The following is a 57671-nucleotide window of genomic DNA, read 5'->3' on the forward strand; positions in this document are numbered from 1 at the left end:
GAGTAAGAGTAATCGGTAACGACTTTTTTATGTTTTAGAAACCGTGAATTTTAGATATATAGAAAATTTTTCAAGTGATATAATATATGACTTTTTTTGTACGCGGCATAGGGATAATGCGCTTCAGTATTTGTCGTCTCAATCCAAGTAAAGAGCTATTTTAAGAATTAGTTGCTTTCCCCTGCAATTTGATTGCTCTCATACTGATTTGGTTGCTTTCAGACTAGAACCAGTTGCTTTAAATGACCGATTGGTTGCTCTAATCCATTTACTGGATTCACACATTAGAAAAGCCTAGACAGATTTTATTTTTAGAATTATTCATAAAACGACATTTTTCTCGAAATATATAGATAAAAGAAGTATCATAAAAGGACAATGACAATAGGAGGATGGATGGCTATGCAAAATAAAGAGCAATTAAAGTCATCTACATGTAGCATATGAAAAAAGAAACGAAATGGTTTGAAGTAGAAGAGAAAGAAAGCATTACAGCCTGTATAGAAAGAATGGAACAACAAGGCTTTCAAGTCGCAGGAAGAAAAGAAGAACCGATTTTTGCAGAGGTGAATGGCCAACCCGTTCCAGTTAAACAATTAATCATGTTAAAAGGTATAAAAGAGAAAAATATATAAAAATAATGTCAAAAACCGAACAATTAATTTTAATTAAAATAAATCGTTCGCATTTTTGTGTTGACGTGACACATCAATCTTGTTAAAATGTGAGTAGCAACAGACAAATAAATCCCCATATATGCTAAGGAATTGGCTTTAGCGTCTCTACCATGTCACCGTAAATGACAGGACTATGAGGGAAAGCAACTTTTGGATTATGCTAAAAGGATGTGTTCACGTATGTTATTAATGACACAAACTAAGCAATTAAGTTCCTCAAGTAAACTGCTTTTCTTCCGTAGAGAGTAGTTTATTTGGGGAATTTTTTGTTTATGAAGGGACGAATATAATGAGCGCAAAAATTGGTGTAATTATGGGTAGTTCTAGTGATTGGGAAACAATGAAGCATAGCTGTGAAATCCTTGATGAACTAAATATACCGTATGAAAAACAAGTAGTATCTGCACATCGCACGCCGGATTTAATGTTTGAATATGCGGAGCAAGCACGAACACGCGGTCTTCAAGTAATTATTGCAGGAGCTGGGGGAGCTGCACATTTACCAGGAATGGTTGCTGCAAAGACTACGCTACCTGTTATCGGTGTTCCTGTACAATCTAAAGCACTGAATGGATTAGATTCGTTATTATCGATTGTGCAAATGCCAGGTGGTGTTCCGGTTGCAACTGTAGCTATTGGAAAAGCAGGAGCTACGAATGCAGGATTACTTGCTGCTCAAATTCTTTCCATACAAGATACAGAAATAGCAGAACGCCTAGAAAAACGAAGAGAAGAAACAAAAAACAAAGTATTGGAAAGCAACGGTGAACTACAATGACAAAAGTAATTTATCCGGGACAAACAATTGGCATTATCGGTGGTGGACAACTCGGTCGTATGATGGCATTAGCTGCAAAAGAAGCGGGTTATAAAATAGCAGTACTTGAGCCGACAATGGATTCACCTTGTGGTCAAGTCGCAGACATTCGCATTGTTGCCCCATATGATGATGAAGCGGCATTAGAAGAACTAGCCGAAGTTAGTGACGTAATTACGTATGAATTTGAAAATATCGATTATGAAGGCTTAAAACGATTGTCACAAATTGCATACGTTCCTCAAGGTGCGGAACTTGTAAAAGTTACGCAAGATCGCATACTAGAAAAAATGGAGCTTCAGGCCGCTGGCGTACCTATTGCGAAATTTGTCGAAGCAAGTACTTTTGAAGAGCTGGAACAACGAATTGATGTAGTAGGATTTCCTTGTGTCGTAAAAACTGCACGCGGTGGATACGATGGCAAAGGACAACAAACAATTCAATCAAAAGAGGAACTGCTACTTGCAAAATCGCTATTTGAACACTCTGCTTGTATTGCGGAGGCATTTGTTCCATTTACGAAAGAAGTTTCAGTCATTGTTCAACGAAACGGTGAAGGACAGACCTATTGCTTACCAATCGGGGAAAATATTCATGTGAATCATATTTTGCATGAAACAATTGTACCGGCTCGTATTGATGCAACACTTACTGACAAAGCAATTGAAGCTGCAAATAAAATCGCTAATCATCTGAATCTTGTTGGTACGCTTGCAGTGGAAATGTTCGTTTTAGAGGAAGATGAAATTCTCATTAATGAATTGGCTCCAAGACCTCATAACTCGGGACACTATTCCATAGAAGCTTGTAATATTTCACAATTTCATCAACATATTCGAGCGGTTTGTGGTTGGCCATTACGGGAGCCAAAACTTTGGACGAATACAGTGATGGTAAATATTCTTGGACAGCATGTAATAGCACTAACAAACTCTGTAAGTAAGTATCCAAATTGGTCCGTACACCTTTATGGAAAAAGCGAAGCAAAAACGAACCGCAAAATGGGACATGTTACGATTCTTTCGTCTAATATGGAACAAACTATAGAAGAAATTGAACAATCTAAAATTTGGTCTTAATCAGGAGGAACTTGAATGATCGAACGCTATACTCGCCCGGAGATGGGTGCAATTTGGACAGAAGAAAACAAATACAATGCTTGGCTAGAAGTAGAAATATTAGCATGTGAAGCATGGGCTGAAATTGGCGATATTCCAAAAGAAGATGTTGTGGCACTTCGAAAAAATGCATCATTCAATGTGGACCGTATTTTAGAAATCGAGCAAGAAACAAGACATGACGTAGTAGCGTTTACCCGTGCAGTTTCGGAAACCTTAGGGGAAGAACGGAAATGGGTTCATTACGGATTGACATCTACTGACGTAGTGGATACAGCTCTTTCGTATTTGATCAAACAAGCGAATGTCATTATTCGTAAGGACATTCTAAACTTTATCGAAATCTTAGAAAATAAAGCAAAAGAACATAAATATACCGTAATGATGGGGCGTACACATGGTGTGCATGCAGAACCAACAACTTTCGGATTAAAACTTGCACTTTGGACAGAAGAGATGAAACGTAACTTAGAACGTTTTGAAGCTGCGGCAAAAGTGATTGAAACTGGGAAAATGTCTGGTGCAGTTGGAACATATGCGAACATTGATCCATTTGTAGAGAAATATGTTTGTGAAAACTTAGGGCTTGCAGCATCACCAATTTCTACTCAAACATTGCAGCGCGATCGTCACGCACAATATATGAGTACATTAGCGTTAATCGCAACTTCCATTGAAAAGTTTGCAACGGAAATTCGCGGACTACAAAAATCAGAAACACGTGAAGTGGAAGAGTTTTTTGCAAAAGGTCAAAAAGGTTCTTCCGCAATGCCTCATAAGCGTAATCCAATCGGTTCTGAGAACATGACAGGACTTGCTAGATTAATGCGTGGCTATATGACGACTGCATACGAAAATGTAGCCTTATGGCATGAAAGAGATATCTCCCACTCTTCTGCGGAAAGAGTGATTTTACCAGATGCAACAATCGCATTGAACTATATGTTAAATCGCTTCAGTAATATCGTGAAAAACTTAACAGTATTCCCAGAAAACATGAAACGAAATATGGATTCCACATTAGGATTAATTTATTCCCAAAGAGTGCTTCTAGCTTTAATCGACAAAGGTTTGGCTCGTGAAGAAGCGTATGATACAGTGCAGCCACTTGCCATGAAAGCTTGGGAATCGCAAACAGCTTTCCGCACATTTGTAGATGCGGATGAAAAGATCACTTCATTACTTTCAACAGAAGAGCTGGATGATTGCTTTGATTATAATTATCACATTCAGCATGTGGACATGATTTTTGAGCGTTTAGGACTAAATTAACCGGGGGAATTAACAGTGGAAAAAGGTCGTCTATTATACGAAGGTAAAGCAAAACAATTATTTGCAACAGCAGATGAAAATATCCTTTTTGTATCTTATAAGGATAGTGCTACAGCTTTTAATGGAGAGAAAAAAGAAGAAATTGTTGGTAAAGGAAATTTGAATAATAAAATCACAACCATTCTTTTCAACCAATTAAAAAAGCACGGAATTGACTCCCATTTTATCGAGCAAATTTCAGAAAATGAACAACTCGTAAGAAAAGTAGAGATCATTCCTTTAGAGGTAGTTGTTCGTAATGTAGCTGCGGGGAGTTTAGCAAAAAGACTAGGATTCGCAGAAGGTACTACTCTAAGTCATCCGATAGTAGAACTTTACTACAAGGACGATGCTTTAGGAGATCCGTTACTTACAGATGCACATCTTACGTTGCTAGAACTTGCAACACCAGAAGAAATAGAGACGATCGAAACAAAAGCACTGGAGATTAACAAAGTGTTACAGCCGATTTTTAAAGAAATCGGTGTAACACTAATCGATATGAAACTAGAATTTGGAAAGACTGCAAATGGTGAAATACTACTTGCAGACGAAATCTCTCCAGATACTTGTAGATTATGGGATGACGAAACAAATAACAAGCTTGATAAAGATGTATTTAGACGCAATTTAGGTAGTTTAACAGATGTTTATGAAATTATACTTTCCCGACTAGGAGGATTATTCAAATGAAAAAAGTTAAAGTATATGTAACATTACGTGAAAGTGTTTTAGATCCACAAGGTTCAGCAGTTATGGGTGCTCTTCACTCCATGAACTATAAGGAAGTTTCAGATGTTCGTATCGGCAAATTTTTAGAGCTTCAAATCGAAGAGTCAGATCGTGATTTAGATGCAATCGTAAAAGAAATGTGTGAAAAATTACTGACAAACACAGTTATCGAAGACTACCGTTATGAAGTTGAGGAGGTAGCTGGCAAATGAAGTTCGCAGTTATCGTTTTTCCAGGATCGAACTGTGATTTAGATATGTATCATGCGATTAAAGACGAGCTTGGGGAAGAAGTAGAGTACGTTTGGCATGATGAAACAGATCTAAGCGGATTCGATGGTGTTTTATTACCAGGTGGGTTCTCTTATGGGGACTACTTACGTTGCGGAGCGATCTCTCGTTTCTCAAATGTTATGACAGAAGTGGTAAAAGCAGCAGAAGCAGGTAAACCAGTTTTAGGCGTATGTAACGGATTCCAAGTATTAACAGAAGCGGGTCTTCTACCGGGAGCACTACTTCGTAATAAAAACCTTAAATTCATGTGTCGTACAGTTGGTCTTAAAGTAGAAAATAATGAAACGCAATTTACAAGTGAGTATGCAAAAGACCAAGTAATTCAAATTCCAATCGCGCACGGTGAAGGAAACTATTACTGCGATGAAGAAACACTTACTCGTTTAAAAGAAAATAACCAAATCGTTTTCACATATGCTTCTGATAATCCAAACGGTAGTATCGAAGACATCGCAGGTATTGTGAATGAAAAAGGAAACGTACTAGGGATGATGCCTCACCCAGAGCGTGCTGCTAACGACATTATGGGTGGATCAGATGGACTAGCATTATTCAAATCAATAGTGAAACAGTGGAGGGAATCTCATGTCAATCATGCTTGAACCAAATCCGGAGCAAATTAAAGAACAAAAAATATATACACAAATGGGTATGTCAGACGAAGAATTTGAAATGGCAGAAAAGATTTTAGGACGTCTTCCAAACTATACAGAAACTGGCCTTTTTTCTGTTATGTGGTCGGAACACTGCTCATATAAAAATTCGAAACCTGTATTACGTAAATTCCCTACAAAAGGTCCGCAAGTACTTCAAGGTCCAGGTGAAGGTGCTGGAATTGTTGATATTGGCGATGGTCAAGCAGTTGTTTTTAAAATGGAATCACATAATCATCCATCTGCTATCGAGCCTTATCAAGGAGCGGCAACTGGTGTTGGTGGTATTATCCGTGACGTATTTTCAATGGGAGCTCGTCCAATTGCGATGCTAAACTCTTTACGTTTTGGTGAGTTAAAAACACCACGTGTGAAATATTTATTTGAAGAAGTAGTTGCGGGGATTGCTGGTTACGGTAACTGTATCGGTATTCCAACGGTTGGTGGAGAAATTCAGTTTGACAATTGCTATGAAGGAAATCCACTAGTTAACGCAATGTGCGTAGGTTTGATTAATCATGAAGATATTCAAAAAGGGATTGCAGCTGGTGAAGGCAATACAGTCATGTATGCTGGAGCAAAAACTGGTCGTGATGGTATCCATGGAGCGACATTCGCATCAGAAGAATTAACAGAAGCTTCAGAAGAAAAACGTCCAGCAGTTCAAGTTGGCGATCCATTTATGGAGAAACTTTTACTAGAAGCTTGTTTAGAAGTCGTGAAATCAGATGCACTAATTGGTATTCAAGATATGGGAGCAGCAGGTTTAACTTCCTCATCGGCTGAAATGGCTTCTAAAGCTGGTCATGGTGTGGAATTGAACTTAGATTACATTCCACAACGTGAAACGGGTATGACTGCATACGAAATGATGCTTTCTGAATCACAAGAACGTATGTTAATCGTTGTGAAAAAAGGTCGCGAAGAAGAAATCGTGAAAATCTTTGATAAGTACGGTTTAGATTGTGTAGCGGTAGGTAAAGTAACGAATGATAAAATGCTTCGTCTAGTTCATAACGGAGAAGTGGTTGCAGAAGTTCCTGCAGATGCATTAGCAGAAGAAGCACCTGTATACTACAAGCCATCATCTGTACCTGCTTACTTTACAGAATACCAAGCGATGGAAAATGTGGAGCCAGCCGTTTCGGATTATAAAGAAACACTTCTTAACTTATTACAACAACCGACAATTGCTTCTAAAGAATGGGTTTATGATCAATATGACTATCAAGTACGTACAAGTACGGTAGTAACACCAGGTTCTGATGCTGCTGTAGTACGTGTTCGTGGTACGAATAAAGGATTAGCAATGACAACGGATTGTAATTCAAGATACATCTATTTAGATCCAGTAGTAGGCGGAAAAATTGCTGTTGCGGAAGCTGCACGTAACGTTGTATGTTCTGGTGCCAAACCACTTGCAATTACAGACTGCTTAAACTTTGGTAATCCAGAAAACCCAGAAATTTTCTGGCAGTTAGAAAAATCTGCTGACGGTATTTCAGAGGCATGTATCGCATTAGACTCACCAGTTATCGGCGGTAACGTTTCCTTATATAACGAGCGTAGCGGAACAGCAGTTTACCCAACACCAACAATTGGTTTAGTTGGCCTTGTAGAAGATTTAGCACATGTAACAACACAGGACGTAAAGCAAGCTGGGGATATCGTATATGTAATCGGTGAAACGAAAACAGAATTCGGTGGGTCAGAGCTTCAAAAATTAGTAGAAAAACGTATTTTTGGACAAGCACCTTCCATTGATTTAGAAGTAGAAGCAGCACGTCAAAAAGCGCTACTTTCAGCAATCCAAGCGGGCCTTGTACAATCTGCGCATGATATTGCAGAAGGTGGATTTGCAGTTGCGTTAGCAGAAAAAGCTTTCGGTGCAAATGGTCTTGGTGTGGAAGTAACGATAAATGGTTCTGCTACAACAGCATTGTTTAGCGAATCTCAATCCCGTTTCCTTGTAACTGTTAAAGAAGAAAATGCAGCTAAATTTGAAGAAATCGTAAATGACGCAGTTAAAATTGGTGCTGTAACAGATTCAAATGAAGTAATTATATCTAACGAAGACGGAACTGAATGGATTAGCGGTTCTGTTGACGAATTCCGTTCCGCTTGGAAAGGGGCAATACCATGCTTGCTGAAATCAGAGGCTTAAACGAAGAATGTGGTGTTTTCGGAATTTGGGGACATCCTGACCCTGCACCAATTAGTTATTATGGTTTGCACGCGCTTCAACATCGAGGACAAGAAGGCGCTGGAATTGTCGTAACAGACGGGAAAACTTTACGAGCTGTCAAAGGCGAAGGTTTAGTAAATGATGTTTTCAGTAATGGAAAGCTTGAAAAACTAGAAGGTAAAGCTGCAGTTGCACATGTTCGTTATGCAACTGCAGGTGGATCTGGTCTTGAAAACGTTCAACCACTTCTGTTTAATTCTACAACTGGTAGTCTTGCAATCGCACATAATGGAAACATCGTCAACGCAGGTCGTTTAAAACGGAATTTAGAGCAGCAAGGTAGTATTTTTCAAACGACTTCTGATACAGAAGTAATTGCCCATCTGTTGAAAAAGAGTCACCATAACTCAGTAGTGGAACGTGCGAAAGAAGCGCTTCGATTATTAGATGGTGCATTTGCAGTCGTTATTTTAACAGAAGATAAATTATTAGTAGCTCAGGATCCACATGGCATGCGCCCACTTTCATTAGGAAAGCTAGACGATGCTTGGGTGGTAGCTTCGGAAACAAGTGCATTTGATTTGATCGGTGCAGAAGCTATTCGTTCAGTCGAACCTGGCGAACTACTTATTATTAATGATGAAGGAATACGTTCAGAACGTTTTTCAGTGCCTGCAGAGCGAGCGATTTGTACAATGGAGTACGTCTATTTCTCTCGACCAGACTCGAATATAGATGGTATTAATATACACATGGCCAGAAAACGTCTCGGGAAACAACTGGCAAAAGAAATTCAAGTAGATGCAGATATTATTACTGGGGTGCCAGATTCTAGTATATCAGCAGCTATTGGATTTTCAGAAGCTTCTGGAATTCCATATGAGATGGGTCTTATTAAAAACCGTTATGTAGGACGTACATTCATCCAGCCATCACAAGATCTACGCGAGCGTGGTGTGAAGATGAAACTTTCACCCGTACGTCAAGTTGTAGCGGGGAAACGTGTAGTCATGGTGGACGATTCTATCGTACGTGGAACTACTTCCAAACGAATTGTGAAAATGTTAAAAGACGCTGGAGCGGCAGAAGTACATGTTGTGATTAGTTCTCCGCCATTAAAAAGCCCTTGTTTTTATGGGATAGACATTAGTACAGATTCAGAACTAATCGCTTCTAATAATAGCGTGGAAGAAATGCGCGAACTAATTGGTGCGGACTCGCTTTCCTTTTTATCGGTAGAAGGTATGGTGGAAGCAATTGGTCGAACAGACGAAGGAAAAAACTGTGGTCACTGCTTAGCTTGCTTTACTGGTGAGTATCCGACTCCAATTAAACCAAATACGAAATTACCACATGAAAAAGAGCTTGTTCGATAGGAGGATTATACATGTCAAAAGCATATGAAAAAGCGGGTGTTAATATTGAAGCCGGCTATGAAGCAGTTCAGCGAATGAAATCACATGTCGAACGTACGGCTAGAAAAGGTATCATGGGTACTTTTGGTGGGTTCGGTGGAATGTTCGACTTGTCTTCATTGAATTATAAAGAACCGGTACTTATATCGGGAACGGATGGCGTTGGTACGAAGTTAAAGCTTGCGTTCATGACAGATTCACACGATACGATTGGTGTAGATTGTGTGGCAATGTGTGTAAATGATATCGTGGCACAAGGTGCAGAGCCTTTATTTTTCCTTGATTATGTTGCAGTTGGAAAAGCAGTTCCTGAGCGTATTGAACAAATCGTCAAAGGTGTGGCAGATGGTTGTGTTCAATCTGGAGCCGCATTAATCGGCGGGGAAACTGCTGAAATGCCAGGTCTATATGAAGAAGATGAATATGATCTAGCGGGGTTTGCAGTAGGTGCCTGTGAAAAATCGAAAATTGTAACAGGTGAAAAAATTGCAGAAGGCGACGTACTAGTTGGTATTGCTTCTAGTGGAGTGCATTCGAATGGTTATTCACTTGTACGTAAAATAGTATTTGAAGAGCAGGGTTATTCTGCTGAAACAGTAGTTGCTGGTTATGAAGGACTTGGAGAAATAGGCAAGGCTCTTCTAACACCTACAAAAATTTACGCGAAGCCTGTGATGGAAATGCATAATGAACTTGCTATTCATGGAATGGCTCACGTTACAGGTGGCGGGTTCTATGAAAACTTACCACGTATGATGCCAGAAGGTTTAGCAGTTGAAGTGGACTTAGGTTCATGGGAAGTACTCCCTGTTTTCAACCTATTGAAAGATAAAGGCGAGCTTACGGATCGTGATTTATATAATGTGTTTAATATGGGAATTGGTTTTGTTATTGCGTTATCTGCAGAAGAAGCAGAAAAAGCAATTACTATTGCAGAAGCTCATGGGGAAAAAGCATATACAATCGGTCGTGTAGTGAAAGGTGAAGGTGTTTTATTCAACGGAACGCATGACGGGAGTTTAGTGTAATGGCTGGAAAACCGAAATTTGCAGTATTTGCATCGGGTAGTGGCAGTAATTTTCAAGCTATTCATGATGCAATTGAAGCCGGTCATTTATCTGGCACCGTTGCACTTGTTGTAACAGATAAGCCAGAAGCGTTTGTAGTAGAACGTGCGCGTATTGCAGGGATTGAAACACTTGCCATTAAACCTTCTAGCTTTCCTTCGAAAGAAGCGTTTGAACAAGAGGTTTTACAGAAGCTAACCGAGCTAGAAGTAGAGTGGATTGTTCTCGCAGGATATATGCGTTTAATCGGGAATGTTTTACTCGATGCGTATCCAAGCCGGATTATTAATATTCATCCTTCTTTACTTCCATCGTTTCCAGGAAAAGATGCTATCGGACAAGCGATGGCACATGGGGTGAAAGTAACAGGGGTAACCGTTCACTATGTAGATGCTGGAATGGATACTGGTCCGATTTTAGCACAAGCAGCTGTTGAAGTGGTGGATGGCAATAGGGAACAAACGGAAGAACGTATACATGCGGTAGAGCATGAACTATATACAAAAACATTACAAGAGTTATGGAGCCGGTAAGCTTTTACCGGCTTTTCTACCTTAAATTAGAGGAGGAATTAACGTGTCAAAACGTGCTTTACTTAGTGTTTCAGATAAATCAGGAATTCTCGAATTTGCAAAAGAGCTGGAACGCCTTGGGTATGAAATTTTATCAACTGGTGGGACAAAAGCATTTTTAGAACAAAATGGAGTGGCGATCACATCAGTAGACCAAGTAACAAACTTTCCAGAAATTTTGGATGGTCGAGTAAAAACATTGAACCCAATGATTCACGGTGGATTATTAGCGAAACAGGATGATCCTTCTCACCAAGCGCAATTACAAGAACATCATATTACCCCTATTAATGTAGTATGTGTCAATTTATATCCTTTCCGCGAAACGATTTCCAAACGAGACGTAGCATTTGAAGATGCAATTGAAAATATCGATATTGGCGGACCATCGATGCTACGTTCGGCAGCTAAAAACCATCAATACGTAACAGTCGTAACAGATGCATCGGACTACGCAGAAGTATTAGGACAATTAAAAGAAACTGGCGAAACGACACTTGAAACACGTCGCAAGTTAGCTGCAAAAGTATTCCGCCACACAGCTGCATATGACGCATTAATTGCTAGCTATATGACAGATTTAACAGGCGAAGAATTCCCTGAACTGTTGACGCTTACATATGAGCGTAAACAATCATTACGTTACGGGGAAAACCCACACCAAAAAGCAGCATTTTACAAACGTCCACTTGGATCAGATTTTTCAGTTGCTTCTGCCAAACAATTGCATGGTAAAGAACTTTCTTATAACAATATTCAAGATGCCAATGCTGCTATTCAGATCGTGAAAGAATTTGAACTTCCTGCAGCTGTTGCAGTAAAACATATGAATCCTTGTGGTGTTGGAACGGGGGAAACAATTTCAGCTGCTTTTAACAAAGCATATGAAGCGGACTCTACTTCTATTTTTGGTGGGATTGTAGCTTTAAACCGTGAAGTAGATGCAGAGACTGCAAAAGTATTGGCAGGTATTTTCTTAGAAATAATTATTGCACCTTCATTTTCAGAAGAGGCAATTGCCAAGTTAACAGCGAAGAAAAATATTCGTTTACTAACGATTGCATTTGAACAAACGAAAAAAGATGATTGGAACACAGTTTCTGTAGAAGGTGGACTTTTAGTTCAGTCACCAGATACTTTCGGATTGAAAGATGCAGACGTAAAAGTAGTAACAGACCGTGAACCAACTGCAGAAGAATGGAAAGCATTAGAGCTTGGTTGGAGTGTTGTAAAGCACGTAAAATCTAACGCAATTGTGGTAGCTACGGAAGATATGACAATTGGTGTTGGTGCTGGACAAATGAACCGTGTAGGATCCGCGAAAATTGCACTAGAACAAGCGGGAGAACGTGCAAAAGGAGCAGGACTTGCATCAGATGCTTTTTTCCCAATGAATGATACCGTAGAAACTGCTGCTAAAGCTGGTATTACAGCAATTATTCAAACTGGTGGATCTGTCAAAGACCAAGATTCTATTGATAAAGCAAATGAATACGGAATTGCAATGGTATTCACAGGCGTACGTCATTTCAAACATTAAGGGAGGCGCATCGAATATGAAGATTCTTGTTATTGGAAGTGGCGGTCGTGAGCATGCCATTGCAAAGCAATTCAATCATTCTCCTTCTGTCGATAAAGTATTTGTAGCACCTGGTAATGCAGGGATGAAAAACGATGCGGTAATCGTGCCAATTGATGTAATGGCATTTGAAGATCTAGCACAATTTGCAAAAGAGAATGCGATTGATCTTACCTTTGTTGGTCCTGAGCAACCGCTTGTAGGTGGCATTGTTGATTATTTCACTGAACGTGGTCTTCGTGCTTTTGGACCTACGAAAACAGCGGCACAAATCGAAGGAAGTAAATCATTCGCTAAAGAGCTTATGAAAAAGTATCATATTCCAACTGCAGCCTATGAAACATTTACAGAAGTAGACAAAGCTAAAGCATATATTGAAAAACTTGGTGCTCCAATTGTTGTGAAAGCAGACGGACTCGCTGCGGGTAAAGGTGTCGTCGTTGCCATGACCGTGGAAGAAGCGAACATAGCAGTTGAAGATATGATTGGCAATCAATTATTTGGCGAATCTTCTTCTAGTGTAGTCATTGAAGAGTTTCTAGAAGGGGAAGAAATTTCCTACATGTCATTTGTGCATGACGGACAAATTTATCCGATGGTTATTGCGCAAGATCATAAACGTGCATATGACGGAGATAAAGGACCGAATACTGGGGGAATGGGGGCATATTCACCAGTTCCTCAAATTGCACAAAATGTAGTAGAGCTAGCTTACGATACAATTGTTGTGCCAACAGTAAAAGCGATGGAAGCAGAAGGAACACCGTTTACAGGTATTTTATATGCAGGTCTCATTATTACGAATGAAGGACCTAAAGTAATCGAGTTCAATGCTCGTTTCGGAGATCCCGAAACACAAGTAGTTCTACCTCGAATGACAAGTGATTTTGGTGCATTTATGATGGCACTTATGGACGGACAACCATTTGAATTACAATGGTCGGATGCAGAAATGTTAGGTGTTGTTATCGCATCGGAAGGCTATCCGGCGAACGTGAAAAAAGGTGCTAAACTTCCTGACCTTTCTATTTTAGAAGAAGCTGGCCTTTACGTTTTCCACGCAGGTACAAAAGCTGATGGGGAAGATTACATTGCTAACGGCGGTCGTGTTATTTTAGTAGCCGCAAGCGAATCAACACTGAAAGAATCGCAACAAAAAGTGTACGACGGCTTGTCCCAAGTGGAATGGAACGGTTTATTCTTCCGAACAGATATTGGCTGGAGAACATTTCAATAATGTAAAGAGGATGTCTCCGATATTGGAGACATCCTTTTTTATACGTGAGGTGGAGAAAGTACGTCACACATAGTCAGGAAAAATACAGTAAATGGCTTAGGGCAACCAATCGGTCACTGAAAGCAACCAGTTCTATTCAGAAAGCAATCAAATCAGCACGAGGGCAACCAAAATACCGATGAAAGAAACCAATTCTTAAAATAGCAAGTTTACTTGATGTGAAACGACTATGTTTTTTACATATTATAGGGATAATGCGTCTTAGACATTCAATAAAGTTACCGCTAGGATTTCCGCTTCAGGGCGGACGCTTTCCACGGGGTGAGCGATGAGCCTTCACCGCCGCTTGCGCGTACGTTGTGAAGTCTCATCATGCTCACTTAATCCCGTTGGAGTCGCCGCCCTGCAGCGAAAATCCACAAGATTTGTTAGCAAATTAGCGGATTGCTTTAAAAATGGATAGTAGTAATGCAGTGGAAAATATTTTTTTAGTAGGTACACTATCAAGTTATATCATCYAGTAAATGGCTAAGGACAATCAATTGATGATGGATGGCAACCAGTGCTAAGTGGAGAGCAATCAATTCTAATCGGAAAGCAACCAAATCAGCACGAGGGCAACTAAATGGCGGATAAAGGCAACCAATTCTTAATTTAGCAAGTATACTCGGAGTGAGACGACGATGAATATACGGCGAAATTCCAATAAATGATGCAATAAGGCGAACTATTTCCTAGCAATCCTTCTCTTGTCATGAGACAGCATTTTCTAATTCTATTTAAACAATATTGCCTAAGAGACATGATCAATTGAAAGTTCTGATACCTGCAGCGAAAATCACAGCGGACACTTCATTCCACTCTCTACGACACATTATCCCTATTATGTGCGTTATTCCATTTTTCATTTCCATTTACTAAATAGGATCAAAGACAGGCGATTTTGTTTCATAATGCATGTAAACCTTGTTTTTCAAAAATAGGTGCTTTCAGCGATTAGTTGGTTGCTTTGAGGAGGAATTTGATTGCTCTCCGAATAGATTTAATTGCTTTTCCAGACCTTCTTGTTGCCCTTAGCCATTTTGTGAATTTATATTTTGTGAAACTGTATAATATTTGAATTTGGTGAGCTGCTATGAGGCTCATCCGTAAAGGGACAGATTAAAGTGGACGTACCTTACTAGGTATGCTTAGGTAATAAATTTACAAAAAATAATAATTCAACACTTTGCTTTACTAAAGTACTATGCTACTATTATTTGTAAGAGTAATCTTATAGAAAGGAGAATGGATGATATGCAATATCCAATTTGGAAAATAGAAGAAATAAGGCATCAAATAGAAGTAGTGAATGGAAAACAAGCTCCTGATATACTGATAACTAATGCAACATTTTTACATAGCCATTTAAAAAAATGGATTACCGGCAATATTTGGATTGTGAAAGATCGAATTGTTTATACTGGTTCAGAAATGCCGTTCGTTTCTAAAGAAACAGAAGTGTATGACGCTGCTGGTCAAAAGATTGTACCAGGTTATATTGAACCCCATGTGCATCCATTCCAACTATACAACCCGCAAACATTTGCTGACTATGCCGCTCAATTAGGAACAACGACATTTATAGCAGATAATTTAGTCATGTTTTTGATGCTTGAAAATAAGAAAGCGTTTTCAATAATGAATGAACTAAGTGAACTTCCTTTTTCTTTCTATTGGTGGGCTCGTTTTGATTCGCAAACAGAGCTTGAGAATGAAGAGGAATTATTTACACCGAAAACGGTTGGAGAATGGATTGCGCGTCCAGATGTTATTATGGGCGGGGAGTTAACGGGATGGCCTAGACTACTTTCTGGCGATGATCAAATGCTCTATTGGATGCAGCAAGCAAAAACAAACGGGATGAAAATTGAAGGTCATTTTCCTGGGGCTTCCGAACGCACGTTAGCGCGTATGCGTTTATTAGGAGCGGATGGGGATCACGAAGCGATGACTATCGAAGAAGTGGAAAGAAGAATTTTGCATGGGTATGCGGTGACGCTTCGTCATTCATCGATTCGACCCGACTTGCCAATATTACTAAAAGGGATACTTGAGAAAGACTTACAAATTTTTGATCATCTTATGATGACGACAGATGGAGCTACTCCTTCCTTTCATACAGATGGGGTAATGGATAAGTGTATCCAAGTTGCCTTGAAGGCGGGAGTCAATCCGATAGATGCTTATTTGATGGCGTCATTCAATGTAGCGAAGTACTATAATTTATCTAATTTACATGGAGTCATTGCAACGGGAAGATTTGCTACGCTCAATTTCTTGGAAGATGAGTTAAATCCGGTTCCAACAAGTGTTTTATCCAAAGGGGTTTGGTTAAAGCGTAGCGGTGAAAGAGTTCATTCATTAGCACCAACTGATTGGTCGAGTATACCGGATTTAAATTTAGAATTTGATTTGTCCGATGATGATTTTCAATTTTCGATGCCATTTGGAATTGAAATGGTGAATGATGTTATTACGAAGCCTTATTCTATTGCTGTCGATACGACAGATAACGAACTTTCAACTGAACATGATGAAAGTTTTCTATTGCTAATAGATCGTAGTGGTAAGTGGAAAGTTTCAACCCTTATTAAAGGTTTTGCGTCGAATTTAAAAGGATTTGCTTCTTCCTATTCAAGTACAGGGGATATTATATTAATCGGGAAAAATAAAAAGAGCATGCTCCAAGCATTCAATGAAATGAAAAAAATGAATGGCGGAATAGTCATCGTTGAAAACGAAGAAATTGTTTGTACGCTTAAGCTACCTATAGGTGGGATACTGTCGGATAAGCCGATGGAAGCGTTAATAGAAGAGGAATTGTGTTTAAAGAAAGAATTGGCGGCTAGAGGCTTTAAGCACGGGGATGCCATTTACACATTACTATTCTTGCAAGCTACGCATTTACCTTATGTTCGAGTTACACAAAGAGGAATCTTCGATGTCATGAAAAAACAAGTTTTATTTCCAGCTGTCATGCGGTAGGAGGATTTTAGATGTTTAAAAAATGGGGGATTATAAGCCTACTTGGTTTATTTCTTGTTGCTTGTTCCGATGAAAAAGAAGTAGCAGAAGAAGTAGGACTAGTAGAAGAAATTGTAGAGGATGTAGAAGAAGAAGTAATAGAAGAACCTGTTGTTCTCCCTTATGTTGCGCCTTTTACCGGCATTCGTTCAGAAGTAGAACAAACACAGAGGCCAATCATTGTTACGATGAATAATCATCCGCTTGCAAGGCCGCAGTCAGGGATTGCACAGGCGGATATTATTTACGAGATGTTAGCAGAAGGAAATGTGACGAGATTTCTAGCACTTTATCAGAGTGACATGCCTGATGTAGTTGGACCAGTTAGAAGTGCTCGTGATTATTTTGTAGAAGTTGCAAAAGGGCTAGATGCTTTTTACATTGCGCATGGCTATAGTCCAGATGCACAAAAAATGTTAAATGCGAGAGTTGTAGATAATATTAATGGTATGCAATATGATGGTATACTTTTTAAGCGATCCAAAGAGCGTAAAGCACCTCATAACTCGTATATTTCCAAAGAAAATATATTTGCTGGGGCAGAAAAAGTTGGAGCATCGATGGAAATCCATAAAATTCCTTCCCTTTCATTTTATGATTCGGCAGAAGGAGCGAAAATTGGAAATCCAGTATCTACTATAAGCATCCAGTATGGATCAGGAGCAAGTTTTCAAAATCAATATACATATATTCCGGAAAGTGGTTTATATGAACGTAAAACTGGCGGAGATATAACAATCGATAAGGAATCAACAAAACCCGTAGAGATTGCAAATGTAATATTCATGGAAATACCGCATAAAACGATTGATAATGCAGGGCGCAGGCAGTTAACTTTGACTGCTGGTGGAAAAGCGTATCTTTTTCAAGCAGGGACTATGAAAATAATCGAATGGGAAAACATAGATGGTATTCTTATACCAATGGAAAATGGTGTTCCAGCCAAATTAGTGCCAGGTAAATCATGGATTAGTTTTGTGCCAACCAATCCGGGACTAGAAAATATGGTAAACTATTTACCTTGATAAGATGCGACAAGGAGGGGAATGATACAATATGCAAATTGAAAAAATAAAAGGACATCAAACGGAGCAATTATTTAAAGCCGTTCTAGAGCTAAACAATATAGAAGAGTGTTATAAATTTTTTGATGATTTATGTACAATAAGTGAAATTCAATCACTTGCTCAGCGTTTCGAGGTTGCGCATTTACTTCGTTTGAAAAAAACATACGAAACGATTAAAAAGGAAACTGGAGCAAGTACAGCGACTATTTCACGTGTAAGACGTGCGTATGATTACGGTAATGATTATTATGATGAAATTCTTGGACGACTATATCCAGAAGAGTTGTCGGTGCAACAGTCAAAAGAATAATCTTAAACTAACTATAACTAACCACTGAACAGAAGCCTCTGTTCAGTTTTTTTGTTATAATGAAGAGTGCTTAACTAACTTAATGTAGGTGAAGAAATGGATTATAAAGAATGGCGCCATATATTTAAATTGGACCCGGCAAAGGAAATAGATGCAGATGCTTTAGAAAAGGTTTGTGAATCTGGAACCGATGCTATTATAATTGGAGGTTCGGACGGGGTAACACTCGATAATGTGATTGATCTGTTAATGCGCATTAGAAGATATGCTGTTCCTGTTGCTTTAGAAGTATCGACAATAGAATCGATTACTCCTGGCTTTGATTTTTATTTTATTCCAAGTGTCTTAAATAGCCAAGAGACAAAATGGGTGAAGGATTTACACCACATAGCTACAAAGGAATTTGGAGAAGTGATGAATTGGGATGAAATTATTCCGGAAGGGTATTGTATTTTAAATCCCGATTGTAAAGCTGCCAAGTTAACGAATGCTAAACAACCAGAAACAGAGGAAGATATTATCGCCTATGCACAAATGGTCGAGCATTTGTTTAAATTCCCTATTTTTTATATGGAATACAGCGGTATGTACGGCGATGTGGAAGTCGTCAAAAAGGTAAAGGCAGGTCTTCAAAATACGAGACTTTATTATGGTGGGGGTATAAAAAACGCTAGCCAAGCACGTGAGATGGCCGCATATGCAGACACAATTATCGTTGGCAATCAAGTTTATGAAAATCTTGCAGAAGCACTAAAAACAGTACAAGCTATTAAGCAGTAGTTGAATATAAATGAGATGAATTATATAATAGGAACAAATGTTCTCGAAAGGAAGTGCATGATGGAACTCATAGGAAAAAACCTACTAAACGGCATGAATAAAGAGCAGGAAAAAGCCGTTAAGACAACAGAAGGTCCTCTACTTATTATGGCGGGAGCAGGATCCGGAAAAACAAGAGTATTAACCCATCGAATTGCGTATTTGATCGTGGAAAAAGAAGTATACCCTTCGAAAATACTTGCCATCACATTTACGAATAAGGCAGCTCGTGAAATGMGTGAAAGGATCGATGGTATTTTAGGAGCTGGAACAGGTGAGCGTATGTGGGTATCCACTTTTCACTCGATGTGTGTTCGAATATTAAGAAGAGATATAGATCGTATTGGGTATTCAAAAAACTTCTCTATTCTAGATACGACTGATCAGTTAACGGTTATAAAAAATATTTTAAAAGAACAAAATATTGACCCGAAAAAGTATGATCCACGTTCGATGTTAAATGCGATTAGTAGTGCAAAAAATATTTGTATAGATGCGGATACGTTTAAAGCACAGATGAACGAGATGAATCCATTTGAAAAAACGGTAGCAGAAGTTTATACAGGATATGAAAAGCGTTTAAGAAAGAACCAATCCCTCGATTTTGATGATTTGATCATGACAACTGTAACACTATTTAAACGAGTACCTGAAGTGTTAGAGTTCTACCAAAACAAATTCCAATACATTCATGTCGATGAGTATCAGGATACCAATAAATCCCAGTATGAATTAGTGCAGATGCTTGCACATAAATTCAAAAATATTTGTGTCGTTGGTGACTCGGATCAATCCATCTATCGTTGGCGCGGAGCGGATATTCAAAACATTTTATCGTTCGAAAAAGACTATCCGAATGCTACAACGATTATGCTCGAGCAAAATTATCGTTCTTCTCAGCGCATCTTACAAGCTGCAAATGACGTCATTGGTAATAACACGAGTAGATACCCGAAAGTATTGCGAACGGAAAATAGTGAAGGGGAAAAAATTCAGCTATTTCGTGCTTTTAATGAACAACAAGAAGCGCAGTTCGTCGTGCAATCGATTCAAGAAATGATGGAAAATGAAAACCGCACGCTCGATGATTTTGCTGTGTTATATCGCACCAATGCCCAATCTCGAGTGATGGAGGAAGTACTTGTAAAATCCAATATGGCCTATACAATTGTCGGCGGAACAAAGTTCTATGATCGTAAAGAGATTAAAGACTTACTGGCCTACCTTCGTTTAATTGCTAATAACGATGATGATTTATCACTTGCTCGTATTATTAATGAGCCAAAACGTAACATTGGAGCAACCTCTTTTGAACGTATGGCTATGTATGCCTTGGAACAAGATCGTTCAATTCTGGATGCATTACATGAAGTTGACTTTATGGGGTTACCAGCAAGAGCAGTAAACTCAGTTGTTGGGTTTCATGGACTAATTCAAAACTTTACACAAATGCAAGAGTTTTTATCGGTAACAGAAATTGTCGAGCAAGTGCTAGAAAAAACTGGTTATAAAACAATGTTAAAAAACGAAAAAACGATTGAAGCGGAAAGTCGTTTAGAAAATATTGAAGAGTTTTTATCAGTAACGAAGGCTTTTGAAGAAAAAAGTGACGATAAATCATTAGTGGCATTTTTAACTGATTTAGCACTTATATCAGATATCGACAAGCTTGATGAAGAGGAAGATACGTCACAAGGTAATATTATTTTAATGACGATGCATGCCGCTAAAGGGCTTGAGTTTCCTGTCGTATTTATCATTGGTGTGGAAGAAAATATCTTCCCTCACTCACGTTCTATTGGGGATGACGACGAAATGGAAGAAGAACGCCGTTTAATGTATGTGGGTGTCACTCGAGCGGAGGAACGATTGTTTATTACTTGTGCGCAGTCTCGTACTATTTTTGGACGAGGCAGTTTTAACAGTCCTTCCCGTTTCATAGCTGAAATTTCCGATGATATTATAGAAGTCGTTGGAGGACGAAGTGGAAGTAAAAGAAGTTCCTCACCTACTTCCAAGGAAATCCCGCAAGCTAAAAAGTCTGTTGTTGTTCGCCCAGCCTATAAACAATCCGGCGGAGACAAGATGGGCTGGCAAGTAGGAGATAAAGCGGTGCATAAAAAGTGGGGCGAAGGTATGGTTGTTAGCGTTCGAGGAAATGGTGAAGATACAGAACTAGATATCGCATTCCCAAGTCCAACAGGTATCAAACGCTTACTAGCAAAATTTGCACCAATCGAAAAAGGATAATTCACTTAGTGGAGGAAAGCCCCATGGATAAATTAGAAGAAAGAGTAAAAGAGCTTCACAAGCTTTTATACGATTATGGATATGCCTATTACGTATTAGACGATCCAATTGTTCCAGATGCTGTGTATGATCAATATTTGAACGAATTAATCGCATTAGAAGAACAAAATCCGAATTTAATATTACCGGACTCGCCAACCCAACGTGTAGGAGCAGTTGTTAGTGAAGGATTTAAAAAAGTTACGCATACTAACCCAATGCTTAGTCTTTCCAATGCATTTAACGAAGCAGATTTACGTGATTTTGATCGACGTATACAAGGCATTATCGATGAAACTCCTACGTACGTATGTGAACTGAAAATTGACGGACTTGCGGTTTCGCTTCTTTATGAAGAGGGACGTTTAGTAAGGGGCGCAACACGTGGAGACGGCACAACTGGAGAAGATATTACAAGTAATATAAAAACAATTCGTTCCATTCCACTTCGTTTAAAAGATAATGTTACGCTCGAAGCAAGAGGGGAGGCATATATGCCAAAGCCTTCTTTTGTGAAGCTAAATGAAGAACGGAAGATGCGTGGGGAAGAACTTCTAGCCAATCCACGAAATGCTGCAGCTGGATCACTCCGCCAGCTAGACCCTAAAATGGCCGCAAGTAGAAATCTATCCATGTTCGTATATGGCATGGGTGGGGATGGTGAAGAACAGAATATTGAACAACATTCTGAGGCACTGAAATTTATGAAAGCACAAGGCCTGCCAACGAATAAAGAAACAAAAGAATGTGCTTCTATCGAGGAAGTGCTTGTATTTGTCGAGGAATGGACTGCAAAAAGAAATGACCTACCTTATGAAATCGATGGTATCGTTATAAAAGTAAATGAATACGCACAACAAGAGGAATTAGGATTTACAGCAAAAAGCCCGCGCTTTGCTATTGCCTATAAATTTCCTGCAGAAGAAGTTGTCACAACGATTATTGACGTCGACTTAACGGTTGGTCGAACTGGAGTCGTAACACCTACTGCCATCCTAGAGCCAGCAGTCGTTGCAGGATCAACGGTTCAACGGGCTACGCTTCATAATGAAGACCTAATTCGTGAAAAAGATATCCGTATCGGTGACCGCGTCATCATTCGAAAAGCGGGAGATATAATCCCTGAAGTAGTATCCGTCATTTTGGAAGAAAGAAACGGTACTGAAATCCCATATGAAATGCCGACGCATTGCCCAGTTTGTGATAGCGATCTTATAAGAATTGAAGAGGAAGTAGCATTACGCTGTGTGAACCCACAATGCCCTGCGCAAATTCAAGAAGGTATTTACCATTTTGCATCTCGCAACGCGATGAACATAGAAGGTCTTGGTGAAAAAGTGGTGGAGCAGTTATTTAGAGAACAGCTCATTCGGGACGTTTCTGATTTATATAAATTGACGATAGAAGATTTAGTTCAATTAGAAAGAATGGGACAAAAATCGGCAACAAACTTAGTAGCAGCAATCGAAGCATCTAAAACGAATTCGATGGAACGAGTATTATTTGGACTTGGTATTCGTCATATTGGAGAAAAAGCTGCGAAGATACTAGCAGAAACATTCCATCATTTCGATACACTGATGAATGCTACAAGAGAAGAGTTAACCGCAATCTTTGAAATCGGTGATAAGATGGCGGATTCACTTGTTACTTATTTCGAGCAAGAAGAAGTGCAACAGCTAATGGTAAGACTAAAGGAAGCGGGATTAGCACTCCGATATACTGGTAAAATTGTAGATATGTCCTTACTAGAAGATAGTCCATTTGCGAACAAAACAATTGTACTCACTGGAAAACTGTTGCAGTTGACTCGTCCAGAGGCAAAAGAAAAAATTGAAGCACTTGGTGGCAAGGTCGCAGGTAGTGTAAGTAAAAAAACAGATTTGGTCATTGCGGGCGAAGAGGCAGGATCTAAGCTTGAAAAAGCGACAAGTCTTGGCATTGAAGTTTGGGATGAACAAAAACTATTAGATCATTTAGCGGATTAAAAGGAGTTCAAAACATGAACAAAAAAATAATAGGCATAACGATCCTAGTGATATTGCTAATCGTTTCTGGATGTACTCCTTCTCCGAATACTCAAACCGAGGTTATTCAAAATACGGAAGAGGAAGCTACGAAAACAGTAGTTATTCCAAGTTTGCAATTGGATGAAACATACTACCGCACTATTTTGCCTTATGAAGAAAGCGCTAGTAGAGGATTTGTTGTCTCGAATATGGCAACAAAATACGATGTGAAAGAAGTAGAAACAGGACTTCTTCGCATTTCGCAAAATGAATTCTCTCCCGATAAATATTTATTCCAAGAGGGGCAGTATTTAAGCGTGAACACTTTAAAAGACTGGCTAGATAGAAGCAGTAAAACAAAGGGTGGTTTAAATCCAAGTGATGAAGGGCTTACTGGAGAAGAGAAAGCAAAAAATGCTCCCGTTTACATCACTCATATTGTAGAGCAAAACTATTTGATAAAAGAAGAGAATACAGTGAAGCTTGCAGGAATATCTGTAGGACTTGCCTTAAATTCGATTTATTATTATCAAAAAGAAGCGTACGGGGCAACTTATGAAGAAAAGTTAACCCAAGCGCAGATCGAAGAAAATGGGAAGAGGATTGCAGAAGAAGTAGTGAATCGTATGCGCCAAATGGATGGATTAGCCGATATACCAATTGTTGTAGGCCTTTTTAAACAAAATAGTAGAAATGCGGTTGTCCCTGGCACCTATTTTACTTACAGTACGGCTCCTGCTGGAAAAAACGTTTCGGATTGGAAACCAATCGATGAAGAATATATTCTATTTCCTACGGCAGAATCGGAAGAAAAGTATCGTGATTTAGATACGATTTTCCGCAACTTTAAACAAGATGTAGAAACGTATTTTTCAAATTATACAGGAGTAATCGGAACTGGTTATTTTAAAGACAAGCAACTGCAAAAATGGACGATTACCATTCCTATTCAGTTTTATGGCACTTCTGAGGTGATTGGTTTTACACAACATCTTGCAGGACTAGTGAAAAACCATTTTAATTCTTCGATGAATGTTGAAGTTCAAGTAAACTCATTGAATGGGACAGAAGCATTACTCATTAAGAAACCTGGGGAAGAGGAACCATTTGTCCATATTTACGCACAATAAATTATAAACTGTGTCACTCTGTTCAACCAGAGTGAAAAATGGTATGATATTGCCTATGGTTATTGAATTCGGAGGTGTGAAAAATGGCGGAATTATCAAAAGAAGAAGTGAAGCATGTTGCACATCTAGCACGTCTTGCAATTACGGAAGAAGAAGCGGAAAAGTTTGCGCTTCAACTAGGTGCAATTACAGAATTTGCTGAGCAATTAAAAGAGTTGGACACGACAAATGTAGAACCAACGACACATGTACTACCTTTAGTAAATGTACTACGTGAAGACGTAGCATCTAAAGGACTCGACCGTGAGACAATGATGTTAAATGTAAAAGAACAAGAAGCAGGTCAAGTAAAAGTACCAGCTATTATGGATTAATCCTTGTAAGGAGGGAAACTAATGACGTTATTTGAACGTTCTGCGAAAGAACTACAAGAACTTGTACATAGCAAAGAAGTTTCGATTGCAGATTTGACAAAAGAAGCTTTTGAACGTGTAGAAAAACTAGATGGCGATGTAGAAGCTTTCTTAGCATTAAACAAAGAACAAGCAACAGCAACAGCTGCAAAATTAGATCAAGTACCTTTTGAAGAACGTGGACCTTTATTTGGTTTACCAATCGGAGTGAAGGACAATATCGTTACAGAAGGATTAGAAACAACTTGTGCTAGTAAAATACTTAAAGGGTTCAACCCAATTTATGATGCTACTGTTGTGAAGAAGTTACGCGAAGCAGGAATGGTTACAATTGGAAAGTTAAACATGGATGAATTTGCAATGGGTTCTTCCAATGAAAACTCGGCATATAAAACAACGAAAAACCCATGGTCTTTAGATAGAGTACCAGGAGGTTCTTCGGGTGCATCCGCAGCGGCAGTAGCTGCAGGAGAAGTACCATTTTCACTAGGTTCTGATACTGGTGGTTCTATCCGTCAACCAGCTGCTTATTGTGGTGTCGTTGGGATGAAGCCTACATATGGACGAGTATCTCGTTCTGGACTAGTTGCATTTGCTTCTTCTTTAGACCAAATTGGTCCGATTACACGTAATGTAGAGGACAATGCTTTACTATTGGAAGCAATTTCAGGAGTAGATCCACTAGACTCTACTTCAGCGGATGTAGAAGTACCAAACTTTGCAGCTGCTTTAACTGGTGATATTAAAGGTTTACGTATCGCTGTTCCTAAAGAATATTTAGGAGAAGGAGTTGGCGAAGCAGCTCGTGCGTCTGTTATGGAAGCATTGAAAGTATTAGAATCACTTGGCGCAACTTGGGAAGAGGTTTCATTGCCACATTCTAAATATGCTTTAGCGACATATTATATCCTTTCTTCTTCTGAAGCGTCTTCTAATCTTTCACGTTTCGATGGAATTCGTTATGGTTTCCGTGCAGAAAACGTAGAAAATTTAATGGATCTCTATAAAGAAACACGTGCACAAGGATTTGGAGACGAAGTAAAACGTCGTATTATGCTTGGGACGTATTCGTTAAGTGCTGGAACTTACGATGCTTATTATAAAAAAGCACAACAAGTTCGTACATTGATCAAAGAAGATTATGATAAAGTGTTAGCTGATTATGATGTAATTATTGGACCTACTGCACCGACACCAGCATTTAAAATTGGGGAAATTGTAGAAGATCCATTAACAATGTATGCAAACGATATTTTAACGATTCCGATTAACTTAGCAGGTGTACCAGCGATCTCCATTCCATGTGGATTCGAAGAGGGAATGCCGCTAGGATTACAAATTATCGGAAATTATTTTGATGAGTCAACAATTTATCGTGTAGCTCATGCATATGAGCAAGCGACAGATTTCCATATACAAACTCCTCAAATTTGGGAGGGAAAATAAGATGAACTTTGAAACAGTTATTGGTTTAGAAGTACACGTAGAGCTTAAAACAAACTCTAAAATCTTCTCTGCAGCACCGAATCACTTTGGCGCTGAACCAAATACAAATACTACAGTAATTGATCTTGGTTATCCTGGAGTGCTACCTGTAGTAAACAAAAGTGTAGTAGATTACGCTATGCGTGCAGCGCTAGCGTTAAATATGGAAATTGAACAACATACAAAGTTCGACCGTAAAAACTATTTCTATCCAGATAATCCGAAAGCGTATCAAATCTCACAATTCGATAAGCCAATTKGTAAAAATGGTTGGGTTGAAATTGAAGTTAACGGAGAGACAAAACGGATCGGTATTACACGCCTTCATATGGAAGAAGATGCGGGTAAACTATCACATGCGGATGGATATTCTTTAGTCGACTTTAACCGTCAAGGGACTCCATTGGTGGAGATTGTATCAGAACCTGATATTCGCACTCCTGAGGAAGCATATGCTTATCTTGAAAAAGTAAAATCGATTATCCAATATACAGGTGTTTCTGACTGTAAAATGGAAGAAGGTTCACTACGTTGTGATGCGAACATTTCATTACGTCCATACGGTCAGGAAGAATTCGGTACAAAAGCAGAGTTAAAAAACTTGAACTCTTTCAGCTTCGTGCGTAAAGGACTAGAGCATGAAGAAATTCGCCAAGCGGAAGTACTTTCTTCAGGCGGAATAATTGAGCAAGAAACTCGTCGTTTTGATGAGAAAACAGGCAAAACAATTCTAATGCGTGTTAAAGAAGGAACAGATGACTATCGCTATTTCCCGGAACCGGATTTAGTAGACATCGTGATTGATGATGCGTGGTTAGAACGTGTCCGTGCAGAAATTCCGGAACTTCCAGATGCTCGTAAAAAACGTTATATAGAAGAACTTGGACTTCCAGCCTATGATGCAATGGTATTAACGTTAACAAAAGAAATGTCCGATTTCTTTGAAGAAACAATTGCCCTAGGAGCAGATGCGAAGCTTGCTTCAAACTGGTTAATGGGTGAAGTTTCTGCATACTTAAATGCAGATCAAAAAGAACTAAAAGACATTCAACTGACACCATCTAATCTTGCTGGCATGATCAAGCTAATTTCCGATGGCACGATTTCATCGAAAATCGCGAAAAAAGTATTTAAAGAACTTGCGGATAACGGTGGAGATGCTGCAGAAGTGGTAAAAGCAAAAGGCTTAGTACAAATTTCAGACGAAGGCGCTCTTCGTGAAATCGTAACCGCAACACTTGATGCAAACCCACAATCGATCGAAGACTTTAAAAACGGGAAAGACCGTGCAATCGGCTTCTTAGTCGGTCAAATTATGAAAGCAACAAAAGGACAAGCTAACCCACCACTTGTTAATAAAATCTTAAACGAAGAAATCATAAAAAGATAAATCACTAAAAGGATGACTCCAATGAGTCATCCTTTTAGTATGGAGAAATATTGGAAAAGGAAACTAGGCTTGTGAAGAACACAACAAGTCCAGTCTTAGTCCTTTTATCATCCAGTAAAAACTTGTTCATAAGGATAACGATATTTTTTCTTTTTTGGTTTGGTTAATATAAAAAATAAGGTAAGCGGTCCGATCCGTCCAAGAAACATCACGATACAAATGAGAACTTCTCCAACGCCACTTAGTTGATTGGTGATACCCATCGACAATCCAACTGTTCCAAATGCTGAAAATACCTCGAATACTAATGGTAGTAATGGTAGCTTTTCACTGATTGTTAAGGCAAATGTAAATAAAAACACAATCGTCAAACTAACGGTAGAAACGGCTAACGAACGAATAACCGCCTCTTTACGGATAGTTCTACCAAATAACTCAGGTTCTTCCTGAGAACGAAAGAAAGCTAGGGTGGCTAAAAAAATGACGATAAACGTTGTTAACTTAATACCAGAAGCAGTAGATGCACTACCGCCGCCAACAAACATTAGGAACATAGTAAACAGTAAAGAAGGGTCCTCCATCTGCCCATAATCGATCATATTGAATCCCGCCGTACGAGGAGTAACAGCATTAAAATAAGAAGTAAACAGTTTTTCCAATAATCCCATTCTACCGATTGTTTCATCATTATTAAATTCCAACAAGAAGAAAATGATAGTAGCAAATATATTCATCCCAATCGTACCTATGATCATCATTTTTGTATGAAGTGACCAAGAACGAAATTCTTTTTTTTGGATAATATCCATCACAACTACAAATCCAAGCCCCCCAATGATAAATAAGCTAGATAGTATGAAATTCACTATAGGGTCATAAGTAAAGCTCATTAAATTATCCGAAAACAATGAAAACCCTGCATTATTAAAAGCAGAAACCACATAAAATAAACTATAATAAAAAGAGTCGCCTAATCCGTATGATGGAATCCAATGAAGTGTGAGTAAAATAATAGCGACAGCCTCAACTGATAATACAAAAACTAAAATTAGCTTTGTCAGTTTCACAATCCCACCGATAGATTGTTGGCTAAACGATTCTTGTAAATAGATTCTGTTTTGCAAGCCTATTTTTTTGCCAAGTAAAATGAGTATTGCTACTGCAAATGTCATTAATCCTATTCCACCACATTGAATTAAAAACAACAAAACTAGCTCTCCAAATAAGGTCAATGTTGTGCCGGGGTCAAAAACACTAAGTCCAGTAACAGTCGTTGCGGAAGTAGCAACAAACAGAGCGTCAACCCATGAAATAGTAGTGGTAGTGGAAAATGGAAGCTTCAACAAGATTGTTCCTATTACTATTAAACATAAAAAACTACTAGCAATTAATAGTGGAGGAGAAAAAGAGAACCACTTTTTTTTATGTTTTAACATGACAGCACTTCCTTAATTTATGAATAAAATAATTCATACTGTATGCCATTTTTTCTCCAAAGTCAATTATTGTTTTAACCTAAATATGCTAACCAACTTATTTGTATTAGCCATGACAACGAAGTATACTAAAGTAAAAAGGGGGTCATTTCGAATGCCTACAGAACAACAATACTTTGAAAATGCAAAACCACTTACTCAATATATGGATGATATGACGACGAAAAAAGAAGAGTCAATTAGCATTTATGATCAATTCGAAGTTCCTGCGGATGATGAATTTATCGAATTATTAAAAGAAAAAGCACCACATGTACTTGCTATTACAGAAGACTGGTGTGGAGATGCTATGATGAATAATGCAATAGTGCGTAGAATTGCGGAGGCGGCTAGCCTTGAAGTACGTGCAGTATATCGAGATGAAAACCTTGACTTGATGGACCAATATTTAACGAATGGTGGACGCTCGATTCCTGTTTATTTATTGTTAAATAGAGACGGGGAAGTTATTTCTAAATGGGGACCTCGTGCAGAAAAAGTGCAACAGTTTGTCATGGAAGGTAGATCAAAATTCCCAGATAAGGAAGATCCGACTTTCGAAGAAGTACAAAAAGCATTCTATGCTCAAATGAGCAAAGAGTTTACAGATAACAAAGACTTCCATTTAGCAGTTTATGAAGACATACGTAATAACTGGTTACAAGCACTTCAAAAATAAATGCTTACGAATAAAAGAACGGGGCCGGCATAAGTCGGCTCTTTTAGTAATGGAGTGAAACCTTTTCTTCAGAAAAGAAGTCTTTATGACTAGTAAGAATTGTGAAGCAGAGAGGAAAAAATTATGAAACGTGCACGAATCATCTATAATCCTACTTCAGGGAGAGAAATTTTCAAGAAAAACTTGCCCGAGGTATTAGAATCTTTAGAAATCGCAGGATATGAAACGTCTTGCCATGCAACTACCGGGGAAGGTGACGCAACTTCTGCTGCGAAAAAAGCAGTAGAAAATGGTTTCGACCTAATCGTTGCAGCTGGCGGAGATGGAACACTAAACGAAGTAGTAGCCGGTGTAAGTGAATTTGAAGAACGTCCTAAAATTGGGCTTATTCCAATGGGGACAACGAATGATTTTGCAAGGGCTTTGCATATACCGAGGGATATACAAAAAGCAGTGGAAATCATTGTAAAAGGTGATACGATTCCTGTGGATGTTGGTCTTGTGAATAATGAACGATACTTTATAAATATTGCTGGTGGTGGACGGATTACCGAGCTCACATATGAAGTTCCAAGTAAGCTCAAAACAGTGCTTGGACAACTGGCGTATTATTTAAAAGGGATCGAAATGCTTCCGTCGATTAATGCGACAAAAGTTCGAATAGAGTATGATGATGAAGTATTCGATGATGAAGCCATGATGTTTTTAGTTGGACTGACGAATTCGGTTGGTGGATTTGAAAAACTTGCTCCGAGCTCAAGTATTAATGATGGGAAATTCTCTTTATTAATTTTGAAAAAAGTGAATATGGCTGAGTTTATCCGCTTAGCATCGCTTGCAATTCGTGGGGAACATCTAGAAGATCCACATGTTATTTACAAAAAGGCAAGACATATAAAAGTGACTTCAGACGAAAAAGTGCTTCTTAATTTAGATGGAGAATACGGTGGTAACATTCCCGCTACATTCCAAAATTTATATAGACATATAGAGGTTTTTGTCCCAATTGATGAAATTAGGGAAGAGGACAGACCTTAAAAATCGAACCCAGCATTCTTACATGATTGCTGGTTTTTTTATTTTTCCTCGCATAATGTTAAACAATCTGTTTTCCGGGTAACATATAAGAAAGGGAGGAAAGTACATGTACAAAAAGCAAGAAAAGTATTTAATGTGGCTTGCATTTATCGTTGCGGGAGTTATGCTGCTTTCCATTATTGGGAGAATGTTCGGGAGCTAAGGAGGGAAAGGAATGGGAAACGAGGAAGCCGTATTTTATAGTCGAGTATTAACCGAGCTGACTTTATCTTTTCATATAATTTACGCAACTATTGGTGTCGGTGTTCCACTTATGATTATGATTGCTCAGTGGGTAGGGATTAAAAAGAATGATGAGCATTACATATTACTGGCTAGACGGTGGGCAAGGGGATTTGTTATAACAGTTGCAGTTGGTGTTGTAACAGGAACCGCTATCGGAATGCAGTTATCCTTACTTTGGCCAAATTTTATGCAATTGGCGGGGAATGTTATTGCACTACCTTTATTCATGGAGACATTTGCATTCTTTTTTGAAGCAATTTTTCTTGGGATATACTTGTACACATGGGATCGTTTTGAGAACCAGAAAAAGCATTTATTATTACTTATTCCGGTAGCAATTGGGGCATCCGCATCGGCTGTATTTATAACGATTGTAAATGCATTTATGAATGCTCCCCAAGGGTTTGATGTAGTGAATGGGGAGCTAGTAAATATTAGTCCATTGGTTGCCATGTTTAACCCGGCCATGCCTACGAAAGTGGCGCATGTAGTTGTAACCGCTTATATGACTGCGGCCTTTGTATTGGCGGCAATAGCAGCATTCCGGTTATTAAAAGGCTCCAATCATGTATATCATAAAAAGGCTCTCTTTTTAACTATGAAAGTAGGGCTTGTATTTTCTATTGCTGCAGCGATAATTGGAGATTTCTCTGGAAAATATTTAGCGGAGTACCAGCCGGAAAAGTTGGCAGCTGCTGAATGGCATTTTGAAACAGAAGGAAATGCGCCGCTAATAATGTATGGAGTGTTAGAGGACGGAGAAGTGAAATATGCAATTAAAATTCCATTTGCTTTAAGTATTTTGGCGCATTCGAATCCAGCAGCAGAAGTTATTGGTCTTGACCAGTTTCCGGAAGATGAAATTCCACCATTATATATTCATTACTTGTTCGATATTATGGTGACAATTGGCGTGTGGATGACCTTGCTCTCTGCAGCGTATTGGTTAGGCACACAAATGAAATGGAAGCTTGTAGAATCTAAACTGTTCCGCTGGTTAATCGTTTTAGGCGGTCCGCTTACAATATTAGCAATCGAAGCAGGGTGGTGGCTTGCAGAAGTTGGGAGACAGCCGTGGATATTGAGAGGGCTAATGCGAGTGAAAGATGCAGCAACTACAAGCGAGCATGTCGATATGATGCTTATTTTATTCTCCCTATTATATTTAGTACTTGGAATCGGAAGTATAGTCGTATTAACGCGGATGTTCAGAAGAAATCCAGTGGAAAAAGAATTGGCTGATCGTCGCGCTGATAAGGGGGCGGATATCTTATGACTTTAGAGATTATCGGAATCACAGTACTCTGGATATTTTTATTTGGATATTTAATCGTTGCGTCAATTGACTTTGGAGCGGGTTTTTTTAATGCCTATAGCCTACTGACAGGAAAACAGCATATTTTGACCAATGTGATTCAACGTTATTTATCCCCAGTTTGGGAAGTAACGAATGTGTTTCTCGTATTTTTCTTTGTAGGAGTCATAGGGTTTTTCCCGAAAACGGCGTTTTACTATGGCACAACACTTTTAGTGCCAGCGAGTATTGCTTTAACATTGCTCGCTATTCGTGGATCTTACTATGCCTTTGAAACGTATGGCTCAAGAGGACATAAAGGATATTCCTTTATGTACGGATTAGCTGGATTGTTTATTCCGGCAGCGTTATCGATTGTGCTAACGATCTCTGAGGGTGGGTTTATAGAAATGGTGAATGGTTTTCCTTCACTCGACTATTATGCCCTTTTTACTAGCCCTTTAACTTGGTCTATTGTTGTGCTAAGTCTTTCCGCAGTTCTGTATATTTCTGCCGTATTTTTAACATGGTATGCCAATAAAGCAGGGGATCCAGATGCGACCAAGTTAATGAGAAAATACGCCCTTATTTGGGCATTTCCAACCATTATTGCTGCCGCTGGGATTATAGTCGAACTACGCTCGCATAACCCAGAGCATTACGCTAATATGATAGACATTTGGTGGGCCTTTGGTTTGTCATTTTTATTATTTCTAGGGACGGTTTGGCTATTAGTCCAAAAAAGAAGTTATGGATTTGCGTTTGGACTTATGGGAGGGCAATTTCTCATCGCGTTTTTTGCGTACGGCTTTGCGCATCGACCGTATTTGCTATATCCATATTTAACGATTTACGATAGTTTTACGAACGAAGCAATGGCAATCGCGCTCATTATTGCATTCATCGCTGGTCTTGCATTATTAATACCATCGCTGTATTTATTGTTACGTTTGTTTTTATTTAACAAAGACTATGTTCGTGGTAAAAAAGATAATCATGCCTAAGGAGGAGCAATATGACGGACTTTTTAATCTTTTATGCACCTTTTATTGTTTTGATACTAGCAATTGTAGTGGCATTTTGGGCAGCTTCGAAAGATGGAGCGGTTAGGGATAAATGAACCTCGGAAATCCGAGGTTCTTTTTTAGTATGTGGTAAAATAGAAATTATAATGTTAGAAGAAGGACGGGGACGAGAATGAGATATGATGTTTTAATATTCGATTTAGATGATACATTGCTTGATTTTGGAATGACAGAGAAGCATGCACTCCACAATCTATTTATGGAATATGGTTTACCAAATGGTGTGAAAGATTATCTTCCTAGCTATAAAGCGATTAGTAAAGTACTATGGGATGATTTGGAACATGGCCGCACCAATTTAGCTGAGTTAAAAGTAGAGCGATTTAAACGTTTATTTTTAGAGCAAGCATTGGATATAAATGCAGAAATCTTTGGCCATCAATACATTGAGCATTTAGGAAAAGAAGTACATATGATTGAAGGCGTAGAAGAAATGTTTGCGAATCTTTCAGGTTGTAGATTTGCAGTATTAACAAATGGTTTTACAATTGCGCAACATGCAAGAATAGGTGGCTCATCGTTAAAAGATTTATTTGAGGAAGTCATTACTTCCCAGGAAGTTGGTTTTCAAAAGCCGCAAGCAGAAGTTTTTGAGTATGCAATGGATAAACTTCAAATATCTAGCAAGTCTCGTGTGTTGATGATTGGTGATTCCCTTTCTTCCGATATTCAAGGTGGCAATAATTTTGGCATCGATACTTGCTGGTTTAATCCGCATTTGAAAAAGAATGTGACAGCAATCCAACCAACTTTTGAAATTCAAACATGGAATCAGTTAGTGGAAATCGTAAAGAAGCAAGTCCAATATAAGTGAGTTAACATACATTATTTTTGTTATGTGAAAATAAATTTGGTATGATTTCCTCAGGCACATATATTGAAGGAGCACTAACCTATGAATCCGGAACAACTAGAGCAGTTTAAGCAAATGAGAAAAAACATGACACGCCTAATGCTAATGTATAAATTTGCATTAGCCGAACTTGAAACAAAGATTGAGATACTTCAAGAAGAATTTTTAATGATTCATGAATATAATCCGATAGAACATACTAGTTCCAGGTTAAAATCCCCTGAAAGTATTATGAAAAAGCTTGGTAGAAAAGGAAAAGAAATTTCGGTTAATAGCATACGAGAAAATGTAAAGGATATTGCGGGGCTCCGTATTACTTGTTCGTTTATCTCGGATATCTATCAAATTTATGAAATGCTACAAAACCAAAGTGATCTCAAAATAGTAAATGTAAAAGACTATATCCAAAATCCGAAAAATAATGGGTATAAAAGTTTACATTTACTAATTGAAATTCCTGTTTTTATGTCTGATAGTAAGGAAATTGTGACGGTAGAAGTCCAAATTCGTACTATAGCGATGGATTTTTGGGCAAGCTTAGAACATAAAATTTTTTATAAATATGATCAGTTCGTGCCGGAAAGATTATTAAAAGAACTAAAAGAAGCGGCCGACTCGGCATACGCACTTGATCAAAAGATGGAACGCCTGCATAACGAGATTAAAATTATTAAAGATGAAAATAAAATAGAAACAATCGATGAACTTACGAAGCTAATCGTTAAAAACCAACAACTAACTATTCCAGCAGCTTTTTTGGGCATGTTAGATAGCGAGTAAAAAAATGAGAAAGTACTCAAAACAGACGTCATAATGGCGTCTGTTTTTAGATTAAGCAGGAAAGTATCCTAGTCACCCAAAAAGTCTCACATTTTTGGTATAATAAATCAATCAAAACAGGAACGGAGATATAAAGTGAATACACCAGTAACTAAAAATGATCGACTAACAGTTCATATAGAAGATTTGACGCATGATGGAGCAGGAGTAGCAAAAGTCGATGGATACCCGCTATTTATACAGGGCGGATTGCCAAATGAAACCGCAGAAGTTCATGTGTTAAAAACATTAAAAAACTATGGCTTCGCAAAATTAACGAATATCGTAGAGCCTTCGCCATTTCGCGTAGACGCGCCATGTCCAGTATTTGGAGAATGCGGTGGCTGCCAATTACAGCATCTATCCTATGAGGGACAGCTTGCTTGGAAAGAAAATATGGTTCGAAATGTCATGCAGCGTATTGGGAAAATAGATGCTCCAGTACTTCCAGTTAAAGGAATGGAGAAGCCATGGGAATACCGTAATAAATCCCAAATTCCATTTTCTCTAGAAGACGGACAAGTACTCGCAGGATTTTATCAATCTAAATCTCATCGCATTGCAGATACGAATACTTGCTTAATCCAATCAGATGAATCAGATCGATTAATGCGTGCAGTGAAAGAACATGCTTTAGAACTAGATTTAATCCCTTACAATGAAGAAACGAAAAAAGGGCAGCTACGTCATCTTGTTGTAAGAAAAGGCCGAACAACTGGAGAAGTGATGGTCGTGCTTGTTACAAAGCATGCTAAGTTGTCTAAAAAAGATGCAATCATCGAGTTAATCCGTGAAGTGGAGCCAAATGTTGCTTCCATAGTGCAAAATGTAAACAGTCGCAATACGAATGTTATTTTCGGAGATGAAACAAATGTCGTATGGGGCAAAGCAGTTATCGAAGATTTAATAGGAGACGTGCGTTTTGAAATCTCCGCTAGATCTTTCTATCAAGTAAATCCAGTACAAACAGAAGTACTATATAAACAAGCATTAGATTACGCGCAGCTTTCTGGAAATGAAACAGTAATTGACGCATATTGCGGAATAGGAACCATTTCTTTATTCCTAGCACAACAAGCAAAACAAGTACTAGGTGTAGAAATCGTCCCCCAAGCAATTGAAGATGCAAAACGAAATGCGGAGTTGAATGGATTTTCTAATACTTACTTCGAGGCTGGTCCAGCAGAAGAAGTAATTCCTAAATGGTATAAAGAAGGAAAAAAAGCAGATGTACTAGTAGTCGATCCACCTAGAAAAGGCTGTGACGAAGCATTACTCACAACAATCATTGAACAACGCCCGAAAAGAGTTGTTTATGTGTCTTGTAACCCTGCGACACTTGCCCGTGATTTGCGCATTTTAGAAGACGGCGGGTATAAAACGATGGAAGTGCAGCCGGTTGATATGTTTCCTCAGACGACGCATTGTGAAGCGGTGGCTTGGTTGGAGTTGAAATAAGAATAGGAGGAAAGACATTGAAGTTAATTTCATGGAATATTGATTCACTAAATGCGGCACTAACGAGCGATTCAGCACGTGCTTTATTATCTCAAGCAGTCTTGAATACGATTATTGAAAATAACCCAGAGATTATTGCCATACAAGAAACAAAATTATCGAGTAACGGTCCTACTAAAAAACATTTAGAAATTCTTGGGGATAAGTTTCCCGATTACGAAATCGTTTGGAACAGTTCAGTAGAACCTGCACGGAAGAGTTATGCGGGTACGATGTTTTTATATAAAAATTACCTAACACCTTCCGTCACCTTCCCACGAATTGGAGCACCAAGCACGATGGATGAGGAAGGTCGCATCATCACATTAGAATTTGATCAGTTCTACTTAACACAAGTTTATACACCCAATGCAGGCGATGGTTTGAAGCGTTTAGGAGAACGTCAAATTTGGGATATAAAATATGCTGATTATCTAGAAGGCTTGGATAAAGAGAAGAAGGTTATAGCAACAGGTGATTTTAATGTAGCGCATAAAGAAATCGACTTGGCGCACCCCGAAAATAACCGTCGTTCAGCTGGCTTTACGGATGAGGAACGGCAAGGTTTTACAAATCTTTTAGCAAAAGGATTTACTGATACTTTTCGCTATATTCACGGAGATGTGACAGGTATTTATTCTTGGTGGGCTCAGCGTGCTAAAACAAGTAAAATTAATAATTCTGGCTGGAGAATTGATTACTGGCTAGTGAGTGATCGTATGGCAGATAAAGTACTTAGATCTGAAATGATTGATTCAGGTCCAAGACAAGATCACACGCCATTACTGTTTGAAATAGATTTGTAGTTTATATGGGAACGGGCCACTTGGGTCAATTTTAACAAGTGGCCCAATAAATTAAGTATTCAAGATGAGCAGGAATTGATAACGATTGAAGCACAGCCATTAATCGCAGGTATTTTAGATATTGCATCTATTATGGACCAGTTGTGTCTAACACAGGGACCGAACAAACAATTCAAGGTAAAAAAATTATTCTGCCAAAAATAACAATGTACAAATACAGAGCTATCACTGGAAATCCTATAATAACTGATAATATGGTTACAGCCTTTTTTATTTTTAAATAAGATCTTTTAAAAGATAATATTTGGTAAATGAATAATCCTACTAGGCCACCTAGACCATTTAGTAATAAGTCATCGATATCTGCTATTCCTGTATTTGTTAGAAATTGCATCATTTCTACAAAAAGACTAATAAAGAGTACGATAACCAAATTAACGGCCATTTTTTTGTTAGGTCTGAATAAAGAAAGAAAAATACCTACTGGAATAAAGATAAGAATATTACCTAAGAAGTTCCCGCTAAGTCTCAGCCTTCCCGCCCCTATATCTTCAAAAATACTTCTAAAGGGAACCATATTAAATTCTCGTGCAGGCAGTTGTAAATTATTTTGAATAGAGAATAGCAGCCTTCCTAAAATCAGAAAATCTATCATCATAAAGATATATGCAATCAATACCAAATATAAAATTGTGTTTTGTATAGTTAATTTATGCTTCATAAGACTACCTCTTCTATGTGTGTATCTACTTATCATTCGTAAACGGTCACAATTACTCCGTCCATATTGTTACCGGAAATCTCAAAATAGCTATTATCCGGTACGTTAATCGCCCTGCTCCCGGAAATGGAGTAATAGGTAATCGTGTATTTTTCCCCATTCATATTAGAAGTAATATGCTTTTCTACTTTTAGGTAATCCAAATATTCTTCTAAAGCAAAGTTTTTTTCCTTCATAATCGCACTATGAGGAAAACCGACGTAGCGGATATGCCACGGTTCGTATTGAATTCCTGTTACATTCGTTTTATCTTTTGGATAGCGTAAAATGAACCCGTGTTTCCAAGCGTTTTCTTCTATCCACTTTCCTTCCTGTGCATCAGCCATCTTCGTTTGAGTAGATCCTACATCAAGTGATAAGCCCAGATTGTGTTCGCTATGGCCGGCCGGCAAGGCATAGGAAGAACCCATTTCTTCATAAAGTATACTTTGCTCATCAAAGTCTCGAAATCCACTAGTAATGGAGAAATTATGTACTCCTTCTTTTTCTGCAGCAGCAATCATTTTTGAAAATGCATGCGCAACATCCTCAGACAAATAAATTTTATTATGTAACAACCGATATCCTTTTGTTAATTCATTATTGGGATATAAATGGATGATATCTGAGTTCATACTATCTTGATGAACAGGGTATTCACTATTTACTAAAAGAAGGTTTCCTTGATATATTTGTTCCTTTGTAATTTCTTTCATTTGAATATTTTCAGAGGACCCTTTATCATCTACTAAATCAGTTACATATGGATCAAAGTTTTGAGTGTCTCCTTTTGGTTCAATATTTACTAAAGTAAATCCCATGCACAATATAAGTATTAAAAAGCCCCACTTCTTCATTTTCAGTTTCCTCCTTAATCATCCTTACTTAAAAGAATAGGGAAAACTATTTAAAAAAAGAGTGGGGTAAATCTTAAATTTTTCTTAAATGTTCTACTTACAGTTAATCATCATTAATCGGTTTACTTTCCTTTGGTAAACTAACTTCAAAAATGGTCTGGATGACACTACTTTCAACCGTAATAGTGCCATTATGCTGCTCCACAATATTCTTCGCAATGAACAAGCCAAGACCTGTACTATCTTCTTGATGAGTTCGTGCCTTGTCACCTGTATAAAGCATATCAAAGAGATATGGAAGTTCATCCGTAGGAATGCTATCTCCGTAGTTTACAACTCGAACAACCACTTGATCTGCAGCGGTAAAGCCGTTTATATCGACATACTGACCATCATATCCATAACGGATTGCATTAGTCATCAGATTTTCAAACACACGTGCTATCAAATCGCCATCACCCCAAATAGGTAAATGGGGCTCATTAATCATCCGTGCAATCAAATGATTCTTTTCAAATACAGGATACAATTCTTCCTTTAATTGATTCAGTAGGTCAGTTAAATTTATTCTCTTTTTTTCAACTGGTAGCATGCCATAGTTCATTCTAGTTATTTCAAATAATTCATCAATCAATCTTTCTAAACGCTGAGATTTTGTAAAAGCAATCGTTAAAAAATGTCTAACTTGCTCTTTAGATAATCGCTCATCCTTTAGAAGCAAATCCAAATAACCTAAAACGGAAGTAAGTGGAGTCCGCAAATCATGGGCTAAATTTACGACTAGTTGTTCCTTACTGTTTTCCGAAAAATCTCCTCTTTCGATCGCTTCTTTCAACTTTTCACTTGCTAAATTTACATCTTGAGCGATATCACTAAATTCATCATTTGATTTAACTTGAACTTTATAGGAAAAGTCACCCCGAGCTAAATAATGGATTCCAGTTGATATTTCATTGAAATAAGTCGAATAGCGCTGTGTAAGTAAATAAAAAAATACAAGCGAAAGTGGGATAAATAGCAGTAAGAAGAAGTTAATGTCGCCAATTTCTTTCATCATTTGCCGATAATAAAATAATTTGCTTCCAAACTGGGCATTCGTGTGATAATAATATTGCAGTCCTTTAAAGAGGAGATAGATGATGATACCAGATAGAAACATACTTAAACCAAATAACAGCACCATCTTTGAACGAAAACTGCGCATCATGTTAACCATTGAATGTATACCCTACTCCCCATACTGTCTTAATCCATTTATCTTTCCGTTTATCTTCTTCCAATTTTTTTCGAAGCGTACGTATATGAACCATAACGGTATTAGCACCTTCGAAATATGCTTCACCCCATACTTGACTAAATATATGCTCTACACTAAAAACCTTCTTAGGATGACTTGCTAGTAAATACAAAATATCAAACTCTTTCGGTGTCAGCTCGATGTTTTTACCATATAGCGTAACTGTATGGTGATCAGAGGAAATAACTAATCCAGCATATTCTAGTCTAGCGTTATTATCTGTATCTATTTTAGGTTGATTGAGCTTCATAAAACGTCTGAGCTGAGCATTTACACGAGCAACCAGTTCTATCGGGGTGAATGGTTTCGTCATATAATCATCTGCGCCAATTACCAGTCCCTGTACTTTATCGAAATCAGATGTTTTTGCACTTAAAAAGATGATCGGCATATTATGCTGTTCACGAATGCGACGAGTCACTTCATATCCATCCATTTTCGGCATCATAATATCCAAAATGAGCAAATCTATGACCTGAGTCTCGACAGCACGAACAGCCGCTAGTCCATCTAATACTTTAAAACACTTGTACCCTTCTTTTTCTAAATGGATGGCAATCAGATCAGAAATTTCCTCCTCATCATCAGCTATTAATATTGAAATATCTCGCATCTTCCCACTCCTAAATAGTTATGTATCAAGTTCTATTATTACTCAAAAAGAATGGCGCAATCAATCAGCATGATTGCGCCAGTTTGTGGAATTTGGAAAATGCCATTTAGAGTAATTAATTTTCAGTTGCTACATTTCCCATTGCAATGGAAATTCTATTCCAATTATTAATTTGATTCATTATTAGCACCAGGTCAACATACTGTTTTTCATCATAGTGCTCACGTACTTGTTGATAAAGCTCATCCGGCACGCGTTTTGTCGGGATTAATGTCACATGCTCTGCTAATTCTAAAGCTACTTTTTCTGCATCCGAATAAAATTCACACTCTTGCCAAGCACTAACACAGTATAATCTTTGTTCTGTTTCACCCATTTTTCGAGCATCTGCAGTATGCATATTCAAACAAAAGGCACAGCCGTTAATTTGAGAAATACGAATTTTAATAAGCTCACGAAGTTTTCGTTCGATCGCTGTCGTTTTCGTATACTTTTCCATATCCATCATAATTTCCATAGCATCTGAAGCAATTTCATAATAATTAACTCTTTGGCTCACAAGGCAGGACCCCTTTAAATTAGTATGAGGCTATTATACCCTTACACGATCATATGTACCATTAGTAATGGTCCACGCACTGTGACGTAGTCAGCCTGGTTTGAACTAGCGGACTAATTCAAATTTAATTGTGCCTTTTCACGGATACTATTTACTCTTAAATATCCACTGTAGTCTTTATTGAGGTTTACAACAACTGAGCAGATTGATATATTAGGTGTTAATACCAAACAATAATAAATATAGAATAGGGAAAAGAGGTTTGAAAAATGGATGTAAAATACCCAATTGGAAAATTGCAAGTTCCTGAAAAAGTAAGATTAGAAGATATTCAAGAATGGTTAAAGGAAATCGAAACTTACACGATTCGACTACGAGAAACTGTCGACTCATTAAGTGATGAGGATTTAAGCAAAACTTATCGTGAAGGTGCATGGACGGTTCGTCAACTTGTTCATCACATTGCAGATTCTCAATTGAACATGTATCAGCGTTTGAAGCTTGCTTTAACAGATGAAAACCCAACTGTTCCAGCTTTCGATGAAGAAAGGTGGGCTATTCAACCGGATACGAAGCTTCCTGTAGAAAGTTCTATTAAAATGTTAGAAGGTATAAATGAGCGCATCGTGGCTTTAGGACATAGCTTAGCAGAAGAACAATTAGATCGGGCATTTACTCACCAAACAAACGGTAAAATAACAGTCGCAACAAAAGTAGCAAAATTAGCTTGGCACGAAGAGCATCACTTAGCCCATATACATATTGCATTATCAAAATAATACAATATGTATAGAGTTGTTTCTGTGAAGCAGTGGCGTGTCGTTATTAAGCTGCATCTTAAGAATATCTAACTTAATTATTTGATTAAACATAGAAAGCAGACGGTTTAGAAGTGCATTAATGCGCCTCTAATTAGCCTTCTGCTTTTGTTGTTGTTTATGAATTAGGATTGCGGTAGTAATAATTCAATACTGTAAGCTCAATAGACGTGTTTACTTGACAGAAGTCCGAAGAAGAGTTAGGCTATATAAGCTTCAAAAAATATAAAAACTATATTTTACCAAATTAATATTTTAATGTAAATATTGATTATTGAAATAATAGGAAGGTGAAAAAATGGATAGTTTAAATATTAAAAAAGCTACCTTTTTAAATAAGTTTTTTGGCTTTTATTTAGTTGCCGTTTTCATGCTATGGATTAAAACATATATCACACAAGTAACGCAGTTTAACTTAGGGGTAGAAGGATCCCTACAACAATTCCTTTTACTTTTAAATCCTCTGGGTTCAGCTATGCTGTTTCTTGGATTTTCATTCATTTTCAAAGGACCGAGGAAATATACATCACTTGTTGTAATTTACTCACTTATGTCCCTGCTTTTATATGCAAACGCAGTTTATTATAGATTTTTTAGTGACTTTATTACATTGCCAACGCTTACTCAAACGCAAAACTTTGGAGACTTAGGCGGCAGTATTATCTCTTTATTAAAACCCTACGATATATTGTTCTTTGTGGATGTATTTTTATTGATTTACTTATGCTTATCTAAAAAAATACGAAAAGATAATAGTAGAGTTAGATACAACAAAGCTATTCCAGTGATTGCTTTTGCATTAGGAATATCTGCTTTAAATTTAGGGCTAGCTAACGCTGATCGTCCGCAGCTATTAACTCGTGGTTTTGATAGAAACTATATTGTTAAGTATTTAGGAATGTATAACTATACGATATATGACGCGACTGAAACTATAAAGGCGTCTTCAAAACGGGCTTTAGCTGATAGTGATGATATAACAGAAGTTATTAACTTTATAAAATCTAACTATGCGGAACCAAATAAAGAATATTTTGGTGCAGCGAAAGACATGAACGTCATCTATATCCATTTGGAGTCATTCCAAAGCTTTTTGATGGACTATAAATTAAACGGTGAAGAAGTAACACCATACTTAAATTCATTGACTAAAGATCCTAATACATTATACTTTGATAACTTCTTCCATCAGACGGCTCAAGGTAAAACTTCAGATGCTGAATTTATGCTTGAAAACTCTTTATTTGGTTTACCACAAGGATCTGCATATATTACAAAAGGTCAGAATACGTATCAAGCGGCTCCTGCAATATTAAAAGAGAATGGATATGCATCGGCTGTATTTCATGGGAACAGCGGAAGTTTCTGGAATCGGAATGAGATCTATAAATCATTTGGTTATGACCATTTCTTTGATGCTAATTATTATGACACTAGTTCTGCAGAAGATATGGCTGAATATGGTTTATTGGATAAGCCATTCTTTGAACAGTCATTAGATCTTGTAAAGACTTTACCTCAACCTTTTTATTCGAAATTTATAACGGTTGCCAACCATTATCCATATAAAATGAATCAAGACTTAACGACAATTGGCAAAGCGGATACTGGAGATGCAAGTGTAGATAATTATTTCCAAACTGCTCGTTATGCAGATGAAGCAATTGGACAGTTTATGGATGAATTAAAACAGTCTGGCCTATATGATAACAGTATGCTTGTTTTTTATGGTGACCACTACGGTATTTCAGAAAATCATAATAAAGCCATGGAAAAAATCATGGGAAAAGAAATCACACCTTATGAAAGTGCTAATTTGCAACGTGTACCATTAATTATTCACGTTCCAGGAATGCAAGGGGGGGTTAATCATTGTTACGGAGGGCAAATAGACCTTCTTCCAACCTTATTACATTTGCTTGGAATTAATTCGCAAAATTACATTCAATTTGGTAGCGACTTATTATCAAAAGAGCATAATGAAATAGTTGCGTTTAGAAATGATGATTATGTCAGTCCTACTATCTATTCGATTGATGGGAAATTCTACGATACTACAACTGGTTTACCAATAAATGATGCAACTCAATTAGAAAAAGCGAATGAGTACAAAAAAGAAGTAGAAAATAAATTACGAATTTCTGATAAAGTTGTGAATGGTGACTTGTTGAGATTTTATACACCGATAGGATTTACTAAAGTCGATCCTTCTCAGTATAATTATAATAAGGATATGACAGAAAAAACTGATAACGAAGAAAAGTAGGTTCAATTTGAAGAGGAGTAAGCTAACAAAAGTATACTTTTGTTAGCTTACTCCTTATTAATTTTCATTTTTTATTTGTCTTATTTCACTCAAAAATATAACGGATAACATCTATCGCTTGATCAACGGTTTCTACTGTTACATTTGCTTTGTTTGAAAGCTCTTTTAATGGGTGAATTAATGATTCAGGTCTAATGATAATCGTCGGCTTGTTCATGGCAATGGCCATGCTAGCGTCCATTGCTGTATTCCATTGTTTATATTGTTCTCCGAATAAGGCTATGACGATATCCGCTTTCTGCATTAAGACTTGAGTTCTAAAATTATTAATATCTGACGCTGCATCATCTTTATATAGGTTAGATGGCTGTTTTCCTAAAATCTCTTCACCGATATTGTCTGAACGATCATGGTTTGTTTGCGGGGCTACAAAATGAAGTGGAAGATTTTTTGACTTTGCTTTTTGTGCAACTTCATCTCTCCAATCATCATGAATCTGACCCGCTAAATAAACAATAAGTTCCATTGCGATTCCTCCAATACTAATTGACCTTAATTCTATCTTACCTAATTTAATGAAATTTTCAAAGTAATTTCCAATAAATCATATGTGATATCACTTAGTGAAGCGGTCAAGTGGTTGGAGCTGGTATAATAGAAAAACAGTTGATTTAGAAAAAGTCTATATCATCTGCTTTTTGGTTTATAAAAGTACCATTAAGGACTGATTTACGTTAAAATAAACAATGCCGATTTTACAATAGTTTTTTTAAAAATTATAAATGTTCCAAGTGATATAAGTGTGAAAAAAGTGGAACATTTGTCCTTATATTTTTTGACCGAGAGTTTGAAGTTGTACCCATAATGAAAGGATTTGAGTTTGAAATGATAGATAACTTTTGGCGTAATTTACCACGACCATTTTTTGTACTTGCACCAATGGAAGATGTGACAGATGTTGTTTTTCGTCAAGTAGTAAGTAAAGCAGGTAGACCGGATGTATTTTTCACAGAGTTTACAAACTCGGATAGCTATTGTCATCCAGAGGGCATGAAAAGTGTGCGTGGCCGTTTGATTTTTACAGAAGATGAACAGCCGATGGTAGCACATATTTGGGGGGATAACCCCGAATATTTCCGACAAATGAGTATTGGCATGGCAGAGCTAGGATTTAAAGGCATCGATATTAATATGGGCTGCCCTGTACCGAATGTTGCAACGAGAGGGAAAGGTAGCGGTCTTATTCTGCGTCCCGACGTTTCGGCAGAACTTATTCAAGCAGCTAAAGCGGGAGGACTGCCTGTCAGTGTAAAAACTCGACTTGGCTATACGGACATCGACGAGTGGAAAGAGTGGCTAACCCATATTTTCAAACAGGATATTGCAAACCTTTCGATTCATTTACGTACGAGAAAGGAAATGAGCCAAGTAGATGCGCATTGGGAGCTGATCCCAGACATTAAAAAATTGCGTGATGAAATAGCTCCAAATACGCTACTAACAATAAACGGAGACATTCCAGATCGTCAAAAGGGACAAGAACTCGCTGAACAATATGGTATTGATGGCGTTATGATCGGTCGAGGAATTTTTAAAAATCCTTTTGCTTTTGAAAAAGAGCCAAAAGAGCATAGCACTACGGAATACCTTGATCTTCTGAGATTACAACTGGATCTCCAAGATCAATATTCAGCAGTATTACCACGTTCAATCACAGGACTGCATCGCTTTTTTAAAATTTATGTCAAAGGATTCCCTGGAGCTGGTGAGTTAAGAAATCAATTGATGAATACGAAATCCACAGATGAAGTGCGTGCATTGCTTGATAACTTTGAAAAAAAGGATTAACCGAGATGAATTAAAACGTATGATTGACCTTATACAAGAGGAAGATACAGTTGTGGTTTATTACGTAAGTTATCAGTTATCTAAATACGAATAAAGGAAATTATAAAAGACCGTTAGATTGAATACTAACGGTCTTACTTATCTAGACTATTTTTTATCAACAGGAGGTAACTGGATATAACCTATATTTCCAGGATTTTGAGAACCAACCATTAAATAAGAGTACCCATTTAAATTATCAATGGCTTGTATTCCTGTTACTTCACCGCCATCAGGTGCAGAAACGATACGAGAAAGTTTCTGTGTATCAATATTATAAGCCCAACCAATATTGTTTACATGATTACCAGTGTCCTCGGCAATAAATAAAGTTCTTAAGTTTTCTGAGTATACAATGTTGTCTGGGTTGGCGATTTTATCAAGATGAGCTTTATTGCCTTCTTCATCTTTTGGAATGTCTTCACCGACTAAAATAGCTTCCATTTTAGTTGCCACATAATTACTATCAATAGAGTTACCTTCACGATCTGTTTGTCTTTCAGCTAGACTCATTTCATAAATCCCACCAGCATTGATTTTTGGTAGTCGAATATCATCGACAGGATCATTTGGATTTTCTTCCATGGCTTTTGCAATCGTGGACATAGTCATGTAAACTTTGTTATCGGCTTTGTTGAATGTGAGTGTTTCCATCTTATTAAACTCGGAAGTCGCTCCAAGCATAGCTCCATAACGACGAGATTCTAAGAAAGCAGCTGCTTTTTCCATGCCTGGTTTTACTTTCAAAAATTCTTCACCGGCTAACGTTTTAATATGGCTAAAGCCATTTGCTGCTGCATGATCAGCATCATTTGTCGTTTCAAAAATATCATTGAATGTAAGGGTTTCAGCTAATTCTTTCACGTCTTGGTCCGTCGCATGTCCTAATTTAATCCATTTCAAATTTCCAGCACCGCCGTTTTCAGCACTAGTTTGCTCAAATTTTGCGGCATATAGTGTCCCAGCTGATAAATCTTTTTCTTCGTCAGCAATGTACATAAAGGACATCACATAGCCACCGTCATCTCCATAGTAAACGGTACGGTTATCTGGTGCTACTGTTACATTTTCAAAAGATAATCGGCCCATGCTATGGTGTTTGACCGCTTTTGCTTCACCATTTGGATGAACAGATACTTCTGTTGTATAGCCATATAAGTATGGATTTCCAATTGCTTTTGAATCTTGATAATAATTCTGTGCGAATTGTGTAACAGAAGATTTTTCAGGATTTTCTTCATGGGCACGAGCATTCGGTTCATATTCTTCACTACCTAAATGAGTGTTCCAAGGGGATAAGATGCCGGCACATGGAGTCCAAACACCTCCATATTCAGAAAAGTCAATTGGTTTAATATCAGTAATTTTTAATTCGCCTGTTTTTTTATCTTGTTCGACAGTATTTAAATATAAAGCTCTTGGCACTGTCCCAATTTCATTATTAGGCATACTTTCAAAATGATTGATCATATATAATTTGCCACTTTTTCCATTTACACTAAGGAGTGTGTTTGCATCTGGTGCAGTTGAAACAATAGGCTCGCCATTTTCTTTAGTTATGATATTGCCGTTGATGTCGTATGCTGCTCCAACGATATTGCCATTAATGACATCACCAGGCTTTGCCAACGAAGTATAATCCAACTCTACTGTTTTTTTCGTACCGTCTTTTAATGTTACCTTTACTTTGGCATGACTGTACATTGTTGATTTTTCCTCATTAGTAGTAGGTGCAGGCATACCGATAAATTCAACAGATTTTACGCTTTCTATTTGTTTATGCGGTTCAGCAAATACATTCACCGCAGATGGAAATAGAATTGCTGCACTTAATAGTGGAATAATAACCGTTTTTTTGTTCATAACATGAAACCTCCCATAGTTTTTTAAAATATAATTTTCTTAATTACCTTAATATTTAAATGTTAAAGGAATATTAAATTAATATTATACAATTGTAAAATACGACATTTATACAAAAATGATACCATTATACTGCAATGAAAACGTGACTTAATGACTAGTTGTATGTTCGGAAGTGGATGATAAGTATGATGAAATGTGAATGGACTTACGAATAAAAGAACTAAATATATTTAGCAAATGATCAAACACTTTCTTTAGAAGAAGCTGTATATAAATCCATACGCTTTACCAATGTTGAGGCAGTCGCACTGGGGGGAAAGAAGATAAGTAGTAAAAATTAAGGATTCCATGAGATAATTAACAAGATAGTTTCAAATTAGTTCTAAATTTTCTATAGGAGGAAATTTTATATGGAATACGAAAAAAGGAAGTTGTCACCAGAACAACAAGAAGAAACGCTTAGAATATTGAAAGCTCGTTTTGAGAAAAACATGAATCGGCATGAAGGACTTGAATGGGATAAAGTACAAGCAAAGCTAGAAATGAATACTGAAAAACTATGGTCTCTTAAAGAAATGGAAACAACTGGCGGCGAACCGGATGTTATTTCTTATGATATAGAAACGGGCGAATTCACTTTTTATGATTGTTCTGCGGAAAGTCCTAAAGGTCGCAGAAGCGTCTGTTACGACCGTGAAGCATTGGAGTCAAGAAAAAAACATAAACCCGAAAATAGCGCCATTGATTCGGCAACTGCCATGGGCATTGAACTTTTAACGGAAAAACAATATCGGGAGTTGCAGAAACTTGGAAATTTCGATTTGAAAACGTCAAGCTGGGTGCAAACACCTGATAATATTAGAAAACTGGGCGGAGCCGTGTTTTGTGATTGTCGCTATGACACAGTCTTTGTGTACCACAATGGAGCCGATTCCTACTATGCTGCAAGGGGATTCCGTGGTTCCCTAAGGGTTTAGATTTCATATTTCAACTACCTTTAACAGAATTAGAATATAAATTTAGAGTTAAGGTGTCAGATTCTAAAACAATTCAAAATTGTATTAGGATCTAACACCTTTCCTACATAAGGCTTTAAACAAGCGAGAAACAGAAGAGTTTAAAAATATTTTGTTTGTGATAGGTAAAAACACCTTTTGGGATACCGCGCTTATTCCAAGATTTTATTGATAATAAAGAACAGAGGGTAGCCATGAAAGTTGAATTTGAAAATACGATGATTGAATTTAATGTTCAGTATGGAAATAGGGAAAAGCTATCAATTCATATTGATTCGGTAGGTTTTATAACTGTTAAAGTCCCAAAGGACACCAATAAAGATATTATTGTAAGTGCAATAGAAAGCAAAGGAAAATGGATACTAGAGAAAATCCATGAAATTGGGGTAGCTCGAGAAATTCCTAAGGCAAGAGAGTATCAAGCACAAGGTAAGTTTTTATACCTTGGAAAAGAGTGTTTTCTTCACGAATTAATAGATAGTAGTGAGTTAAATGAAGAGGCACTTAAAAGAAATTTAAAGAAGTTCTATATCAATAGATGTAAGTCGATCGTAGGAGAACGGATAAAAATATATCAAAAACAACTGAAAGTAAAGCCTAAAACCATTGAAATAGTAGAGTCTAAAACCAAGTGGGGTAGTTGTAGTTCGGATAGAAAGTTAACATTTAATTATCGTCTAGCTATGGCACCCGTTGAAGTTATTGATTATGTGATAATCCATGAACTATGTCATTTAATTCATATGAATCATGATCGATCATTTTGGAGGCGTGTTGGAAGTATTATGCCAGACTATAAAGAAAAAGAAGCGTTTTTAGCAAGACACGGACATTCCATGTCATTTTAAAAATTCGGTTACATTTCGAGGGAAATGTAACCGAATTTTTATGTGTTCTTCATGTTTGTTTCTGACACAAGGTACAAAAACTTATCTACCAGCACTCTTGTGTTACCACATACACTCCACATATTGCGAAGCAGTCGCGTGCTTGAAATTGAAGTAAGTCTCTAACTCTCCTTTTACTACAATTCTATGGATAAGTGAGCTAAGATTATAGAAGCAAAGTCAGGAGACTAAGATATACATAATAGAAAGAGGCATAAAACAATGACGCTACAACAGTTAAAATATGTAATTGAAGTTGCCAGAAGTCGTTCCATCAGTAAAGCTGCGCAAAATTTATTTATTAGCCAGCCGAGTCTTTCCAATGCACTGAAAGAGTTAGAAAATGAAATTGGCATTGTCATTTTTTTGAGAACGAATAAAGGAATTATTATGACCACTGAAGGAGCAGAGTTTTTAGGGTATGCACGACAAGTAGTGGAACAAGCTGCTCTTCTAGAAAATCGATATTCCAATACGCAATCATTACAGCAACACTTTTCCGTATCGGCTCAGCACTATGCATTTGCGGTAAGTGCATTTGTACGCTTGCTCAAAGAATATAATCGGGATGAGTACGAATTCACCTTAAGAGAAACAAAAACCTATGAAATTATTGAAGATGTGAAAAATCTACGTAGTGAAATTGGCATTTTATATGTAAATGATTTCAATAAGAAAGTGATTCATAAATTTCTTAGAGAAGGTAATCTCCTTTTTCAGGAGCTATTTGAAGCAAAGCCACATGTATTTATTAGCTCACGAAATCCGCTCGCAAAGCAAGACTTTGTAACACTATCAGATTTAATCCCTTATCCGTATCTTTCCTTCGAGCAAGGGGATTATAATTCTTTTTATTTTTCGGAGGAAATTTTAAGTACCATTTCTAGACCTAAAAATATTACGGTTAGTGATCGGGCTACACTCTTTAATTTATTAATCGGTCTAAATGGTTATACGATTTCAACGGGAGTGATTAGTCATGAACTAAATAGTACAGATATCGTTGCGGTTCCTTTACATGTAGAGGAACGGATTACCGTTGGGTATATTACACATAAAAATGTAAAAAATAGTCCTTTAGCGAATATTTACATTGAGTATTTAAAAGAAACAATTGCTGAAGAACAAGTCTAGCTATAGTTTTAAACTATAGCTAGTGATACATTTTATGTGTTATATACTAGCTGTTTTAACGTGCTACAATCTCTTTACATTACAAATCAATTTATATTAGCATCGGAGAGATTATCATGAATACAGTGAACCCTATTGAAATAGTTAATCAGAGTAAATTGAAAGGTTTTCATTACGTTCTTATTCTTTGTTTATTTTTTATCATGATGTTCGACGGCTATGATGTTGTCATTTACGGTGCGACTATTCCTTTGTTAAAAGCAGACTGGGGAATCACGGATATAGTAGCAGGATCTATTAGTAGTTATACTACAATAGGTACGGCAATTGGTGCTGTCTTATTCGGGCTATATGCAGATCGTTTTGGAAAAAAACGCATCATTATTTTTACGACTTTCTTATTCAGTTTCTTTACATTATTATCTGGATTTGCACCGACACCTTTGTTCTTTATTATTTGTCGTATTATTGCAGGACTAGGATTTGGTGGTGTTATGCCAAATATCGCTGCTTTAATATCAGAATACGCTCCGACCAAATATCGTGCTGCTATTATTTCATTCATTTTTTGTGGTTATTCTGTTGGCGCGATGACTGCCTCATTTAGTGGACAACTTTTTCTCGAAAAATTCGGTTGGCAACCAGTTTACTGGATTGGTGGATTACCACTACTTTTGTTACCATTTGTTATACGTATCCTTCCAGAATCGATTAGTACTCTAATGAAGAGCAAGGATGCAAAACGTCTTGCCACTGTCCTTCGAAAAATCGAGCCAACGCTTTCGAAAGATATCCAATTTACATATGTTCCACAGGAACAGCTACATAAGTCATCGGTTCGTGATCTTTTTAAAAACAAGCTTGCTTTAAGTACGACGATGTTCTGGTTCTCTTGCTTTTGTACATTCATATTGATGTATTCTTTAAATACATGGCTTCCAACATTAATGATGAATGCAGGCTATGATCTAAAATCAAGTCTTGTATTTGTTGCAGTACTACAAATAGGGGCAATTATTGGAACACTAGTATTCGGGAACTTTATTCAACTACTTGGATTCAAACGAGTTCTTATCCCACTCTATATAGTAGGGGCTGTATCATTGGTGCTTATCGGCTATTCGAAAAATATTTATATAGCTTACGGGCTAATTGCGCTTATTGGGGCAGCTTCAGTTGGTTTACAAAATATGTCTAATGCTTATGTAGCGGAGTATTATTCAGTCGATGTTCGAGCAGCAGCACTTGGTAGTACAATGGCATTTGGACGGATCGGTTCCATTGTTGCACCAACTTATATGGGTATTTTATTAACCTTTAATCTTCAACCGCAATTTAACTTTTTTGCAATTGGTATTGCTGCAATTTTTGGTGCGATTGCTATGAGTTTTATTCGGGAAGATCGTGCAGACTATGCAGTAGAGAAACAAGTAACTTCTAAAGAGGTTACTATTTTAAAATCTTCTACGAATAGCTGATAAACTTTTCACTACATTCAGCAAATACGCCGGGGCGTAATTGATAAAGTATTTAATGGATTTTTTTAGGAAGAAACTAATGACATCTGAATAATAATTGGTTTAAAGGAATCGGAGTGAGATTTTACTTATGCTGATTCCTTTTATCATTCTGTGTTTTACTTATGCAACATGCATTTCCACCATACGTTTTCTTCCTTATAAAATACCCGTTTCATATCCATACTAGGTTTGAGGTGAAGAGGATGTATAAATTATTGTCTCATAATGATTTGGATGGTGTGGGATGTGGCATTTTAGCGAAACTTGCTTTTGGTAAGCAAGTGAATGTGAGATATAATTCGGTGTCTTCTCTTAATCGAGAGATTGAATTTTTTTTAGATAATGATCATCCAGATACGTTTTTAGTGATTACTGATTTATCTCCAAATAAAGAAAATGAAAAAAAACTGCATGATTTTTATCTTGGAAAAGGGAAAGTCCAACTAATTGATCATCACAAAACAGCTACACATTTTAATGACTATGAATGGGGCCTTGTGCGAGTTGAAGATAATGAAGGCAAACTAACTTCAGCTACTTCTTTGTTTTATGAATATCTTGTTAAACATAGACTACTGGAGGAAGCGGACGCTATTTCCGAATTTGTAGAGTTGGTTCGGCAGTATGATACATGGGAGTGGGAAAAGAATAAGAATCATCAAGCCCATTCGCTAAATTCACTCTTCTATTTAGTATCTATTGAGGATTTTGAAGAAAAAATGTTGGAACGACTTCTTACAAGTGAACATTTTGACTTTGATGAATTCGAAAAGAAAATGCTGAACATGGAAGAAGATAAAATAGATCGATATATACGACGGAAAAAAAGAGAAATCGTACAGTCAAATGTTGGGGAGCATATCGCGGGTATTGTTTATGCGGAATCCTATCATTCTGAGCTAGGAAACGAGCTTGGGAAAGAATTTCCTCATCTAGATTTTATCGCTATATTAAATATGGGTGGAAAACGGATATCATTGCGTACCATTCATGATCATATTGATGTTTCTGAAATTGCAGGATATTTCGGTGGTGGCGGGCATCAGAAAGCATCTGGTTGCTCTTTGACAGATGATGCTTACAAACAGTTTGTGTTGGATACATTCCATTTAGAGTCAATGCAAGAAGATGCGAAAAGGAACCGTTATAATTTGAAACATTCAACGTTCGGTTCATTATACAAAAATAGAAGTGAGGATATTTTTCTTCTTTATCAAACGAATGAGAAGCGCTGGATAATTGAAAAAAATAATTCTGCAATGGAGCAAGCCTTTACAAGTTTTGAAGAAGGGGAGCAATTTCTAAAAAGAAATTATGAGACATGGTTTGTAAGGGATGATCAGTTTGTTGAGTATTTAATGAGTAAGTTAAAAAAAGTTAGCCAACAGACTTAGGTTTTATATAGGAAAAGTAAGGGAACTATACCATGAACCTGGGATAGTTCCTTTTTGCTTTTCTTTTCCTGCTTTGTATTTCTAACTCGCCTTTTAGCCCTTTTAGTTGATGTTCATTTTGTTAATTTAAGAATTCATTTTTTGTAAAGAACTAAGTGCTACTCCTTCAGGCTTCATGATGGAATAACTTATTGAAGGGGCTGACGCATAATCGAATTGACTGTGAGGACTATGTCTAGTTTTCGCGTTTTATGATAACACTGTCGTTAATACCTTTTTCTAAATACCAAAAGTTTATATAAAATTTACATAGTTTTAATTTAAGCTGTAAATTGATGAATTATACTTATTTTTTAAAGGATAATCAGATATGCTTGATGCCTTTTGGATATGCATAAATTTAGGGCAGGAAGTCGAAGAATGTTAAAAATAAATTGATAACTTCGTGGGGGGATCGGCTTGGGCTCGCATTTATTAACTTTTATTAATAGTTTTAACTTTTTTATGTTTCTATTATTTGCATTGATGTATTCGTATCAGATTGTCTACATGTTTGTAGCATTTAAGACCAAAAAAAGTAATAATCCTTTGTTAGAAAATGTTCGTCCTAACAAATATGCAGTAATCATCGCAGCTCGAAATGAAGAACTCGTCATCGGACAACTAATTAATAGCATAAAAAATCAGAAGTATCCCGCAGAATTAATTGATATTTTCGTTGTAGCAGACAACTGTACGGATGATACAGCCAAGGTTGCAGAAAGAGCTGGGGCAATCGTTAGAGAGCGCTTCAATAAGGTTAATATTGGAAAGGGATATGCTCTCGACTATATGATTAAATACATCGAAAGAGAATATTCATCTAAAAAGTATGAAGGATATTTTGTGTTTGATGCCGATAATCTCCTTGATGAGAATTATATAGAGGAGATGAATAAAACGTTCAATCAAGGATATAGGGTAATCACCAGCTATAGAAACTCCAAAAACTATGATCAAAATTGGATTTCTGCAGGTTATGCCCTTTGGTTTTTACATGAAGCTGAATATCTCAACCTTCCAAGAATGGTCCTTAACACCAGTTGTGCAGTTTCGGGAACAGGATTTTTGGTACATGCAAATTTGATCAAAGATAATGGAGGGTGGATCCACCATCTTCTGACAGAAGACATCGAGTTTTCCGTTTCTCAGATCACTAAAGGTGAAAAGATCGGGTACTGCAGAAGCGCCGTGTTTTATGATGAGCAACCAGTCACTTTCGAGCAATCTTGGCATCAGAGATTACGTTGGGCAAAAGGGTTTTACCAGGTCTTTGCTAAATACGGAAGTGATTTGCTTAGAAATACTTTTCGAGGTCAACAAAATCGGTTTTCATGTTTCGATATGACGATGACGATTATGCCGGCTATGCTCGTTTCCAGTTTTAGTATTGTGGTAAATGGATTATTCTACCTAGCTGGTTTTTTGGGATTTTTTGATGGGAAAGAAATTATCCATGAGACTACAAGGGTATTATTAAATTCCTTTGGCTGGTATTATGGAATACTGTTTACACTTGGATTCATTACAACCTTAACAGAGTGGAAAAAAATTCATTGTTCGGGTTGGAAAAAGATTGCTTATACATTCACTTTTCCATTCTTTATGTTTACTTATATCCCCATTTCTATCGTTGCCCTTTTTAAGAAAGTTGAATGGAAACCAATTGCTCATACAGTGGTAAAATCGCTTGATGATGTACGATAATGGAACTTCAATTGTGAATGAAAGAAAGACCCATGGTTTTTCCATGGGTCTTTTCGTTCTTATAATTTGTATTGAAGTATCAAACTATTCAGTTCTTCGGCTAATTTGGCAAGTTGCTCTGCGCTGCCTGCGACTTCCTCCATTGAACCACTCGTTTGTTGGGATGAAGCGGAAGTCTGCTCTACACCAGCGACCGCTTCTTCAGTGATGGAGGCAATTTCCTCGATCGCTCCACCCATCTCTTGACCGTTCGCCGCGATGTCGGCTAAGTTCTCAGAAACAATCTGAATATGCTCAGCCATTGCCGTTATAGCGTGATTGATGCTGGTAAATGTCTTATTCGTGCGCTGAATCTGCTCTGTTCCTTTTTCCACTTCTTCATAACCAACTAGTAGTGATTCTGCTACATAACTGGACTCTTGTTGGATACTCCCTACGATGCTTGTGATATCTGTGACTGAAATGGAAACTTGTTCAGCTAGTTTTTTCACTTCTTCCGCGACAACAGCAAACCCTTTTCCATGTTCTCCTGCTCTCGCCGCTTCAATAGCTGCATTTAACGCCAATAGATTCGTTTGATCGGCGATACCCTTCGTTACTTCAACTAACTTGGAGATTTCTTGGGTTTGCGCATCTAATCCTCGGATTTTCTGAACTGATTCCTGCACGATCTGATCGATTTTGACCATTTGTTCATTGGATGCTGCCATTAAACGGCCGCCTTCCGCGGTCATCTTTAGAACCTCTTCAGATGATTGTAGGATGTTTTCCCCTTTTTCATTCGCTTCTTCGACCTTGACGGTGAATGACTCCATTGCTTCGGACAAATCACTCGCATGTTTGGCTTGTGATTCAGATCCTGCAGCCAATTCATACATCGTCGTAGCAATTTGATAAGTGGCTGCTTTCACTTCTGTTGCAGATTGAATCAGTTCTTCACTTTGACCTGTTACCGTTTTGGAGACGACATTAATTTCGTTCATTAATTGCCGGTTATTATCGATCAATACATTGGTTGCACGGATAAGTTGGCCAGCTTCGTCCTTGGAACGTGTTTCGAGAGCTGCTCCAGTTAAATCTCCTTTGGCTATCCTGTTTAATCGATCCGTTACGATTTTGAGCGGTTTAGAAATCGAACTTGCAGTCACTATCGCTGCCGCTGTGCTCAGTAAGATGACTAGAGCGGTAACAATTACGACGGTCCGTAAGCTCGATTTCCCGCCTGCTATAATCGCTTGCTCAATCTCGTTAATCAATGTTTCACTATCCTTGGCCATTTTTTCATAACCGGCCATAATTTCACGGACCTGTTCAGAGGATGCATTTAAATTGCGCAGCGCCACCTCTTTATTTCCTTTGTCATATTCCTGAAAGACATCCGTATCTATCATCGTCCTCCAAGCAATCGTTTCCTCTATGAGATGATCGAATTCTTCGGAGTCCCGTATTCCTCTGACGACCGCTTCGTATTCCTTTCCTTGTTCCGTATAGGCATTGAAACGATCTTTATAGTCGCCGCCGAATAATACATACCCGCGGGCAGTTGATATCCGATTCGCCATTGTTAGCGCCATCTGCTCATTGGC

General features: G+C 37.6%; 50 protein-coding genes and 1 riboswitch (1 of these 51 running past the window's edge). Of the genes, 41 read left to right on the plus strand and 9 right to left on the minus strand.

All coding sequences use genetic code 11. The annotated features are described in order from the left end of the window. Positions 1–443: 443 nt before the first annotated feature. The 23 genes from AC1DFT_RS17550 (at position 444) to gatB (ending at position 27634) form a co-directional block, all read left to right on the plus strand. Entirely contained in the window at positions 444–635 is a 192-nt protein-coding gene (locus tag AC1DFT_RS17550) for an NETI motif-containing protein (RefSeq protein ID WP_478160401.1), read from the plus strand. Between the two features lie 95 nt (positions 636–730). Beyond that, positions 731–831, plus strand: a riboswitch (purine riboswitch). Between the two features lie 135 nt (positions 832–966). After that, the gene (purE, locus tag AC1DFT_RS17555) at positions 967–1455 is read left to right on the plus strand and encodes a 5-(carboxyamino)imidazole ribonucleotide mutase (protein WP_478160403.1); all 489 of its coding nucleotides are present in this window, start codon (positions 967–969) and stop codon (positions 1453–1455) included. Next, positions 1452–2573: a 5-(carboxyamino)imidazole ribonucleotide synthase gene (gene purK, locus AC1DFT_RS17560; RefSeq protein WP_478160405.1), complete on the plus strand. Its 1122-nt coding sequence runs from the start codon at positions 1452–1454 to the stop codon at positions 2571–2573. Before purE ends, purK begins: the two co-directional genes overlap by 4 nt. 15 nt (positions 2574–2588) lie before the next feature. Further along, on the plus strand, positions 2589–3884 hold the full coding sequence (gene purB, locus AC1DFT_RS17565) for an adenylosuccinate lyase (RefSeq protein WP_478160406.1): 1296 nt from the start codon (positions 2589–2591) through the stop codon (positions 3882–3884). Positions 3885–3899: 15 nt separating this feature from the next. Next, positions 3900–4616, plus strand: coding sequence for a phosphoribosylaminoimidazolesuccinocarboxamide synthase (gene purC, locus AC1DFT_RS17570; RefSeq protein ID WP_478160407.1), 717 nt, complete (start codon positions 3900–3902; stop codon positions 4614–4616). Next, positions 4613–4867: a phosphoribosylformylglycinamidine synthase subunit PurS gene (gene purS / locus AC1DFT_RS17575; RefSeq protein WP_402826924.1), complete on the plus strand. Its 255-nt coding sequence runs from the start codon at positions 4613–4615 to the stop codon at positions 4865–4867. The genes purC and purS overlap by 4 nt, the downstream gene beginning before the upstream one ends. Continuing rightward, entirely contained in the window at positions 4864–5550 is a 687-nt protein-coding gene (purQ, locus tag AC1DFT_RS17580) for a phosphoribosylformylglycinamidine synthase subunit PurQ (RefSeq protein ID WP_478160408.1), read from the plus strand. The genes purS and purQ overlap by 4 nt, the downstream gene beginning before the upstream one ends. Continuing rightward, positions 5534–7765 (plus strand): phosphoribosylformylglycinamidine synthase subunit PurL, encoded by a 2232-nt coding sequence (gene purL, locus AC1DFT_RS17585; protein ID WP_478160409.1) that lies wholly within the window; start codon positions 5534–5536, stop codon positions 7763–7765. Before purQ ends, purL begins: the two co-directional genes overlap by 17 nt. Then, a complete protein-coding gene (gene purF, locus AC1DFT_RS17590; protein WP_478160410.1) occupies positions 7741–9162 on the plus strand; it encodes an amidophosphoribosyltransferase in 1422 nt (473 codons plus the stop codon). The genes purL and purF overlap by 25 nt, the downstream gene beginning before the upstream one ends. Before the next feature lie 11 nt (positions 9163–9173). Next, positions 9174–10229 (plus strand): phosphoribosylformylglycinamidine cyclo-ligase, encoded by a 1056-nt coding sequence (gene purM, locus AC1DFT_RS17595; RefSeq protein ID WP_478160411.1) that lies wholly within the window; start codon positions 9174–9176, stop codon positions 10227–10229. Beyond that, positions 10229–10801 carry a phosphoribosylglycinamide formyltransferase gene (gene purN, locus AC1DFT_RS17600; RefSeq protein WP_478160413.1) on the plus strand — a complete coding sequence of 191 codons (573 nt, stop codon included), beginning with the start codon at positions 10229–10231 and terminating at the stop codon, positions 10799–10801. Before purM ends, purN begins: the two co-directional genes overlap by 1 nt. Positions 10802–10844: 43 nt before the next feature. Beyond that, positions 10845–12380, plus strand: a complete 1536-nt coding sequence (purH, locus tag AC1DFT_RS17605) for a bifunctional phosphoribosylaminoimidazolecarboxamide formyltransferase/IMP cyclohydrolase (RefSeq protein WP_478160415.1) — start codon at positions 10845–10847, stop codon at positions 12378–12380. Positions 12381–12396: 16 nt separating this feature from the next. Next, on the plus strand, positions 12397–13656 hold the full coding sequence (gene purD / locus AC1DFT_RS17610; RefSeq protein WP_478160417.1) for a phosphoribosylamine--glycine ligase: 1260 nt from the start codon (positions 12397–12399) through the stop codon (positions 13654–13656). A gap of 1296 nt (positions 13657–14952) precedes the next feature. Beyond that, a complete protein-coding gene (locus tag AC1DFT_RS17615; protein ID WP_478160419.1) occupies positions 14953–16683 on the plus strand; it encodes an adenine deaminase C-terminal domain-containing protein in 1731 nt (576 codons plus the stop codon). 11 nt (positions 16684–16694) lie between these two features. Further along, on the plus strand, positions 16695–17747 hold the full coding sequence (locus AC1DFT_RS17620; RefSeq protein WP_478160421.1) for a DUF3048 domain-containing protein: 1053 nt from the start codon (positions 16695–16697) through the stop codon (positions 17745–17747). A 31-nt stretch (positions 17748–17778) separates the two neighbouring features. Beyond that, on the plus strand, positions 17779–18099 hold the full coding sequence (locus tag AC1DFT_RS17625; RefSeq protein ID WP_142607086.1) for a YerC/YecD family TrpR-related protein: 321 nt from the start codon (positions 17779–17781) through the stop codon (positions 18097–18099). Positions 18100–18195: 96 nt separating this feature from the next. Next, on the plus strand, positions 18196–18879 hold the full coding sequence (gene pcrB, locus AC1DFT_RS17630; protein ID WP_478160424.1) for a heptaprenylglyceryl phosphate synthase: 684 nt from the start codon (positions 18196–18198) through the stop codon (positions 18877–18879). Positions 18880–18939: 60 nt separating this feature from the next. Further along, positions 18940–21168 carry a DNA helicase PcrA gene (gene pcrA / locus AC1DFT_RS17635; RefSeq protein ID WP_478160426.1) on the plus strand — a complete coding sequence of 743 codons (2229 nt, stop codon included), beginning with the start codon at positions 18940–18942 and terminating at the stop codon, positions 21166–21168. 23 nt (positions 21169–21191) lie between these two features. Further along, positions 21192–23195: an NAD-dependent DNA ligase LigA gene (ligA, locus tag AC1DFT_RS17640; RefSeq protein ID WP_478160428.1), complete on the plus strand. Its 2004-nt coding sequence runs from the start codon at positions 21192–21194 to the stop codon at positions 23193–23195. A gap of 14 nt (positions 23196–23209) precedes the next feature. After that, a complete protein-coding gene (locus tag AC1DFT_RS17645; RefSeq protein ID WP_478160430.1) occupies positions 23210–24346 on the plus strand; it encodes a CamS family sex pheromone protein in 1137 nt (378 codons plus the stop codon). Between the two features lie 83 nt (positions 24347–24429). Continuing rightward, positions 24430–24720, plus strand: coding sequence for an Asp-tRNA(Asn)/Glu-tRNA(Gln) amidotransferase subunit GatC (gatC, locus tag AC1DFT_RS17650; RefSeq protein WP_478160432.1), 291 nt, complete (start codon positions 24430–24432; stop codon positions 24718–24720). A gap of 21 nt (positions 24721–24741) precedes the next feature. Beyond that, positions 24742–26205 (plus strand): Asp-tRNA(Asn)/Glu-tRNA(Gln) amidotransferase subunit GatA, encoded by a 1464-nt coding sequence (gatA, locus tag AC1DFT_RS17655; RefSeq protein WP_478160434.1) that lies wholly within the window; start codon positions 24742–24744, stop codon positions 26203–26205. Position 26206: 1 nt separating this feature from the next. After that, positions 26207–27634 (plus strand): Asp-tRNA(Asn)/Glu-tRNA(Gln) amidotransferase subunit GatB, encoded by a 1428-nt coding sequence (gatB, locus tag AC1DFT_RS17660; RefSeq protein WP_478160436.1) that lies wholly within the window; start codon positions 26207–26209, stop codon positions 27632–27634. Between the two features lie 107 nt (positions 27635–27741). On the opposite strand, the gene AC1DFT_RS17665 is transcribed toward gatB, so the two are convergent. After that, positions 27742–29070, minus strand: a complete 1329-nt coding sequence (locus tag AC1DFT_RS17665) for a TrkH family potassium uptake protein (protein WP_478160438.1) — start codon at positions 29068–29070, stop codon at positions 27742–27744. A gap of 154 nt (positions 29071–29224) precedes the next feature. Here AC1DFT_RS17665 and AC1DFT_RS17670 point away from each other — a divergent pair, with 154 nt between their 5' ends. From AC1DFT_RS17670 to AC1DFT_RS17710, 9 genes are all read left to right on the plus strand, one after another. Beyond that, positions 29225–29788, plus strand: coding sequence for a thioredoxin family protein (locus tag AC1DFT_RS17670; RefSeq protein WP_478160440.1), 564 nt, complete (start codon positions 29225–29227; stop codon positions 29786–29788). Between the two features lie 123 nt (positions 29789–29911). Continuing rightward, positions 29912–30826, plus strand: coding sequence for a diacylglycerol kinase (locus AC1DFT_RS17675; protein WP_478160442.1), 915 nt, complete (start codon positions 29912–29914; stop codon positions 30824–30826). 214 nt (positions 30827–31040) lie between these two features. Beyond that, a complete protein-coding gene (locus AC1DFT_RS17680) occupies positions 31041–32387 on the plus strand; it encodes a cytochrome ubiquinol oxidase subunit I (RefSeq protein ID WP_478160444.1) in 1347 nt (448 codons plus the stop codon). Beyond that, the gene (locus tag AC1DFT_RS17685; protein WP_478160446.1) at positions 32384–33409 is read left to right on the plus strand and encodes a cytochrome d ubiquinol oxidase subunit II; all 1026 of its coding nucleotides are present in this window, start codon (positions 32384–32386) and stop codon (positions 33407–33409) included. The genes AC1DFT_RS17680 and AC1DFT_RS17685 overlap by 4 nt, the downstream gene beginning before the upstream one ends. A gap of 11 nt (positions 33410–33420) precedes the next feature. Further along, the gene (cydS, locus tag AC1DFT_RS17690; protein WP_478160448.1) at positions 33421–33525 is read left to right on the plus strand and encodes a cytochrome bd oxidase small subunit CydS family protein; all 105 of its coding nucleotides are present in this window, start codon (positions 33421–33423) and stop codon (positions 33523–33525) included. Positions 33526–33602: 77 nt separating this feature from the next. Then, the gene (locus tag AC1DFT_RS17695; protein ID WP_478160450.1) at positions 33603–34304 is read left to right on the plus strand and encodes a YjjG family noncanonical pyrimidine nucleotidase; all 702 of its coding nucleotides are present in this window, start codon (positions 33603–33605) and stop codon (positions 34302–34304) included. Between the two features lie 81 nt (positions 34305–34385). Further along, the gene (locus AC1DFT_RS17700; RefSeq protein WP_478160452.1) at positions 34386–35123 is read left to right on the plus strand and encodes a GTP pyrophosphokinase; all 738 of its coding nucleotides are present in this window, start codon (positions 34386–34388) and stop codon (positions 35121–35123) included. A gap of 135 nt (positions 35124–35258) precedes the next feature. Then, the gene (rlmD, locus tag AC1DFT_RS17705) at positions 35259–36620 is read left to right on the plus strand and encodes a 23S rRNA (uracil(1939)-C(5))-methyltransferase RlmD (protein WP_478160454.1); all 1362 of its coding nucleotides are present in this window, start codon (positions 35259–35261) and stop codon (positions 36618–36620) included. A 17-nt stretch (positions 36621–36637) separates the two neighbouring features. Continuing rightward, positions 36638–37465, plus strand: a complete 828-nt coding sequence (locus tag AC1DFT_RS17710; RefSeq protein WP_478160456.1) for an exodeoxyribonuclease III — start codon at positions 36638–36640, stop codon at positions 37463–37465. Between the two features lie 172 nt (positions 37466–37637). Here the strand turns inward: AC1DFT_RS17710 and AC1DFT_RS17715 are convergent, their stop codons facing one another. From AC1DFT_RS17715 to AC1DFT_RS17735, 5 genes are all read right to left on the minus strand, one after another. Then, a complete protein-coding gene (locus AC1DFT_RS17715; protein WP_478160458.1) occupies positions 37638–38186 on the minus strand; it encodes a VanZ family protein in 549 nt (182 codons plus the stop codon). Positions 38187–38218: 32 nt separating this feature from the next. Next, positions 38219–39082, minus strand: a complete 864-nt coding sequence (gene vanY / locus AC1DFT_RS17720) for a VanY-A/VanY-F/VanY-M family D-Ala-D-Ala carboxypeptidase (RefSeq protein ID WP_478160460.1) — start codon at positions 39080–39082, stop codon at positions 38219–38221. 103 nt (positions 39083–39185) lie between these two features. Beyond that, complete coding sequence (locus AC1DFT_RS17725; protein WP_478160462.1) at positions 39186–40298, minus strand: sensor histidine kinase; 1113 nt, start codon at positions 40296–40298, stop codon at positions 39186–39188. Next, positions 40291–40992 carry a vancomycin resistance response regulator transcription factor, VanR-F/VanR-M family gene (gene vanR, locus AC1DFT_RS17730; protein ID WP_478160464.1) on the minus strand — a complete coding sequence of 234 codons (702 nt, stop codon included), beginning with the start codon at positions 40990–40992 and terminating at the stop codon, positions 40291–40293. The genes AC1DFT_RS17725 and vanR overlap by 8 nt, the downstream gene beginning before the upstream one ends. 115 nt (positions 40993–41107) lie before the next feature. Beyond that, positions 41108–41551: a carboxymuconolactone decarboxylase family protein gene (locus AC1DFT_RS17735; protein WP_478160466.1), complete on the minus strand. Its 444-nt coding sequence runs from the start codon at positions 41549–41551 to the stop codon at positions 41108–41110. Positions 41552–41820: 269 nt separating this feature from the next. On the opposite strand from AC1DFT_RS17735, the gene AC1DFT_RS17740 reads away from it, so the two are divergent. Further along, entirely contained in the window at positions 41821–42330 is a 510-nt protein-coding gene (locus AC1DFT_RS17740) for a YfiT family bacillithiol transferase (protein ID WP_478160468.1), read from the plus strand. A gap of 337 nt (positions 42331–42667) precedes the next feature. Beyond that, positions 42668–44635, plus strand: coding sequence for a lipoteichoic acid synthase (gene ltaS, locus AC1DFT_RS17745; RefSeq protein WP_478160470.1), 1968 nt, complete (start codon positions 42668–42670; stop codon positions 44633–44635). A gap of 85 nt (positions 44636–44720) precedes the next feature. Here the strand turns inward: ltaS and AC1DFT_RS17750 are convergent, their stop codons facing one another. Beyond that, positions 44721–45161, minus strand: a complete 441-nt coding sequence (locus AC1DFT_RS17750; RefSeq protein ID WP_478160472.1) for a YtoQ family protein — start codon at positions 45159–45161, stop codon at positions 44721–44723. 338 nt (positions 45162–45499) lie between these two features. On the opposite strand from AC1DFT_RS17750, the gene AC1DFT_RS17755 reads away from it, so the two are divergent. Further along, positions 45500–46483, plus strand: a complete 984-nt coding sequence (locus tag AC1DFT_RS17755) for a tRNA dihydrouridine synthase (RefSeq protein ID WP_478160474.1) — start codon at positions 45500–45502, stop codon at positions 46481–46483. Between the two features lie 147 nt (positions 46484–46630). Here AC1DFT_RS17755 and AC1DFT_RS17760 read toward each other — a convergent pair whose 3' ends face one another. Continuing rightward, positions 46631–48385 carry a PhoX family protein gene (locus AC1DFT_RS17760; protein ID WP_478160476.1) on the minus strand — a complete coding sequence of 585 codons (1755 nt, stop codon included), beginning with the start codon at positions 48383–48385 and terminating at the stop codon, positions 46631–46633. Positions 48386–48798: 413 nt separating this feature from the next. Between AC1DFT_RS17760 and AC1DFT_RS17765 the strand changes: the two genes are divergently transcribed. The 6 genes from AC1DFT_RS17765 (at position 48799) to AC1DFT_RS17790 (ending at position 56085) form a co-directional block, all read left to right on the plus strand. Continuing rightward, positions 48799–49365 (plus strand): DUF4256 domain-containing protein, encoded by a 567-nt coding sequence (locus AC1DFT_RS17765; RefSeq protein ID WP_478160478.1) that lies wholly within the window; start codon positions 48799–48801, stop codon positions 49363–49365. Between the two features lie 233 nt (positions 49366–49598). Beyond that, a complete protein-coding gene (locus AC1DFT_RS17770; RefSeq protein ID WP_478160480.1) occupies positions 49599–50252 on the plus strand; it encodes a M48 family metallopeptidase in 654 nt (217 codons plus the stop codon). A 261-nt stretch (positions 50253–50513) separates the two neighbouring features. Beyond that, positions 50514–51425 (plus strand): LysR family transcriptional regulator, encoded by a 912-nt coding sequence (locus tag AC1DFT_RS17775; protein ID WP_478160482.1) that lies wholly within the window; start codon positions 50514–50516, stop codon positions 51423–51425. Between the two features lie 116 nt (positions 51426–51541). Next, positions 51542–52903 carry an MFS transporter gene (locus AC1DFT_RS17780; RefSeq protein WP_478160484.1) on the plus strand — a complete coding sequence of 454 codons (1362 nt, stop codon included), beginning with the start codon at positions 51542–51544 and terminating at the stop codon, positions 52901–52903. Positions 52904–53148: 245 nt separating this feature from the next. Further along, positions 53149–54339 carry a DHH family phosphoesterase gene (locus AC1DFT_RS17785; RefSeq protein ID WP_478160486.1) on the plus strand — a complete coding sequence of 397 codons (1191 nt, stop codon included), beginning with the start codon at positions 53149–53151 and terminating at the stop codon, positions 54337–54339. A gap of 459 nt (positions 54340–54798) precedes the next feature. Further along, a complete protein-coding gene (locus AC1DFT_RS17790; protein WP_478160488.1) occupies positions 54799–56085 on the plus strand; it encodes a glycosyltransferase family 2 protein in 1287 nt (428 codons plus the stop codon). A 59-nt stretch (positions 56086–56144) separates the two neighbouring features. Here AC1DFT_RS17790 and AC1DFT_RS17795 read toward each other — a convergent pair whose 3' ends face one another. Next, positions 56145–57671: the 3' portion of a methyl-accepting chemotaxis protein gene (locus AC1DFT_RS17795; protein ID WP_478160490.1), read on the minus strand. 156 nt of this gene lie beyond the right edge of the window; only the last 1527 of its 1683 coding nucleotides appear in the window; its start codon lies off the right edge, out of view; its stop codon occupies positions 56145–56147.

This window comes from Psychrobacillus sp. 05T411 (genome assembly GCF_056396485.1).

Excerpts from the sequence above, each read along its gene's own strand:
- AC1DFT_RS17550 (WP_478160401.1), top strand. The coding sequence starts at position 444 with ATGAAAAAAGAAACGAAATGGTTTGAAGTAGAAGAGAAAGAAAGCATT.
- purE (WP_478160403.1), top strand. The coding sequence starts at position 967 with ATGAGCGCAAAAATTGGTGTAATTATGGGTAGTTCTAGTGATTGGGAA.
- purK (WP_478160405.1), top strand. The coding sequence starts at position 1,452 with ATGACAAAAGTAATTTATCCGGGACAAACAATTGGCATTATCGGTGGT.
- purB (WP_478160406.1), top strand. The coding sequence starts at position 2,589 with ATGATCGAACGCTATACTCGCCCGGAGATGGGTGCAATTTGGACAGAA.
- purS (WP_402826924.1), top strand. The coding sequence starts at position 4,613 with ATGAAAAAAGTTAAAGTATATGTAACATTACGTGAAAGTGTTTTAGAT.
- purQ (WP_478160408.1), top strand. The coding sequence starts at position 4,864 with ATGAAGTTCGCAGTTATCGTTTTTCCAGGATCGAACTGTGATTTAGAT.
- purL (WP_478160409.1), top strand. The coding sequence starts at position 5,534 with ATGTCAATCATGCTTGAACCAAATCCGGAGCAAATTAAAGAACAAAAA.
- purF (WP_478160410.1), top strand. The coding sequence starts at position 7,741 with ATGCTTGCTGAAATCAGAGGCTTAAACGAAGAATGTGGTGTTTTCGGA.
- purM (WP_478160411.1), top strand. The coding sequence starts at position 9,174 with ATGTCAAAAGCATATGAAAAAGCGGGTGTTAATATTGAAGCCGGCTAT.
- purN (WP_478160413.1), top strand. The coding sequence starts at position 10,229 with ATGGCTGGAAAACCGAAATTTGCAGTATTTGCATCGGGTAGTGGCAGT.
- purD (WP_478160417.1), top strand. The coding sequence starts at position 12,397 with ATGAAGATTCTTGTTATTGGAAGTGGCGGTCGTGAGCATGCCATTGCA.
- AC1DFT_RS17615 (WP_478160419.1), top strand. The coding sequence starts at position 14,953 with ATGCAATATCCAATTTGGAAAATAGAAGAAATAAGGCATCAAATAGAA.
- AC1DFT_RS17620 (WP_478160421.1), top strand. The coding sequence starts at position 16,695 with ATGTTTAAAAAATGGGGGATTATAAGCCTACTTGGTTTATTTCTTGTT.
- AC1DFT_RS17625 (WP_142607086.1), top strand. The coding sequence starts at position 17,779 with ATGCAAATTGAAAAAATAAAAGGACATCAAACGGAGCAATTATTTAAA.
- pcrB (WP_478160424.1), top strand. The coding sequence starts at position 18,196 with ATGGATTATAAAGAATGGCGCCATATATTTAAATTGGACCCGGCAAAG.
- ligA (WP_478160428.1), top strand. The coding sequence starts at position 21,192 with ATGGATAAATTAGAAGAAAGAGTAAAAGAGCTTCACAAGCTTTTATAC.
- AC1DFT_RS17645 (WP_478160430.1), top strand. The coding sequence starts at position 23,210 with ATGAACAAAAAAATAATAGGCATAACGATCCTAGTGATATTGCTAATC.
- gatC (WP_478160432.1), top strand. The coding sequence starts at position 24,430 with ATGGCGGAATTATCAAAAGAAGAAGTGAAGCATGTTGCACATCTAGCA.
- gatA (WP_478160434.1), top strand. The coding sequence starts at position 24,742 with ATGACGTTATTTGAACGTTCTGCGAAAGAACTACAAGAACTTGTACAT.
- AC1DFT_RS17665 (WP_478160438.1), bottom strand. The coding sequence starts at position 29,070 with ATGTTAAAACATAAAAAAAAGTGGTTCTCTTTTTCTCCTCCACTATTA.
- AC1DFT_RS17670 (WP_478160440.1), top strand. The coding sequence starts at position 29,225 with ATGCCTACAGAACAACAATACTTTGAAAATGCAAAACCACTTACTCAA.
- AC1DFT_RS17675 (WP_478160442.1), top strand. The coding sequence starts at position 29,912 with ATGAAACGTGCACGAATCATCTATAATCCTACTTCAGGGAGAGAAATT.
- AC1DFT_RS17680 (WP_478160444.1), top strand. The coding sequence starts at position 31,041 with ATGGGAAACGAGGAAGCCGTATTTTATAGTCGAGTATTAACCGAGCTG.
- AC1DFT_RS17685 (WP_478160446.1), top strand. The coding sequence starts at position 32,384 with ATGACTTTAGAGATTATCGGAATCACAGTACTCTGGATATTTTTATTT.
- cydS (WP_478160448.1), top strand. The coding sequence starts at position 33,421 with ATGACGGACTTTTTAATCTTTTATGCACCTTTTATTGTTTTGATACTA.
- AC1DFT_RS17695 (WP_478160450.1), top strand. The coding sequence starts at position 33,603 with ATGAGATATGATGTTTTAATATTCGATTTAGATGATACATTGCTTGAT.
- AC1DFT_RS17700 (WP_478160452.1), top strand. The coding sequence starts at position 34,386 with ATGAATCCGGAACAACTAGAGCAGTTTAAGCAAATGAGAAAAAACATG.
- AC1DFT_RS17715 (WP_478160458.1), bottom strand. The coding sequence starts at position 38,186 with ATGAAGCATAAATTAACTATACAAAACACAATTTTATATTTGGTATTG.
- vanY (WP_478160460.1), bottom strand. The coding sequence starts at position 39,082 with ATGAAGAAGTGGGGCTTTTTAATACTTATATTGTGCATGGGATTTACT.
- AC1DFT_RS17725 (WP_478160462.1), bottom strand. The coding sequence starts at position 40,298 with ATGGTTAACATGATGCGCAGTTTTCGTTCAAAGATGGTGCTGTTATTT.
- vanR (WP_478160464.1), bottom strand. The coding sequence starts at position 40,992 with ATGCGAGATATTTCAATATTAATAGCTGATGATGAGGAGGAAATTTCT.
- AC1DFT_RS17740 (WP_478160468.1), top strand. The coding sequence starts at position 41,821 with ATGGATGTAAAATACCCAATTGGAAAATTGCAAGTTCCTGAAAAAGTA.
- ltaS (WP_478160470.1), top strand. The coding sequence starts at position 42,668 with ATGGATAGTTTAAATATTAAAAAAGCTACCTTTTTAAATAAGTTTTTT.
- AC1DFT_RS17750 (WP_478160472.1), bottom strand. The coding sequence starts at position 45,161 with ATGGAACTTATTGTTTATTTAGCGGGTCAGATTCATGATGATTGGAGA.
- AC1DFT_RS17755 (WP_478160474.1), top strand. The coding sequence starts at position 45,500 with ATGAAAGGATTTGAGTTTGAAATGATAGATAACTTTTGGCGTAATTTA.
- AC1DFT_RS17760 (WP_478160476.1), bottom strand. The coding sequence starts at position 48,385 with ATGAACAAAAAAACGGTTATTATTCCACTATTAAGTGCAGCAATTCTA.
- AC1DFT_RS17765 (WP_478160478.1), top strand. The coding sequence starts at position 48,799 with ATGGAATACGAAAAAAGGAAGTTGTCACCAGAACAACAAGAAGAAACG.
- AC1DFT_RS17770 (WP_478160480.1), top strand. The coding sequence starts at position 49,599 with ATGAAAGTTGAATTTGAAAATACGATGATTGAATTTAATGTTCAGTAT.
- AC1DFT_RS17775 (WP_478160482.1), top strand. The coding sequence starts at position 50,514 with ATGACGCTACAACAGTTAAAATATGTAATTGAAGTTGCCAGAAGTCGT.
- AC1DFT_RS17780 (WP_478160484.1), top strand. The coding sequence starts at position 51,542 with ATGAATACAGTGAACCCTATTGAAATAGTTAATCAGAGTAAATTGAAA.
- AC1DFT_RS17785 (WP_478160486.1), top strand. The coding sequence starts at position 53,149 with ATGTATAAATTATTGTCTCATAATGATTTGGATGGTGTGGGATGTGGC.